Below are 57,671 nucleotides of genomic sequence, written 5' to 3' on the forward strand. Positions count from 1 at the left end.
GACATGATCGGCATGAACATTTCCTTCGTCGCTTCGCGCACGAGCGCTTTTCCGCGCAGCGGCTCATCTTTCAGCCTCATGCGGCGGTAAATGTTTTCAATGACGACGATCGAGTCGTCGACAACCCGTCCGATGGCGACCGTCATGGCGCCGAGCGTCATGATATTGAGCGTGATATCAAGCTGGTTCAAGACAAGCAGTGCGATTAACAATGACAATGGAATCGAAATGACCGAGATTAATGTTGATTTAATATCCCTTAGGAATAAGAGAATGATCACAACCGCAAAGATCGCTCCGAAAATCGCTTTGCTCAGCATCGTCTCGACCGACTCGGTGATCGGTTCGGCTTGATCGTATGTCGAGCTGTATTTGAAGCCTTTGTGGTCTTTTTTGAATTGTTCGAGTTCAGCTTTTACGTTGTCGGCTACCTCGACGGTATTGGCGTCGTTTGCTTTAATGACGCTGATGCCGATGCTGTCTTTACCATTGGTTCGTGAAATGGATTCGGCTTTTTTGACATCTTTAATCGTTGCGATGTCAGACAGCTTAACCGTCGGGATTCCCGCGCTTTGCTGAGCTTGTCCGGCGCTCTGTGCTCCGGCTTGAGCCTGCGCGCCCTGGGCCGCTTGCGCACTTTGCGCTCCGGCTTGCGCGCTTGCGCCTCCGGCAGACGCCGCTGGAATTCTCATATTTTTCAAGTCTTTAATTGTTTCGATATCGCCGCTGACGACGACCGATTTTTCTTCTTTGCCGAATGTGTACAACCCAAGCGGAGTCGTCACATCAGATCCTTGAATCACTTGCTTGACTGTATCCTCGTCAAGCCCATATTGCTTCAATTTGTCTTTTTTAAATGAAAATTCGACTTCTTCAACCTGCTGTCCGGAAAGCTGAACGGAAGCTACGCCTTCAAGGCCTTCAAGCTTCGTCAGGAGGCTGTCTTCCACTTTTTTCGTCAAGCTTTGAAGATCGTCTTTATCACTGGACACGCTGAGCGCGAGGATCGGGAAGGAATTCATGCTGTAGCGCGAAATGCTCGGCTCTTTCGCATTGTCCGGCAGATCGAGATTCGCCAATGCTTCAGCGGCTTCCGTCTTCGCTTTGTCCATATCCTTTTCATAATCGTATTCAATCATCACCGATGATGCGTTTTCATACGAAGTGGACGTCACAACGCTGACGCCGTCCAGGTTTTGCACGGCTTGTTCAACAGGCTTTGTGACTTCATCAGCTACCTGGCTCGGAGTGGCTCCGGGGTATGTCGTGCTGACGGTCAAATAAGGCATGTTCACATCAGGAATTGATTCCTGCTTCATATTTAAACCCGCATAAATGCCGGCAACCGTAACAATAATCGTCATCAGCCACACAGCGAACTTGTTCTTTAGTACAAAATTAATGATAGAATTCATTACGACCTCCATTGTGTATATCATTTTCAGAATACAGATTGACTGACTGGTCATTCTATACAATAATAAACTTCAAAAGTAAACAGCGTCAACTTATATATGTTAAAATTTATTCAATTTTAAAGAAGTGTTAAAGGGGTACATTCATGACAGAAAAAGAAGAAAAAATCATTAAAGCAGGCCTGCACCTGTTCGCGAAAAACGGGTTTGCTTCCACAACGATTCAGGACATCGCCAATGAATGCAACATCTCAAAAGGAGCTTTCTACCTCCATTTCAAGTCGAAAGAAGCGCTTTTGCTTGCAATCATTAAGTATTATATCGATCGAACGATGGAAAATATGAAGATCATTCAGCAAAAGAATTTTCCTCCGAAGGAAACGTTCAAGGAGCAGATTGCTTATCAATTCAGTGAGAGCAAGGAGCACCGCGACTTTATTCTCGTGATGATCAGCGAACACAGCATCCCGGAAAACAGCAAAATCGAAGAATATTTTAAAAATGTCAGCCAAAAATTCCACGAGACGTATCAAAACGCACTGTCAGCAGCCTACGGGGACATTGTGAAGCCCTATCTGTCAGACTTGTCCGTGATCGTTCAAGGCATCGTGCAGTCTTACCAAAATTTGTTTATCTTTAATGAACTGGACATCGATTTTTACGAACTTGCGGATTTTATTATGAGAAGAATCGATGACATGATTGATGGCATGGTTCAAAACGGGGAGCAGCCGATCCTGGCCGGACGGACGTACAGCTATTACCGGAACGCCGGCAATACGGCCGATAAACATACGATTTTGCGGGAGCTTGAAGATGCCAAACGTCAGCCGGCGCTGCCGGAAGACATTCTCATTACACTGGATGTGATCGAGGAAGAGCTGAGAAAAGATTCGCCCCGCATCCCCGTGCTCCAGGGCATGCTGACAAATTTGGAGCATCAGGACAATGTCCAGCATCTATATGGAATGATCACCCGTTTCCTTCATTCATAAAACAGCCTGATGGCTGTTTTTTTATTTCCCTACAATACGACGATCTGACCATGAATATTTGGAAACAGCATGTATAATAAGATCGCTTAAGACAATCTAGATTTTTAGGGGGTTTTACCTTAGTGAAAAAAAGCATCGTTTGCTCCATCTTCGCGCTGCTCCTTGCTTTTGCCGTTTCGCAGCCGAGCTACGCACACACCGTTTCTCCGGTGAATCCGAATGCCCAGCCGACGACGAAAGCGGTGATGAACTGGCTTGCCCACCTGCCCAATCGGACGGAAAACCGAGTGATGTCCGGGGCATTCGGAGGATACAGCCTCGACACATTTTCGCTGACTGAAGCCGACCGGATCAAACAGGCAACAGGACAGCTGCCAGCCATATACGGCTGCGATTATGCAAGGGGATGGCTGGAGCCGGAAGAGATCGCCGATACGATTGACTACAGCTGCAACAGCGACTTGATCGCATACTGGAAAAGCGGAGGCATTCCGCAAATCAGCCTGCACCTCGCAAACCCCGCGTTTACTTCGGGTCATTATAAAACTCAGATTTCAAACAGCCAGTATGAGAGAATTATAGATTCTTCCACGCCCGAAGGAAAACGGCTTGAGGCGATGCTGAGCAAAATCGCCGATGGCCTTCAGGAGCTTGAAAATGAAGGCGTACCCGTTCTATTCAGACCCCTTCATGAAATGAACGGCGAATGGTTCTGGTGGGGGCTGACGCAATATAATCAAAAAGACAGCGCGAGAATCTCCTTATACAAACGGCTTTATGTGAAAATCTATGACTATATGACAAAGACAAGAGGCTTGGATCATCTGTTGTGGGTGTATGCGCCTGATGCCAACAGAGACTTTAAAACAGACTTTTATCCGGGCGCATCATATGTTGATATCGTCGGGCTTGACGCTTATTTTGATGACCCGTACGCCATTGATGGCTACGATCAGCTCACATCTCTGAACAAGCCGTTTGCCTTTAGAGAGGTCGGGCCACAGACGACAAACGGCGGGCTGGATTACGCGCGGTTTATCCATGCAATCAAAGAGAAATACCCGAATACGACGTACTTCCTGGCGTGGAACGATGAGTGGGGCCCTGCTGTGAATAAGGGAGCGGGCGCCCTCTATCTTCATCCATGGACGCTGAATAAGGGAGACATCTGGGACGGCGGTTCTTTGACGCCTGTTGTGGAATAACGAAAAAACCTTGGAGAATTATTCTCCAAGGTTTTTTAAGCAGCTTGTTCTGTCCTTTTGAGGCTGGTCCTGTTATTTAATATCCATGGCTTTCATAACTCTCATTTCTCTTTCCTGCTTTTTTTTCAAAGCTTCTCTGCCTTTAATCCATTCCCCCAGCAATAAAGCCAGTCCGCCAATAAGAGGAAGATAGAATGATGCGAAAGATTTTCCTTCATGAATGGATAATGCAACGAGAAAAATGATATAAGCTGTTGGCAGTATAGCTCCCCAAAAAGTACGATTTCTGGTCGATAAAAAATATTGAATTCCCAGTATTGCAAATCCGATCAGTAGTATATATATAGTATTCATTTATGAACACCCCGCTCTTTTTTATATTTCTCAATGATTAACTTTGCATTTTCCAGACTTATCTGATCATCGATGGCTAACTGTTTAATAAAATGAACAAAAGTCTCATTTTCCAATTCATCAATGAGTTGAATTTTTTGTATTAATCGATCCAACCTAACCCTAACTGTTGGATAAGATACTTGATAACTCTTTGCAATTTCTTTTAACGAACCAGATTTCAGCGTAAAGTTTTTAATAAATTCTACATCCTCTTCTTCTAAAGCCAATATCCACTCGGGTACATCTTTTCTTTCCATAGACAGCCCCTCTTATCAATAAATTTAAAAACAAAACTTAAATTAATGATAATATATCTCTAAATAAAGTTCAAATAAATTTTAATTTTATTTATTTACATCTTTACACAAATAAAAAAAGGTCCCCAATATGAGGACCTCCATTTAAGTAGCATAAGTCTGTTTTTTTATCGTTTATTAATCTCTTCAAGAAGAAGCTTGTTGACCATCGGCGGGTTCGCTTGTCCTTTTGAGGCTTTCATGATTTGGCCGACAAGGAAGCCGATCGCACGGTCTTTTCCGTTTTTGAAGTCTTCGATCGATTGCGGATTGTTGTCGAGCGCTTCTGTGACAAGCTTTCTGAGCGTCGCTTCGTCAGAAATTTGCACAAGGCCTTTTTCTTTGACGATTTTTTCTGCGTCTCCGCCTTTTTCGATCAATTCTTTGAAGACCTTTTTCGCGATTTTCGATGAAATCGTGCCTTTTTCGATCAGCTTGACCAATCCGGCAAGGCCTTCAGGCGTGAGCGCAACATCCGCAAGCTCTTGTTGCTGAGCGTTCAAGTAAGCCGACACTTCACCCATCAGCCAGTTCGACGCCAGCTTCGCGTCTGCGCCTTTTTCGACGGCTGCTTCGAAGAAGTCGGACATTTCTTTTGTCAAAGTGAGCACTTTCGCGTCATAGGCAGGCAGGCCAAGCTCTTCGATGTAGCGCTTGCGGCGCTCGTCCGGAAGCTCAGGGATGCTGTCTTTCACGCGCTGTTTCCACTCATCGTCAATGTAAAGCTCGACAAGATCAGGCTCAGGGAAGTAGCGGTAGTCGTCAGATCCCTCTTTGACCCTCATCAAAATCGTCGTTTTGGACGCTTCATCATAGCGGCGCGTCTCCTGCTGAATGACACCGCCTGACAAAAGAACTTGCGCCTGGCGTTTTTCTTCGTGCTCAAGGCCTTTTTGAACAAAGGCAAATGAGTTCAGGTTTTTCAGCTCTGTCTTTGTGCCGAACTCCTCTTGTCCGATCGGACGGAGGGAGATGTTGGCGTCGCAGCGGAGCGAGCCCTCTTCCATCTTACAATCAGAAACGCCTGTATACTGAATGATTGATTTCAGTTTTTCAAGGTAGGCGTAAGCTTCTTCAGGCGTTCTGATATCGGGCTCGGAGACGATTTCAACGAGCGGTGTTCCCTGGCGGTTATAGTCGACAAGGGAGTAGCCGTCGCCTGTATGCGTCAGTTTTCCCGCATCCTCTTCCAAATGAAGGCGGGTGATGCCGATGCGCTTCGTTTTTCCGCCGACTTCGATTTCGATCCAGCCGTTTTCGCCGATCGGTTTATCAAATTGAGAAATTTGATAAGCTTTCGGGTTGTCGGGGTAGAAATAGTTTTTCCGGTCGAATTTCGTTTCTGTCGCAATTTCGCAGTTGAGCGCCATCGCGGCTTTCATCGCGAAATTAACGGCTTCTTTGTTCAACACAGGCAGTACACCCGGATAGCCTAAGTCGATAACGCTTGTCTGCGTGTTGGCCGCCGCGCCGAATGGCGTTGGAGAACTGGAGAAAATTTTCGATTTTGTTTTGAGCTCCACGTGGACTTCAAGTCCGATTACCGTTTCAAAGTTCATGTTTTTTCACCCCTTACAGTTCAGGTTTTGCTTTATGGTGGTCTGTCGCCTGTTCGAATGCATGGGCGACGCGGTATACTGTGCTTTCGTCAAAGTGTTTGCCGATGATTTGCAGGCCGAGCGGCAAGCCGTTCGCCAAGCCGCACGGTACGCTGATTCCCGGTACGCCCGCAAGGTTGACAGGAATCGTCAGAATGTCATTGGCGTACATGGTCAGCGGATCGCTCGTTTTTTCGCCGATTTTAAATGCCGGCGTCGGCGTTGTCGGTCCGATGATGACGTCATAGTTTGCAAATACGTCTTCAAAGTCCTTTTTGATCAGCGTTCTGACTTTTTGCGCTTTTTTATAGTACGCATCATAGTAGCCTGAGCTGAGCGCGAACGTACCGAGCATGATGCGGCGTTTCACTTCGTTTCCGAATCCTTCGGAACGCGTTTGTTTGTACAGGTCGATCAGGTTGTCGGCATTGTCCGTGCGGTAACCGTAGCGGATGCCGTCGAAGCGCGCCAGGTTTGCCGACGCTTCAGATGAAGAAAGCAGGTAGTAAGTCGCCAGCGCGTATTTGCTGTGCGGAAGCGATACTTCTTCCCATGTCGCGCCAAGGCTTTCGAGCACTTTCAGCGCTTCAAGCACGGAATTTCTCGCTTCTTCTCCCACTCCTTCGCCGAGGTATTCTTTCGGCACGGCGATTTTAAGTCCTTTAATGTCGCCGGTTAACGCTGACAGATAGTCGGGCACGTCCACATTGGCGCTCGTCGAATCCATTTTGTCGACGCCTGAAATCGCCTGAAGAAGGTAGGCGTTGTCTTCGACAGATCTTGTGATCGGGCCGATTTGATCCAACGAAGAAGCAAATGCGACAAGGCCGTATCTGGAAACGCGTCCATATGTAGGCTTTAAGCCGACGACGCCGCAGAAAGATGCCGGCTGGCGAATCGATCCGCCCGTGTCAGATCCAAGTGAAAACGGCACTTCCCCGGCCGCAACCGCAGCCGCAGAGCCTCCGCTTGATCCGCCCGGAACAGTTTCGAGATTCCACGGGTTTTTTGTCTTTTTAAAGCCTGAGTTTTCTGTGGAAGAACCCATCGCGAATTCATCCATATTCAGCTTTCCGATGGTGACCGCTTCAGCTTCGTGAAGACGCTCAACAACGGTTGCATCATAGATCGGATCAAAGTTCTCAAGAATTTTGCTTGCGCACGTTGTCCGCAGATCCTTTGTTACGATATTGTCCTTAATACCGATCGGCATCCCGAAAAGAAGGCCGTGCTCATCACGGGTATCTAGCGCTTCGTCCAATTCTTTGGCGTATGCGCGGGCTTTTTCTTCATCAAGCTGCAAAAAGGCTTGTACCTTTCCGTCAACTTCGTGAATCCGTTTGTAAGATTCATCGACTAAATCTGATATGCTGATCTCTTTATTATGTATGAGACGTTTTAATTCAGATATTTTATGGTCAAACAGTGACATGTTTTCTCGCTCCCTCCTTTATTCAGTCCAAGATTGACGGCACGCGGATGTAGCCGTCTTTATGATCAGGCGCGTTTTTGACGACGTCTTCAACCGGAAGGCCTTTATCAGGGACATCTTCCCTCATGATATTCTTCATTTGCAATACGTGCGTTGTTGGTTTAACATTCTCTGTATCGACTTCGTTCAGCTCTTCTGCAAATGAAATAATGCTGTCAAGCTGTTCGGTAAACATCGCCGCTTCTTCGTCCGTAATCGCCAGTCTGGCAAGATGGGCGACATGCTTTACTTCTTCTATAGAAATACGCGACATACTAAAAACACCTCCAAGGTTATTCTCGCTTAGTCATAATACTGATCATATCAAATTTTAGCCTTCTAAATCAACAAAACCACGATCTTCGCCCCATTAGGCGGCTTTTATTTTATCGCACATGAAAAATTCAGTAAAATAGCCCGTACTAATATTCAGAATATTTTTACTTTATATAATATTTGTAAGCGTTTTCATTATGATGCTTATCAGAACCATCGCGCTCTTTTTCAATAAAATCGGATGTTTTTCACGGTTGATTGATGGGGAATAGTTTGATAGGTTAGGTAACTAAGTACGATCTAATCGGCAGCGCCTTAATTCCAATACTTGATTTTTCAAAGAGGGGGCCCTGCAATTTTCTTCGTACCGCAAGTCAGTATTGTCGAAAATTTTAAAGAGGTGATGCCACATTATTTTTAAAGAGGAGAGATATGAAACGTGAGTGTTGAAATATTTATTTCGTTAGGGATTTATTTTGCCGCGATGCTCTTAATCGGCTGGTATTCCTACAGAAAGACATCCAATTTGAATGACTACATGCTCGGCGGCAGAGGTCTTGGGCCTGCTGTTACGGCTTTATCGGCCGGCGCGTCGGACATGAGCGGCTGGATGCTGATGGGACTGCCCGGAGCCATGTATGTGACAGGACTTTCGAGCGCCTGGCTTGCCGTCGGTTTAACAATCGGAGCTTATGTGAACTACTTGGTTGTCGCTCCCCGGCTGCGCACATATACAGAAGTAGCAAACGATGCGATTACAATTCCGGATTTTTTCGAAAATCGGTTTAATGATACGACGAGAATCTTGCGCCTGGCATCAGCCATCGTCATTATGGTGTTTTTCACACTGTACACGTCGGCGGGTATGGTGTCCGGAGGAAGACTGTTTGAAACGGCGTTCGGCCTCGATTATAAAATGGGTCTTTTCTTAACGGCAGCAGTCGTGATTGCTTATACGCTGTTCGGAGGGTTTTTGGCCGTCAGTCTGACTGACTTTGTGCAAGGTTTGATTATGTTTATCGCTTTAGTGCTCGTGCCGATCGTTGCCTTTACTCAATTAGGCGGAATTACGCCGACTTTCAATGTGATCGAAGAAATCAATCCAAGCTTGCTCGATTTCTTCAAAGGAACGACCGTCATTAGCATTATTTCATTTCTCGCCTGGGGACTGGGCTATTTCGGTCAGCCGCATATTATCGTCCGCTTTATGGCGATTTCATCCGTAAAAGAGCTGAAGCCTGCGCGCCGCATCGCAATGGGCTGGATGATCATCTCCGTAATCGGCGCACTGCTTGTCGGACTGATCGGTGTGGCGTATGTCCATGAAACGGGTACAGCGCTTAAAGATCCGGAAACGATTTTTATCGTGTTCTCAAAAGTATTATTCCATCCGCTGATTACCGGATTTTTGCTTTCCGCTTTGCTCGCGGCGATTATGAGTACGGTGTCTTCCCAGCTGCTTGTCACATCAAGCGCCATGACGGAAGATTTTTACCGGACGTTTTTCCGGCGCAAAGCAACGGATAAGGAACTCGTTCTTGTCGGACGTCTGAGCGTTCTGCTTGTCGCCGTCATCGCGATCCTTCTGTCTCTGACACCGAACAACACGATCCTTGATTTGGTCGGCTATGCGTGGGCCGGGTTTGGTTCCGCATTCGGCCCCGCCATCCTTCTCAGCTTGTACTGGAAGCGGATGAACCAGTGGGGCGCATTGGCCGGTATGATCACAGGAGCCGTGACCGTGCTGATTTGCATTCTGACCGGTCTGCAGGAGAAGACGGGAATCTATGAAATGATCCCTGGTTTCTTCCTGAGCTTGATTGTCGTTTACGCTGTCAGCATGATCACGAACAAGCCGGCAAAAGCAGCAAGAGATATGTTTGAAGAAATGGAACAGACGCATGAGGAAGAACATTCTTAAATGATCAGGCAATGAAAGCCGCCGGGCGATATCCGGCGGCTTTTTTGCTCAGACGGAATTCTTTTGATGCCACACCGGCAATATAATGGTAGGAGTATTGGGCTTTCTTGCTGATGAATGGTTCCGCGACATCCCCTTCAAAAACAGTTGTCGATCCATAGCGTCTGTGAGAAAATCATATCAATCATATAAGATATTGTCGGAAAGGAGATCATGGGCATGGATTGGCATATTGAAACAGAAACACTGTTGAAGCTTGGCATCGCAACATTAATCGGAATGGTCATCGGTCTCGAAAGGGAGCTGAAAAACAAGCCGCTCGGCTTAAAAACGTGCATCGTGATTGCGATCAGTTCCTGTGTTCTGACAATGATCAGCATTGATGCGGCATACCATTTTCCAAAGTCGAACAGAATTATGATGGACCCTTTGCGGCTTCCCGCACAAATCATATCGGGGATCGGCTTCATCGGAGCGGGCGTGATCTTACGCAAAAGCAACGACGTCATTTCCGGCCTGACCACTTCAGCGATGATCTGGGGAGCAGCCGGCCTCGGCGTCGCCATCGGAGCGGGCTTTTATAAAGAAGCATTTGTCAGTCTCATTTTCATTTTAATCAGCGTCGAGTTTTTGCCGTGGATCGTCGGCAAAATCGGCCCGAACCGCTTGCAGGAAAAAGAAATCCGCGTCCGCATGTCTCTGAATGACAAGGATAAACTGACGGATATCCTCAAGGAAATGAAAGCGAAAAAAATCCGGATTCATTCCGTCCGGATCGATGATATGCGCGATAATGAATTTCCGGTCATGGAAACGAAAATCATGGTTCATAAGAAACGGTATGTCACCGATGTCTATTACGATATCAAAGCGATCGACGGCGTCGTCGGCGTAAAATGCGATACGCTTTAAAAAAAGCAGCCCTTTGGCTGCTTTTTTTGTGGATCATAAATATGGACAGTCGGTTCTATAGGATGATGGCTTTCTCTCGCCTAGAGGAGTTATTCATTTTCCTCCATTCTCCCCTTTTCAACTGTTCGAGTAAACAATATGAGACAAGCAAAACCTGTATATGTAAGTCCTTACCAGCAGGGTGGAAATTTGCTATATTCAGTCGTTTTTTACTGATTGATCACTAGGAGATCTCTTGAAATTTTTAAATGTCATCAGCCGATGTCTGTTATTGAATTTTATTTAAGGCCGCATCATCTGCCATCACAATCACATCATTATGTTTCCTTAAAATTGAAGCAGGGAACTCTTGGGAGACACGGGTGCTGTTCAGCAGCCGTGCCAATGCTTCAGATTTTTCATTTCCAGACACGAGCAGAAGGATCCGCTTACTTTCCATTATTGTTTCAATTCCCATGGTCAATGCCTTTGTCGGTACTTCGTCCAAGGAACGAAAGAACCGGGAATTTGCCTGCCGGGTTGATTTATCCAAATCAACGATATGGGTTCTGCTTTTAAAGCTTGTCCCCGGTTCATTAAAACCGATATGACCATTCAATCCCATCCCTAATATTTGTATGTCAATTGCTTTTTCGGAAACAAGTCTGTCGTAACTGATGCATTCTTGTTCCAAATCTTCCGCCATCCCATTTGGGATATTGATATTCCTTTGCCTAATATCCAGATGTTTGAATAATATTTCATTCATATAATAATGGTAGCTGTTTTTATTTTCTTTAGCCAGTCCAACGTACTCGTCTAAATTAAAAGCAGTAACATTCTTAAATGATATTTCCTTTTGCCGATACTTTTTGATCAGGCATTTATACAAACCTAGCGGTGTCGAACCTGTTGCAAAACCGATAACAGGATTTTTTGAATTGTTAATGAGCTCAGTCATTAAATCAGCTGATTTTTCACTCATTTCTTCATAACCTGATACATGAATAATTTTCACGTCGTTCTCCTTTCCGCAAAATAACATGTCCAAGACGGACTACTGTATTAAACTGCACTTCAAAAAGACAAGGCATCTTCGCTACACCTCAGTAAGACAATCCATTATTCAAGAACTCCGATATTCCGCTGATAACGATCATTTACTCGATTACATTTCCTTTAGAATCAAATACACCGATAAGTTCAGGATCTTCAGAAACGTTTTTTAAGATTGCAATATGCGCATTCGTGACAAAGACTTGTGTACGAAAAGCAAATATTGCCGTATCGCCGACTTTTGCTTCAACTGTGTTTAATGCGCCATAATAATCAATATGATCAGGTGTCATTTCAATAGCTTGAACCTTCTTAAGATGATTTTTGTTTGTTCCAACCAGCGCCGCTTTCATATGTGAACGCGGATAGAATCCACCGCCGAAAACATAAGCATGATGATTAGATATGTGGGATACTTCAGTTACATATACCATTGCAGGTCTTTCTGCGAGTTTTTTCGTTGCATGAATGGGCGTCGTTCCAATTAAAGCATGACCGGGTTCGCCTTGAGTTGCACCATTTTCCTTCAACAATTTGATTGTTCCACAAGATGTTGCACTTGGCATATTCATCTCAAGCCTTTTATACCCTCTTTCCATTAAAAAAGATTTTACGGTTTGCATGGATGTTACATTCGGAGTAACTGTTGGAAGGCCGTCTTTAATCAATATACAAGGAAAGCTTGTTAAACCTGCAATTTCAATTCCTTCTAACTGTTCAATCGATTCGATATCCTTAACGATTTGTTCAAAAGTGAACCCTCCCTCTTGACCTTTATATATATAATCCTCTTTGTTTGCGATACGTAAAAACACTTTTTGTTTTCTTCCCATTTCCTTAGCTGCTCTACTAATGTTTCGAGCATTTGCAAGACTGAAAACCGTAACATAGTCAGGATGAAGCTTTAATATAGCCGGAATCATATGAATAGGTATTTGAACAAGATGTCCGACATGCCCAATCTTGATTCCATTTTGGCTGAGTGTGATTGCCTCCCACGGGTCTACAGCAACCGCTTTGTCAATTCCGCTTTCGGCGATAGCTTGTGCTACCAACGGATTACGGCCAAATTGCTTTGTCATAAAAAATAGTTCAATATCCTGTTTTCTGGCTTTTTCGCTTAAAACTTTTGTATTTTTCTTGACAGTGTCCAAATCTAATACATAAGTGTTAGGTGAAATGATTCCCCGCTGATGAAAATCCAATGCAGCTTCTATTAATTTTTTATTATATTTTAATGTAGATTCCAAAAACATCAGTCTGTCTCCTCTTTTCCTTTTTGCATTAAATGAAGGAATGAACTGCCGTTTTCAGTATTGCGAAGCCCTAGATAATCAGCAGAAGTTGCAGCAATGTCGGATAGCGTTTTTCTTTCCCCGATATTTGCGGGGGATAACTTTTTGTGATAAGCCAGCAAATACGTTTTTTCCCGTGTGTGTTGGTTATGGCCGATCGTAGGGTCATTCCCGTGATCTGCACTAATCATCAGCAGATCCTGATCTGTCATTTTCCGGAGAATTTCCGGCAAATATTGATCTACCATTTCAATCCGATTCGCATAACGCACAGGATTCTGTGCATGTCCGGCTAAATCGGTTTCTTGTACTGTGGCAGCAATCACGCCTTTTTTGACACGGTCCATCTCCTGTATAATATCCTTCATAACTTGTTCCGTATCTACACCCGGAAACCTATTTGCACCTTTACAATAAATGATGTCCTGCATTTTTCCGATAAGAGAAACTTCCATTCCCCCATTTTTCGCCAATGTTGGCAGCTGCTTCTCGGGAGAGATACCAAAACCTAAGTGACGGACTTGATACCCCTGCTTGTATACATTAGATTTAGGCGAATTCACCCCTACTAATCCGTCTTCTCTTCTTTCAACTGACCTCTGCAAGTGTTCAGGTGTTACATTTTCGCCTCCAAGAACAATCACACGATTTACTTTAACATGATGACGGACACATCTTCCTATTTTCAACACTTCATCAAACGGAATATAATCCAGCGGAGCGCTTACATTATAAATTTGCCCGTAATCTGTTTCGATATTATCGGCCACGACTACTAAATCGTTTACTAATAGATACGGCAAATCTGAATTTGGTATGTTAACTTTATAACCCTGATCTTCCAAAGCGAGTTTAACATGATTGATATGTTCTGCAAAAGGTGCTAAATATGTCTTTTTTGGCTTTGTCCCCATGATTTCATTATGCCCTTCAAAACTGTCTGCTCCTTGATGCATCAGGTTCAAAACACCATAGCTGGCAATATGGTCTACATTTTTCAATTTAGGATGGTGCAAGATTTTGTTTATACCCAATTTTTCGAAATTTGGAATGTTTAAAGAAGGCACCGTATCAAGTATGTGATAGAAAGTATTAGCGCCAACGTCTAAAGGGTGATAATCGCTTGCATCTTCCATATAACCGACACCTAAGCTGTCTAATATTATGATAATGACTCTTTTATTCATTTATATCATCCCCTCTTGAAGGATTTACACTAAGATTTTCTGTTGCTCGGTGAACGGATATGTTTAGAATTCTTAAAATGGTCTCAGGACCGCTTCTTAATGGATTAATGCGGATCATTTTTTTGGCCAGTGATGGATCTGCAGATAAAAAAGTGCCAGACACTCTATAAAACATTGGTGCAAACTCGTATTTTGATTCAGCACCTACCGGATGGGGTGCCGCTCCCAATTCATTAGCATGATGGAGCACTTTTTCGGCAATTGGTTTAACAAACTCTACAAGTAAGACTTTTGATTGTGCATTTGCCAAATAAGCCTTTTTAACACCTTTAATGGCTCCATTATTAAGCGAGTGAACTAACTGATCATTGACACTTGCTTGAATTGCCAGCATAACTGGCGCATATACCAGGCCCCTTAAAGCTTCTAAAGCTTCATAACCTTGAACTTGGCTTCCGCCTGAATAGTTTAAATTTTCTATTCTTTGTATTAAATCATTTTTGCCTAAAATGACTCCAATACCTTCCGGACCTAGTAGCTTGAACAATGAAAAGGTGGACAAATCGGCTTTGACTTGCGCTCCAATCTTTTCTGCTTTCATCGCAGCATAGTTGTCATCCGTAATAATGACTAGACTAGAATGAATGGAACGAATTTTTTTTATTGTTTCAGCCAAATCGTAATGGTCATCTATTTTTTGCCTCGTATGCTGAATCAATACACCTTTTAACTTCGGGTGTTTGAGGATGGCTTCTTTTATTTGTTCAGAATCGTGAAAATCCGCGTATATTGGCAAGACCCCCATCGACTCTAACGTTGTTTTACTTGTTGGATATATAGGTGCGTCATGGACTAGGATCTCGTCACCTGGCTTTAAAAAACTCATAAAACCAAATCTCAATGCCCCTGTTCCTGCACCACGAACTAACATTGCTTTCTCTGTGCCAAAGAAATCGGCTAGTGTCTCTTCTATTTTTTTTGTGAACCGCGGTTTATTCATTCCTTTTACAACGCCTAAATCGCCAAGTGAAAGCAATTCTTCTCCTCGAAAATGTCTTGTCATGACATCCACCAACTTAAATTGTCTATGCATGGCTTCTTCAATAGATAGACTATATAGAGGATAAGTTTCCATGCTCATTCACTCTCCCCTTTCATAAAAGCGCGAGGATTTTTAATCAACATCTTATCAATTGATTCATCAGTTATTCCATAGGTTTGCAAGAGAGGGATAAACGTGTCTATCAAATATGAATAGCCCACCCCGCCTTTATATACCAAATGTGATTTTCTGGTGATGTCCATAGACAGCAAAACCTTGTCTATATACCCTTTAGCCTGTATCTTTTTCAACATTTCTGCCCGAACACGATCAGACATATAATTTTCTTTACCTATTGTATCGAATTCTACATACACACCTTCTCTCAGCATTTTCAATATATAATCGGCATCTCCTGATAAATCAACATGCCCTATCACCACTCGGTTTAAATCAACTTCATGTTTTTTGAAAAATTCTACTTGTTCATGCCCTAATGTTCCTATGGAAGTATGGGTTGATATTGGTTTTTTTGTTTTCTTATGCGCCACAACAACCGCTTCAAATACTTTTTGTTCGGTTTCCGTCCATTTATTGTAACTTGTTCCAATTTCACCGATCAGCTCGGCTTTAGCATCTGTTCCTCTAATTCCTTCAACAATCTCCATTACCATTCTTTCTGCCAACTTTTCTTTTGGTTCGCGAAACACATGGATCGGGTAAAAAGAATCTTGGTAGAAACCAGTTGAAAAGACAATATTAATGCCTGTTTCTTCTGCTACTTTTTGAACGTATGTAATATTTCTCCCCATTCCAATATTCGTGACATCCACAATATTGCGTACGCCCTTTTCGTATAAACTTTTAAATTCTCTAACGGTTTCAGAAAATACATCCAACTTACAATCCTCATTGTTTTTTACTTCGGAAAGGTCTATCGTTGTATGTTCATGCATATAGGTCATTCCGTCTTTCAACATTCGGAAACTTCCCCTCTTTCGATGATTTAGCCAACCTGCCATAAACCGACTGCATAGAGAAGATTGGCAACAATCCCCAACAATATAACTGCAATAGGGCCGACAGCCAATTCAACAAGTGGTTTTGATGCAATTCGGTTTATTAAATAAAATCCAATCACCCAGAAGAAGCCAATACCGGGAGCAATTTTTTCCCCTGCCATCGCACTGCCAATTAATATAGCCATTCCTAGAACATCTGACAGCGAAGTGCGAATATGCTCCCCCATCTCCCTTACACCAGGCAGTTTGTCCATACTTTTTGATACTGCGGATAATGATACGACCTCTAAATACATGACTAAAAAGCCCAACAGAAATGCTAAAATCGGTATATCCCTGAAAATAAGACCGATTGCAAATACCAAAGTGGTACCAGCTAAACCATAAACTCCTGTTACGATCGCAGTTGAAAAAACTAAAGGGATGAAGCCAATTCCACGTGCAAATGTAGCGATTGCCGCCTCTGTGTAAAGCTCTTTATTAATCAATGCTTGAGGCATTGCATCCACTGCTAAAATCAGCATGGATGATGTTAAAGAAACAAGTCCTCCCATAAGAGCTAATAACCAGCGGTTTTTTTTAATTCGATTTACACGCTCATTAAATATATTCACTAAATTTGCATTAGTAGATTCATCTCCACCTCTAATTCTCGCAGCATAATAAATCATCATTAACATTCCTGCTAATAAAGCCATTCCTTCAGGACTGAGCGAAATTTTATATCCTGCAGCTTGAAATGTTCCAAACTTCTCGAATAAGAGAAACGAAGCCAGAGTGACGATTGCAGTGACGGCGGCTTTTTTTAAACCGTGCTGATATCCAACCGCTACAGCTGGAAATACTGTAAATGCAATAATAATAGGCTGACCAATAAGACTTAAAGAATCTATAAAATTTACGGGAAACATGCCAAATAAATCTACTACAAATTGCAGTCCTAAAACGATTCCAATACTATAAACGGCTCCAATAACCCCTGCAGTTACCATGCCTATTTTGTTTTCCGGAGTCCAAATGCCAATAATGTCACACGCCAATAAAATGCTGTGTCCAATAATGATTGTTGCTCCTATTGAAAGCGGAATACCAAACCCTATGATTAAGCCAAAACTTAATGCAAAACTTGTTGCAGCAAGCTCCCCTCTTGTCATTCTCCCCTCAAGGTATTCAGGCATAATCGGTCGCAAACCATCATTAAACACTGCTACTCCGCGATTTACTAGTATAGAACCTAATGCACCAACAGCCGCTATGACAAGACATTGAATTAAAGAAAGGTCCATTCATTATTCACCTCTATGATTTTTCTCATCTTCTGTACATCATGTCATCCGTGCTTCTTAAATCATCCAGGAAAGCGCTTTCTTTAACTGAAAAAAATGTATACAGTTGAAGCCGGTGTAACAAAATATAAAGAAAAAAATTCATTTATTTTAATAAATAAGGAATTAAAATGTTTAATATATTTTGTGAAGACGAAGCTGTAAAACCAAAGGCAATTTTGCCGCTTTCTACTTCCTTCTCGATCTCTTCCTTGTTTTTTATGGTACTTGGCGAAGCCAAGGTGACGCATTTATCTTTGCCTAATAATGCAATTGCCATTGCAAGCGCACCACCGGATCCTGTTTCACAGGCGCCAATATAATAATCTACCTTATTGTTTTTCACAGCCATAACAGCGTCCAAATCACCTTTAACCAAAACTTCTACATTGCTTCCCCCAATTTCTTTAACAAGTTTTTCAATCGCTTGTTTTTTCAACTGTCCGCCTATTACGATTCTCACCATAATAAAACCCTCCTATTCATTAGATTCTATGACTTTATGAAGATGAAGATAAAAATAGACACGCTCACCTTCTGGAAGTTCTAAACCTGCCAGTGAATGTATAAAATCTATCACTTCTTCTATAGCATTTTTATATGGTGTTTCGTACACTTCATTGATGATGGCAATTGCAGGACTTTCTTCGCTTTCTCCCCTCTCAATTCTAGTTAAAGCCATCGCCATGTGCGTCCAAAACATTTCAGAGTCTTTGATCACCTCCTTTTTCAGCTTTTTTGATAAGAAAACAAATGTGTTCAAAGTTGTGTTGAAAGCATTTTTTGTAATCACTCGACTCGTTAGTAAAATAGACAACTTTTCTTCCAGCTGTATTTGGTTCACGCCAGTTCCTCCAATATACTGTATTTAGTATTTTAAATTTCAAATGCTGACCCATCGCCTCATGTATTGAATGACAAGTCGGATGGGCCGGCATTTTAGTAGCGCGGTATTTTCTCTCCTTTTTCTACACTTTTTTGAGTGTCTAATATTTGTTTCTCATTAACCAAATGCCACTTTTCTGCTATTTCTTTTTCTCTGTCTCCTTCAATAACAATAACGGCTTCAGTTGTATCCTTGGAAATTTTCTTGGCTTTCGGTGAAAAAAAATCGATTGCTTTAAACGTTTGAATCATTCTTTTGTCATCGGCATTCCAAACTGCTGCATCAATTTGTTTTGAAAGAAGCATATCGAAAAGCTGCATATAATTCATATTGACAAACTCAGCGTTTTTATTTTCAAATTCAGCCAATGTTAATTGTTTCTGATCTAGAGACTCCAAATCAACACCTACTCTTATGACATCCTTACCTATTTCCTCATCTGGATGAGCTAAGAAGATTTTATGGGAAGATACATAACTGCTTTCCCCGAATTTCTTGAAAATTTTCAAATTTGGATATTCTGCTATGATATGATCTGCCGTCATCTTAGAAACAATTGCAAAATCACTTCTTTTTGTTCGGACTGCTTCAATTCGATTCACTCCGCCACGCATGTAGATCAAGTTAACTGTTTTTCCGGTTGATTCAAACCCTTCCACAATCCCTGTTGCCAGCCCTTCATATTTCCTTGAATACGGAAGTGGCATTGAGCCGATTAATGGTGCAATACCTGCAATCTCAAGTAATAAATTGTTATCCTTACTTACCAAAAACGTTCCTAAATGGCCTCTAGCCTCCAAATGAATCGCTTTCATATCAACCAATAAATTCAGCGCACTTTGGACAGTCCCCCTGCCGATGGATAACTTATGACAGTAGTCTGAGATGCGGGGAATTTTTTCACCTGCTTTGATATTCATCAATTCTTTAGCAATATTTTTAGCAGCCAAACCATTTTTAGAGTAAAATTTTTCCCACATAATTAATCTTCCTCAAAACAATATACTATATTCTGTATAATTAATTATAAGAGTTGTATCCTAATTTTGCAATAGTATTTTATTCAGAATACTATAAAAAAATATTTTGTTGGCGCACCGTGAATGAATGATAGGTCTCCTTATTCCTTTTTCCGCGTGACAAAAAGAAGCAGCCGAGAAGGCTGCTTCTTTTTTATGAATCATAAATATGGACGGTCGGTTCCTTGTCTCCCGGCTTTTTCAGGATAACGGCTTCCTGCCCGGCTGACGAATTAATGTTGATCTCAACGTTCAGTCCGCTTTTGCCGTAGTAATCCATCACTTCACCGGTCAAGAACTGGGTAAAGGCGATGACTTCGCTTTTGCCGTAAAACTGCATCGGGATGTTGATTTTCATGTCCTGCATTTGGTCGTCTTTATAGAGAGCCGTGCCGACAACCCCTGTGTAGTTTGGAAAATACGTGTCGACTTTGTTTTTAAAGCGTTTGAAGAGCTCCGCGTCATCCGGATGTTTCTCTGAACCTTCTGTTGAAGGGAAGAACGTGTACTCTTCATTGATTTTATCCCAGCCGCCGAGCTCGCTTGTCCCTGATTTCACATCGGTTTTGGCGATAAAGTTTCCAGGGACGATCGATGACTTAGGCGCCTGCTTGTAGAGCATGATGGTCAGCGGAATGTTTTTCAAATCATCCATGTTTCTGATCCGTTTCGCCACTTCCTCGGCGATTTTTTCGCCTTCCTGCCTCAGCTTTTTGTCGCTGATGGTCACTTCTTTTTGCGGGTCGCCGACATTTTCGCGGTAGTAGTAGACAGAGTTCAGTGCAAGGCCGATCACGACGCCGCCGAGCTCAATCGTATCCTTGTCTTTGCGGACGAGGTAGTCATGCTCAAGCATATGGGCGAGGTATACCGGGCTTTCTTCGTTTTGCTTCTCTGTTGATCCGCTTCCGGAAAGGGCGGGGTTCAGTCCGAGGTTTTTGAAGTTTTTATCGTCTTTCTCCGCTTTTTTCAGGTCGTCTCCCGTTTTTTTGCGGGCGAGCCAGCTCGTAACTGTATCCTCATCCAGATATTGTCCTTCTTGAAAAAGGTAATCGTCAGTAGAAAATGAATCTTGCGCAAGGCGCATCATGCCTGTCTCAAATTCATCGATATCCAGCCGCGTATTCAGGCGTTCGGTCGTCAAGCCGCGGGCTTTCCCCGCCTTGAAAGGAAGAACCATTTTATAATAAGAATCGGAGATGTTGTATTTCGGAATGATGGCTTTTTCTTTCGACTTATCCGTTTTCTGCACCATCTCCTGCTCTTCTTCTCCCCCAAAATTCGGCGCACAGGCTGAGAGCATGAGCATACCCGCAGCAGCCGCCAAACATAATATCTTTTTCAATAGAAAACACTCCTCTTATTTCTTTAGCTCACTGATCAGTCTTGCTTCATCCCATACTTCGATGTTCAGCTCTTCAGCTTTCGCCAATTTGCTGCCTGCCGCTTCGCCGGCAATGACGAGATCGGTTTTTTTGCTTACACTGCCTGTGATTTTTCCGCCGAGCGCTTCGATTTCCGCTTTCGCGTCGTTCCGCGACATTTCGTTGAGCTTCCCGGTCAGGACGATCGTTTTTCCCGCAAAATACGAATCGCTCGCTTCAGCGGCCGCTTTTTTCGGGCCCTTATACTCGGTGTTCACCCCGAGTTCTTCAAGCTCGTCCAACAGCTTTAAAATCTCTTCTTTTTGAAAATAAGTGACGAGGGCGTCCGCCATCTTCTCGCCGATTTCATCGACTTCGACCAATTCTTCTTTTGTCGCTTTTTTGAGCCTGTCAAGCGTTTCAAAATGCATCGCCAGTGTCTTGGCCGCTTTGGCGCCGATGAAGCGGATGCCGAGTCCGAAGAGAAGCCGTTCCAATGAATTCTCCTTCGATTTTTCAATCGACTTCAATAAGTTGTCGGTCGATTTTTCCCCCATCCGCTCGAGATTGATCAGCTGCTCGCGCGTCAGCTTATACAGATCGGCGACATTGTGGACGAGGTCTTCGCGGAACAGCTGGGTGATGACGCGCTCGCCAAGACCGTCTATATTCATCGCGTTCCGGGAAACGAAATGGATCAGGCCTTCCCTGATCTGAGCCGGGCACTCCGGATTGATGCAGCGAAGCGCGACTTCTCCTTCAATTCTGACAAGCTCGCTTCCGCATTCCGGGCATTCCTTCGGCATGTTGAATTCTTTCTCTTCTCCCGTCCTCTGTTCGACGAGCACGTTGACAACCTCGGGAATGATGTCTCCTGCTTTTTTAATGACGACTTTGTCCAGCAGTCTGATATCCTTCTCTTTAATCAAATCTTCGTTGTGGAGAGAAGCTCTTTGGACGGTCGTTCCCGCCACTTTTACAGGTTCGAGAATCGCAGTCGGGGTTACTGCACCCGTCCGGCCGACGCTTAATTCAATGTCCAAAAGCGTTGTGACAACCTCTTCGGCAGGAAACTTGTAGGCGATTGCCCAGCGCGGGCTTTTTGCCGTAAAGCCGAGTTCTTCCTGCTGATCAAGGGAGTTGACTTTAATGACGATCCCGTCGATTTCATACGGGAGGTCGGCGCGTTTTGTCTTGAGCTCTTCGACGATCTCAATGACTTCTTCGATCGTGCTGCATTTTTTTCTTTCATGATTGGTTTTAAAGCCGAGTTCGTCGAGGAAATCAAGTCCCTGGCTTTGCGTTTCAACGCCCATTTCGTCAAGCTCCGCTATACTGTAGACGAAGATATCGAGATTTCGTTTCGCGGCGATTTTCGGATCGAGCTGCCTTAATGAGCCGGCAGCGGCGTTCCGCGGGTTGGCGAACGGCTCTTCATCCCGTTCGAGCCGCGTTTTGTTCAGCAATTCAAAGGAGCGCTTCGGCATAAAAGCCTCGCCGCGCACTTCAATTGAAAGATCGCGCTTCATTCGGAGGGGAATGTTTCTGATGGTCTTCAAATTTTCCGTAATATCCTCGCCCGTTGTTCCGTCGCCTCTTGTCGCACCTCTGACAAATACGCCGTTTTCATAGCGCAGTGAAACAGCAAGACCGTCTATTTTAAATTCGACGTTGTACTCAACATCTCCGACCGCCTGGCGGACGCGGCGGTCAAAGTCGCGTAGATCTTCTTCATTAAACGCGTTGCCGAGGCTCAGCATCGGCGTTTTATGCTGCACTTTTTGAAAGGCGTCCAAAACGGCTCCGCCGACGCGCTGAGAAGGAGAGTCCGGCGTTTTCAGGTCGGGGTGCTCTTCTTCAAGAGCAATAAGTTCCTTCATCAGCTTGTCATATTCGGAATCAGGCACGCTTGGGTCGTCAAGGGTGTGATATTCGTAGTTGTATTTGTTAATCAATGCATGCAGTTGTTCCACACGGCGTTTAGCTGCTTCTTTTTCCATTGGTTTCGTCCTTTCATTTCAGGTCTTTTGCCATTTATTGCTTTTCAATAGGCGCAAAGGCCGCGAGAAGACGCTTCACTCCGGTCGGGCTCGGGAAGGCGATGTCAAGCTCAGTCGATTCGCCGGATCCTTTGACGCTGACAACGGTTCCGACGCCCCACTTTTTATGGGAGGCTTTGTCGCCGACTGCCCAATTGACACCGTCGCCGCCGGTTTTGCTGTACGATGCAGCCGGCCGGGTAACCGGGCCTCTCCGCTCCGGCTTTCTTCCAAACGGCGTTTTCAGATCTTTTTTCTTCTCGTTTAGATTGTCCAATAATTCTTCCGGTATTTCCGCAATGAACCTTGATTCCGGGTTCATATTCGTTCTCCCGAACAATGTCCGCATCCGCGCGTTAGTTAAATAAAGCTCTTCCTCAGCCCTCGTGATGCCGACGTATGCGAGTCTCCGTTCTTCTTCCATCTCCGCTTCCTCCATCAGGGAGCGGCTGTGCGGGAATACCCCTTCTTCAAGCCCCATCAGGAACACGACCGGGAATTCGAGTCCTTTTGCGGCATGAAGCGTCATCAAGATGACCGCGTCTTGATTTCCGGTCTCTTCTTCCTTCTGATCAAGCTGATCGATATCGGCGATAAGGGCCAAATCCGTCAAAAAGGCGACGAGCGATTTATCTTCGCTTTGCTGTTCAAAGTTTTTCGTTACGGAGAGAAACTCGTCGATATTTTCAAGACGGCTCTGCGCTTCCAGGGATTTTTCCGCTTTCAGCATTTCGCGGTATTCGGTTTTTTCAAGGATTTCTTCCGTAAGCTCTGTGACAGATAAGTATTCCTGCATGTTCGTCAGGTTTTCGATCGTCTGTCTGAACTCGTCAAGCGCGTTCGCCGCTCTTGCGCTGAGGCCGATAAAGTCAACCTGTCCGAGCGCTTCAAATAAAGACATTCCGTTCATATCGGCATAAGCCGCAATTTTATCGACTGAAGTCGCACCAACGCCGCGCTTCGGCACGTTTACGATCCGCGCAAAGCTGATATCGTCGTCAGGATTTGCGACGAGGCGCAAATACGCAAGGATGTCTTTGATCTCTTTCCTGTCATAGAACTTCGTGCCGCCGACAATGTTGTAGTTGATGTTCGCTTTCATCAGCGTTTCCTCGATGACACGCGATTGAGCGTTCGTCCGGTACAAAATCGCGATATCAGAGAAAGATCGTTTTCCCGAGCCGACGAGCTCCCTGATTTTGCCCGCGACAAATTGGCCTTCGCCAAATTCGTTGTCGCCTCTGAAGTAGGAGATTTTCGCTCCTTCGTCATTTTCGGTCCAGAGGTTTTTCGGCTTTCTGTTGGAGTTGTTCTGAATCACTTCATTGGCCGCGTTCAATATCCGCTTTGTCGACCTGTAGTTTTGTTCGAGTAGAATGACGCTTGCATTCGGATAGTCTTTTTCAAACGACAGAATGTTGGCAATGTCCGCGCCGCGCCATCTGTAGATCGACTGGTCGGAGTCCCCGACGACGCAGATGTTTTCGAAGCGCTGCGCCATTTTTTTGACGAGCAAATACTGCGCCCTGTTCGTATCCTGATACTCATCGACATGAATGTATTGGAATTTCCGCTGGTAGTATTCGAGCACTTCCGGCACCCGGTCAAACAGGATGATCGTCGTCATGATCAGATCGTCAAAATCGAGCGACTGGTTTTTCCGCAGTTTTTTCTGATAATCTTTGTAGACATCGCTGACGACTTGTTCAAAAAAACCGCCGGCTGTTTTCTCGTACTCTTCCGGGTCGATCAATTCGTTTTTCGCACTGCTGATCGATCCGAGTATGCTTCTGGGATCGAATTTTTTCGGATCGATGTTTCTTTCCTTTAAGATTCCTTTAATGACGGAAAGCTGATCTGACGTATCAAGAATCGAGAAATTCCGGTTGATGCCGATTCTGTCGATGTCTCTCCGTAAAATTCTCACACACATGCTGTGGAACGTCGAAATCCAGATGTCGTCCGCTCCCGGTCCGAGAATGCGTTCCACACGTTCTTTCATTTCTCTGGCCGCTTTGTTCGTAAATGTAATCGCCAAAATGTTCCACGGGGCAACGCGCTTCTCCGCCATTAAATACGCAATGCGGTGCGTCAATACCCGCGTCTTTCCGCTTCCTGCTCCGGCCATGATCAAAAGCGGACCGTCCGTCGTTTTGACCGCTTCCTGCTGCATCTTGTTTAATCCGCTTAATAATTGGTCGCTAATGTAATTCAATTCCGTTCACCGCCTATTCAAACATATGTTCTATTATAAACCAATCCGGTTCGTTGTGCTCATCCTTTTACGGCCTTTACCGTTTGCAGCGCATCTTCGAAATTCTCATAAATCGCGTTTCCGACGACGATCACATCGGCGTGCTCAGCCATTTTTACCGCCGTCTCCGCATCTTTGATGCCGCCGCCGTAAAACAGCGTCGTTTCCTGAAGCACCGCTTTTGTTTCCTTAACGATCTCCGAATCCCCCAGCATGCCGCTGTATTCAAGATAAAAGACCGGAAGGCGGAAAAGATGTTCTGCCACGCGGGCGTATGCTTTAATATCCTCAATGTCAAGCTCGGTATCTGCGTTTGTTAAAGCGGCAGCCTTGCAGTCCTGATTCAAAATACAGTACCCTTCAACAACAATCTCATCAGGTGACATCAGCTCGCCGTATTCTTTCATCGCCTTTTTATGTAAGCCGGCAATCCAGTCGGTATCTCTGCTGTTGAGCACAGTCGGAATAAAATAGAGATCAAATCCCGGGACGATCGCGTCAATCGTCGACACTTCCAGGACGCACGGCACTAAAAAGCGGCGCACTTTTGCCATCAGCCGAAGGACATCATCTTCTGTGACATGATCGCTTCCGCCGATCAAAACCGCATCTGTTCCAGATTCGCACAGCTGTTCAAGCTGATCATCCGTAATATCTTTATTCGGATCGAGTTTAAAGACATGCTTCCACTCGGTAATATCGTACATGAAAAAAGCTCCTCCATTCGTTCTTACCATTTAAATATTATAACAAATTCAGCCCCTTTCGAAAAACGGATAACGAATAAACGATAAACGTGCAGAAAGCACAAAAAAACCGCCGGTGCTCAGTGCCCTGAGCCAGGCGGTTTCATGACATCATGAAGATGATTCAGATTGATTTGCTTTGACGCGGTCCAGCGCCATGATATAAGCGTCATTTCCGTAGTTCAGGCAGCGTTTCACCCTGGAAATGGTCGCGGTGCTCGCTCCGGTTTCCGTCTCAATTTTGTGATACGTGTTACCGTCGCGCAGCATTCTGGCTACTTCGAGCCGCTGAGCCAATGACTGAATTTCATTTATTGTGCATAAATCATCGAAAAAACGATAGCATTCTTCGAGATCTTTTAGTGATAGTATGGATTGAAAAAGCTGGTCCAGCTCTCTCCCGCGCAATTTATCGATCTGCATCTTTACACACCTTCTCCTTTGCTAATAGAAACCTTGCTGAGATCGGGAACGATATTGATCCACGTTCTTCCCGGCACAAACGGAACGGTCTTGCCGTCCGTCTTCGGTATAATCCGGCCGTTTTCGTTCTTCCAGCTGATCCGATGGACTTCCCCGTTTTGCAAAAGGAGCCCTTTTCCGCCTGAACGAAGGTCAATATCCCTTCTCCCGTACGCATCTTTCATATGATGTTCGGCTTCCGCTATTAGAATGTTTTGAAGAACAACAGGTTCTTCTGTTTCAAGGTCTGTTGTCAAAATACCGTCTGACTTTCTCACATAGCCTTCAACCTTTTTATCATAACCATATTCGACACGGTTTGTAACGGATTTTGTTCCGTAATCTAACCGTATAGAATAAAGCGCATCCGAAGGTTTGTCAGGGCTTGCTTTAAAAGTGAGCGGTTCTGTGCGGGTTTCGATGGCATATCCTTTGTCATCTGCTGCTTGCTTTACATTTTTATATGACGTGTACGAATTATGCGGCGCTTCCCGAAAATCAGCCCTCCAAAACAGGCTGCCGTCGTAATCCATCCCATTGATATGATCGGCGTCGCCGTTCAACAGGCGGCTTTTTGCACCCGGACTCCAGCCGTGATGCACCAAGAGGCTGTCAAAACCGAGAGCCAAATCAATGAAATACTCCCGGGCGCTGCGGACTGGGCCAACCGCTTCAGGCATGTCGCTTTGATAGATCGCCAACAATCGTGTGATCGGTCCTTCACTGAGAGCTTCAATGACAATGTCAGCCTTGCTTAATCCCGACTGCGGCCGTGCTTTTGAATGATTGTTCACCACAACGGCAATGGGCCGCTGCCGAATATCTCCGTCCGCCTTCAATCCTGTCAGCGGATGAATGTTCTTTTCCTTTTCCTGCTGTTCCTGCGACTGGCACGATGCAAGCAGTAAAAGAGAAGCAAAACAAAGCAGTACTCTTACATATCGATTCACCATAGATTAGCTCCCGCTCTTTTATATTTTAACGCATTATCGATGGAAAGAGTACAGTTTTTTTCATCACATCAAAGATCCCTTTCGGCGTCACCCTGATATAAGGCAGATGAGTGCTTTGCAAAAAGAGCAGGGTGTAGATCGGGTCGTCAAACGTATAGCCTCTTTCAAACAAAAGCTCTTTTAACGTCTTTTCCCTTTCAAGCACCTTTTCATACATCTCATTTGATGCGCCGCCGCTTAAATGAAGAGGAATTTCGTGCAGGATTTTTCCGTTTTCCGCTAATACGATACCTCCCCCGATTTCTTTCATCCGCTTGAAGGCCAAAAGCATGTCTTCCTTGTTTTTGCCGACCGCGATAATATCTCCAGTTGTCGAATAGGAGCTGACGAACCCTTGGACACGGGTTGCAAAGCCTTTCAGCATCGTATTGACACGCCATTTTCCATATTTGTCGAACAGCGAGAGATAGCTTTCATCATGGTCAAAAGAAAGCTGGTTGACAGAGTTGTCAATCTCAATCGTATAAGGCTCCATAATCACGGAATTCCTCATTTTTAAGCCGAGCGGCATGGAAAACTGCAAGTCATCCATCGTTAGATCATATGAAAGGTTCAGAGGGACAAGACCCCCTTTTTGCCAATCCGGAACTGTAAACGCATTCATATTTACGCCGCCTGATTTGATCAGCCGCCCTTTTGCCAAAACTGTCTCCGGATTCGGTTCATCAGGGCTATTCAAAATGTTGAGCGTTGCGTATCTGCCCGGTGCCACCACACCGAGGATATCCTCCATATGATAATACTTAGCGATATTAAACGAAGCCATATTATAGGCATCGATCAGCGGCACGCCCTCTTCGATGGCAATTTCAATCAGCTTGTTTGTCATGCCTTCTTTATAAAAGTTCGGCGTTGCACCGTCCGTTGTATAAAACATATGGTCATAATGGTGAAAGCCGTCTTCGTGCAGCTCGCGCAAAATCTTTCGCAAATCAGGACGGATGGAAGACTGCCTCAAGCCGACGTGGTATCCAAGTTCAAGCCGCTTCAGCACTTCCTTTCCAGTCATGGCTTCATGATCTGCGTCAGCGCCGAAAAGCTTCATCTTCGTGAGCGTTTTTTCCGATGCCCCCGGAAAATGACCCTCGATCCGCTTTCTCCTTCTTTTCGTGCACTGCATGCAATGAAGGAGCAGATCATCGCCGTCCAAGAGGCGCGGCCAGCCTGTCATTTCTCCTCCCTGGATGACGTCCGGGTGTTCTCCCCAACGTTTTCGGTAATCGATCGATAAAATTTGATCTTCATTCAACACTTCAGTCTGCAAGTCATACCTTGACCACCAATAGTAGTGGACAGGCTGTTTTTTCAGTTCTTCCAATATAGAAAACGCTTTCTTTTTTCCGCAATGCAAAAGCAGAAACAAGTTGTCATTTACGAATGTCGTCGTTCCAAACTGTGACACATATTCAGCCAAAGTTTGGGGATTATAAATTTGAAAAGGATGGACATGCGGCTCAATATACCCGGGTACAATGTATTTTCCTTCACAATCTATTGTAGTTTTAACAGCCGTCTTCGGCAAGTCACGGCCGACGTAAACGATTCTGTCATGATGAATCCATACGTTTGCCAGAATCCATTGCTTTACATACGGGTTCAGTACAGAGGCATTTCGTAAAAGGAGCGTTGGCTGCAGCCTTGAACTTACAACATCAACTTGCGATCTGATGTGTTTGTTTTTCCAAATTAAGGTGCGTTCGGACATTCACATACTCTCCTTTACATGTAATGATCCTATGTTAACACATTTACTATCGTCACGCATTACCAATCCGTTACAATTTTTCGAAAAAACACTTTATTTAATTATTTAAATAGGAGGAATGAAGCATGAAGCAAAACATCGGACTGTTTGACGCCGTTTTTCGCATTGCCTGCGGACTGACGATCCTGTCGGCGGCAGCGGCAAAGTTTACGAGAAAACCGTGGTGCAGAATGACGCTTTTCTGCATGTTTATGGGGGCGATGAAGGCCGCTTCCGGCATCTTGCGATTTTGTCCCATGACGTATGTTTGCAAAACTTATATGAAGCAGCAGGGAGAAGCTGGCGAACAATCGTAAAAAGTACCTTTTATAGGTGATTTCAGACCGTTGACAAAATAGGTCGGATTTCTAAGGTTCTACCTATTTTTGTCCGGTTTATACTGTTTTTTCGATGAAAAGGCCGGCGATTAGGGCCTTTCTACGTCCATTCATGTCAGCGAAAACAAGCATCGCCTGCATGGACAATTTTTTCTTTCCCCACAGGGTTGTCCAGCGCAGGCCATGCCGCAAAAAACCCGTTCGATGGTTTCGCGCATGGAGCGATGCCCAAGCACGTATTGAATCAGAACCATTTTGATCAATACAACGGGATCAATGCTTGGACGTCCTTTTGAAGAATAAAGAGGGGCAACTTTTTCATAAATAAATGAAAAATCCATGAACTTCTTCCATCTTCCTGACCAGATCATCTTCAAGGACAAGTTCGCTTAAGGCAACGACTTCAAGCTGTTCACGCTGATCTTTTGAGTGCTTGGACAACATAGTAAAACCTCCAAAATCTAGATTCCACTCACATTTTTTTAAAAAAAGCTTGTCGATGAAGCCACTTTTTATGACTTTGTCGACAAGCTGAAACATCCTAAACCGGGATGCTTTTTTCTATTCGGTCAATTTTTCAATCTGGCCCATCACATCGCTGATCTGCTGAGCGCTTTGTACCAATTCTGACTGCTCCAGCTTCTCGACTGTTAATTTTCCTTCCTCAACACTTTTCAAAACATCTTCAGCGCTTTTTTGCAGTGTTTCATTATGCTTCTCGATGGTGTTATGAATCTCGGCTGCGGCATCGGGAGGGGTTAATTCATTAAAATCGGCTGCAGCCTGCTGGATAGACTCAAGCTGAGTTTCCAGCTTTTCTTTTGCACCCGTGTCGTTTACAGCCTGTTCAGCCAAGGAAGGCGCCTCCTCCGCAAATGTCTTCACTTTTTGGATATAGCCGGCCGCTTCATTTGTATAGTTCAATCCGTCATTCACCTGATCAAGCATTCCGCATCCGCCTGCACCTAAAAGGCCCATTCCGGCAAGAACTATAAGAATTCTTTTCATTGTTTGCCTCCTTATCGTTTCTTTTTCATTTTTTCTTTCAAAATCGGAATTAATTTTTCTTTCGCCAAAGGCAGACCTTTCTTCACCAATTCACGCTTCAGCCATTTCCCGAGCTTAGACACGGTCAGTCTCCTTTCCCTTTTGATAAAAATGAAAAAACTCCACCGATTTGGTGAAGTGGATAAACAAAAAGACCTTCACCAAATCAGATTTGGCAAAGGTCTCGCTAACAATTAGATTGCCAGCAAAGCCGAGGATCTAGGACATCCCGTAATGACGACTTTACTGTGACAGCTACTCCCCTTTGGAGTATTCATTTTTATTACTTTCATTTTAAGGCACAAGGCTTATCCAGTCAAATTCCTGCTGGCCGGCTTATGAAAGAAATGCCCTGTCCGTAAAAAAACACCTTCTTGGGAATGAAAGTGGCAGATTGTTGACGAAATCCTAAAACGGTTTAAAGTTTTAGGATTTCGTCATCTTTTATAGGGGCTTTTTTTATATTGAATGAGGTCATTTTTGCAAATGCTCTCTTATACAATCTTCACATAAAATCAAGCCGTTGCTCTCCAGAAACCTTTTGACATGGGTGATTCCTGATAATCCGACGGGCTTGTCTATGTAATAAAATGTCTCGTCTTTTGATATTTGTTTTTTACACCTTTTGCAGGTTACATGACTCATATGTTATCTCCTTTTCTATCACTGTCTAAATAAAATTGGTTGTACGATTTTTCTATCGATAACAAAAAAGCACCTTTCACGGGTGCTTTTTTAATTAGTTAGGCGCCGTTTCCCCTGCTGATTTCACCCGCAGACGGAATTGTTTCAAGCCGTACATGCTGCTGTCCGCCATCGGCGCGATCGCAAGCTTTTCCATCGAGGAATACTGCTTGAGGAGCGCCTCAAGAGCGATCGCCGCTTCCAGCCTTGCGAGCGGAGCGCCTAAGCAGAAATGGATGCCGTGGCCAAATCCGATATGCGGGTTCGGATAACGGTGAATATCAAATTCGTGCGCCCTCTCAAATTTCGCTTCATCACGGTTTGCAGAAGCAAGAAAAGCGACGACGCCTTCTCCTTTTTTCAAACTTACTCCTCTGATCTCGGTATCCTGTTTAACGAAGCGCACGATCATCGGCGCGGGCGCCCGGAAACGGACGGCTTCCTCGACGGCCTGCGGAATCAGTTCAGGATGCCTGGCGAGCTCGTCATACGCACCCGGTGTTTCGAGAATGCTGTAGACCGCATTTGAAATCAAATTGGTCGTCGTTTCATTCCCCGCCATCAAGAGCAGGTTGCAAAACGGAATCAATTCATCAGGGGAAAGCTTGTCCCCTTCTTGTTCGGCTTTGATCAAGAGCGAAATCAAGTCATTGCCGAGGTTTTGTCTTTTCTCTTCGATCATCTTTTCAAAAAACGCGGTCAGCTCTTCTTCCCCTTGATCCCTGATGTTTTTCCACTCGTTCACATCTTCTTGCCGATCGCTCTTCGGCAGGCTGACCAACACGTCGGACCATTCTTTGAAATGGTGCTTATATACTGAAGGAACGCCGAGCAATTCCGAAATGACGATGACGGGCAACGGATATGAAAAATCCTGTACAAGGTCGATCTCTTCCCTGCCGCGGATTTGAGCGAGCAGTTCATTCGTCAGTTCGCGAATGCGCGGCTCCCACTCTTTCATGACACGCGGAGTAAAAGCCTTGTTGACGATCGATCTGATTCTCGTGTGTTTCGGTGGATCCATGCTGATCAACGTTTTCGCAAACGTATTGCCGGTTCCAAGCTGATGGAACTGATTTGAAAAAAACTCTTTGTCGCTGATCACTCTTTTGACATCGTCATAACGGAACACACTCCATACCTTGCTGTCTTCATCATAGTGAATCGGTGATTCGGTGCGCATTTTTTCATACCATGGAAACGGATCATACGGGTCTTGTCTGTTCTTTCCGTTAAGCAGCGCTTTCTGAATAGGGTTCTGCTGTTTTGTTTGACTCATTCGCTTTCACTCCTTCGGTTCTTGTCAGCTGATTCATGAAGTTCAATATGTTAGTTTAAAATTAAAAGAACCCACCGGATCATTCAACCAACAAGTGGAAAAGAAGTGTCGAAAAAGTGTTTGAGGAGGCGGCTGAAGTGGCTGACAGCTATCGCGGGGACAAGCGGATTACAAAATCGAAAACAAATTTAAAAAAAGCCTTGTTTGAACTGCTTGCTGAAAAAGAATGGGGAAAAATCTCTGTACAGGATATTACGCAACGGGCAAACTTGAATCGAACGACATTTTATCAGCATTATCAAGATAAATACGATTTGCTTCATCAAAATATGAGAGACATGTTTGAAGTAATGAAAGAGGATATTTTTTCGCCGCTTGATATAGATTGCAGCGGGGAAAAGCCTGAAGCGTACTGGTATGTGCTGCGCTTTTATCAGCATTTACAACAGAACTGCGATGATTTTGCGATTATCATCAACAGAAGATATGAGCTGAACATTAAGGAGCTGCTCAATGACTTTTGGAATGACAGCTTTTTGACGGGAATCAAAAAAACGGCAGCTGCCGATACTAACCGCTCAGTGCCTCTTGATATCCAGCGGCGATTTGTGATTTCCGCCTTTGCGGGCACAGCCGCATGGTGGCTTGAAAACGACATGCCTTATCCGCCCGAATTGATGGCTGAATCGTTGATTAAAATGATCCAAAAAAATTGACGGCAAAAAAAGAGACAAAACGGGTGCTCCCGCTCTGTCTCTTCACCGGTTATTTCTGCGCTGCCTTGAGCGCACGCGCGCCGATATCCGTCCGGTAAAACAGCCCCGGTTTTCTTACTCGTTCCACCGCTTGATAGGCTGCTTCCCTGGCCGCTTCAAACGTCTCGGCAAACGCCGTGACATTGGCGACGCGGCCGCCGTTTGTCACAAACTGACCGCCACTTTTTTTCGTGCCTGCGTGAAAGACGACGGTCTGTTCCATATCAGGCTCAAGCGTGCCGATCGGCGTGCCTTTTTCATAGCTTTCCGGATAGCCGTCAGATGCTAGAACAACGGTGACTGCCGCCGTATCCTTCCACTTCAGCTCCACTTCTTTGTCGGCGAGGAGGTCAAGCAAGACTTGTACAAGGTCTGATTCAAGACGCGGCAGTACGACCTGGGTTTCCGGATCTCCGAATCTCGCGTTGAATTCGATCACTTTTGTTCCTTTTTCGGTTAGCATTAAGCCAGCATACAAGACTCCCGTAAACGAACGGCCTTCTTTAACCATCGCTTCGGCCGCCGGCTCCAAAATCGTTTTAACGGCGTCTTCAACGACCGCATCCGAAATCTGCGGCACCGGGGAATATGCGCCCATTCCCCCTGTATTCGGGCCTTTGTCTCCGTCAAATGCCCGCTTGTGATCTTGCGCGATCACCATCGGATACACTTTTTCACCTTTGACAAAAGCCATCAGCGAAAATTCTTCACCGTTTAAAAATTCCTCGATAACGACAGAGGCGCTTGCATCGCCGAACTTTTCATCTTCTAAAAAGTCATGCAGACACTGAACCGCATCTTCGGCTGTCATCGCGACTGTGACGCCTTTTCCAGCGGCAAGCCCGTCAGCTTTGATGACGATCGGAGCGCCTTTTTCCTCAACATACGCCTTTGCTTTTTCAAAAGATGTAAACGTTTCGTATTCTGCTGTCGGTATTTGATATTTTTTCATCAGATCTTTGGCAAACTGCTTGCTTCCTTCAATCACCGCTGCTTTTTTCGACGGACCGAACACCGGAAGGCCCGCTTCTTCAAATGCATCCACAAGCCCTTCGATTAGAGGGACCTCAGGACCGACAATCGTCAGTCCGATATTGTTTTCTTTTGCGAAAGCGAGAAGCCCTTCGTGATTGCCTTCGTCAAGATCAACGAGTACGGCGGTCCCGGCCATTCCGTCATTGCCGGGCGCCGCATATACAGTGCCGACAAGAGGGCTTTGCGCCGCTTTCCAGGCGAGCGTGTGCTCCCTGCCGCCTCTGCCGATAATCAATACGTTCACGCTGGTCACTCCCTCAATGTTTGAAATGGCGGATTCCGGTGAACACCATCGCGATCCCGTATTCATCCGCTTTTTGAATCGAATCTTCATCACGAACCGATCCGCCCGGCTGAATGATCGCCGTCACACCGGCTTTAGCCGCTTCTTCGACCGTATCAGGCATCGGGAAGAACGCATCTGATCCGAGCGCGCTTCCTTTCGCTTTCCCGCCGGCTTGCTCAATTGCGATTTTCGCGGAGCCGACTCGGTTCATTTGTCCAGCGCCGACGCCGATCGTCATATCGTCTTTTGCCAGGACAATCGCATTCGATTTGACATGCTTCACAACTTTCCAAGCGAGCTTCAAGTCAGCCCATTCCTGTTCGGTCGGCTCTCTTTTCGTCGGAATTGTGATGTCGGCGTCGTCAAAACCGTGCATATCCAGATCCTGAATCAAAAGCCCGCCTTGAACAGATGTCAGCTGCTTTTCGTTTTTCACAGGCTGATTGACATCAAGGGTCAAGAGGCGAAGGTTTTTCTTGGATGTTAAAATATCAAGCGCTTCTTGGCTGAATGCTGGCGCGATGATGATTTCCAAAAAGATTTTGTGAAGCGTTTCAGCCGTCGCTTTATCCACTTCCCGGTTCAAAGCGATGATGCCGCCGAAAATTGACGTTTCGTCAGCGGCGTATGCTTTGTTAAACGCCTCTTCGATCGTGTTGCCCGTCCCGACGCCGCAAGGGTTCATATGCTTGACGGCAACCGCAGCCGGCTCCGTGAACTCGCGGACGATTTGAAGTGCTGCATCCGCGTCTTTGATATTGTTGTAAGAGAGCTCTTTTCCGTGCAGCTGTTCAGCTGAAGCGATTGACCCTTTGACAGGGAGCGCACTTTGATAAAAGACTGCTTCCTGATGCGGATTTTCGCCGTAGCGGAGCGATTGCTTTTTCTCAAAAGTGACGGTGAACTGTTCAGGCTCTTTTTCGCCGGTTACCTTTGTTAAATAGTCAGCGATCAACGCGTCATACGCTGCCGTGTGGCGGAACACCTTCGCTGCCAACTCGCGTTTTTTCTCAAGAGAGACGCTGCCGTTTTCTTTCAAGTCGTTCAGTACAGGGCTGTAGTCGCGGGGATCGACGATGACCGCCACGTCCTGGTGGTTTTTCGCTGCTGCGCGAAGCATGCCTGGACCGCCGATGTCGATATTCTCAATCGCTTCTTCGAATGTGACGTCTTCTTTAGAAACCGTTTCTTTAAACGGATATAAATTAACAACGACAAGGTCGATCGGCTGAATTCCCTGTTCATTGAGCTGCGCCATGTGTTTTTCGTTGCCGCGGACGGCAAGAAGCCCGCCGTGAATATTCGGATGAAGGGTTTTCAGACGGCCGTCCATGATTTCGGGAAAGCCCGTCACTTCAGAAATGCCGATGACGTCAACGCCGTTTTCCTGAAGAAGTTTGCTTGTGCCGCCTGTTGAAATCACTTCTACGCCAAGCTCTGTCAATTCTTTTACAAAAGGGACAATGTTCGTTTTATCTGATACGCTGATTAATGCGCGTTTGATCGTCATTCCTTTTCACCTCTGCCATTTAGTTCAAGAAGCTCTTTGATTACTTCGGGATAAAGCTCATGCTCCAATTTGTGTATCTTTTCTTCAAGAGATGCGAGTGTTTCGCTTTTTTCAAGCTCGACGGCGCGCTGGGCGATAATCGGACCGGTGTCCATGCCTTCGTCAACATAGTGAACCGTGATGCCCGCCACTTTCACACCCGCTCTGTACGCCTGTCCGATCGCGTCGATGCCGGGAAACGCCGGCAGGAGCGACGGATGGATGTTGATGATTTTATTCCGGTAAGCCGACAGAAGCGTATCGCCGATCAGTCTCATGTACCCCGCCAGGACAATCCATTCTGCTCCGTGGAGGCGGAGCTGTTCAACGATCACTTGTTCAAAAGCTGCTTTATTTTCGAACGATTTCGGCTGGAATGCGAACGATGGAATTCCGGCTTTTTCCGCTCTTTCAAGCACTTTCGCATCGGGCTTGTCACAGACGACAAGGACGATTTCGGCATCCCAGTTCTCTTCTCTCATTCTTCTTGCGATCGCTTCAAAGTTCGTTCCGCTTCCTGATGCAAATACCGCGAATTTTCTCATGAAAGACCGGCACCGCCAAACTCAACGCCGCTTCCGGCTTTCACTCTGCCGATGAGATAGGCTTTTTCACCGTTGTTTTCGAGCGTTTGAATCACGTTCGTCATATCCTCTTCTTTCACCGCAAGGACAAACCCGATTCCCATATTGAAAACATTGAACATTTCCTCGGACTTCAGGCCGCCTTTCTCCTGAATGAACGGAAAGACAGGAGGGACGGGCCAGGAGCCGATGTCGATTTCAACACCGAGACCATCAGGCATCATGCGCGGCAGGTTTTCAATAAAACCGCCGCCGGTCACGTGCGCCATGCCTGCGATTTTACCTGATTTCACCGCTTCAAGGACAGGCTTGACATAAATTTTCGTCGGCTCTAAAAGCTCTTCGCCAAGAGGCCGTTCAAAAGGTGTATACGTCTCATCAAGGTTCAGACCGGCATCTTCAAGAAGAACTTTACGAACGAGAGAGAAGCCGTTGCTGTGAAGTCCGCTTGAAGAAAGTCCGATTAAAAGGTGCCCTTCGCTGATGTTTTCGCCCGTGACGATGCCATCTTTTTCAGCAGCTCCGACCGAGAACCCGGCAATATCGTATTCATCCTCTGTATAAAGACCCGGCATTTCCGCCGTTTCTCCGCCGACTAGCGCTGATCCTGACTGTACACAGCCTTCTGCGACACCTTTTACAATTTCTTCAATTTTAACGGGGTCGGCTTTTCCGACCGCAAGGTAATCGAGGAAGAACAGCGGCTCCGCTCCTTGAGCGAGCACATCGTTGACACACATAGCGACGGCATCGATGCCGATCGTGTCATGCTTGTCCATCGCAAAAGCGAGCTTCAGCTTTGTGCCGACACCGTCCGTTCCCGAAATCAGAACCGGCTTTTTGTACGGCAGTTCTGACAGGTCAAACATGCCGCCAAATCCGCCAAGACCGCCCATTGCGCCGATTCGCTTCGTTCTTTCCACATGTTTTTTCATTCGTTTTACGGCTTCATATCCGGCTTCAATATCAACCCCGGCGTTTTTATAGCTTTCAGACAACACAATCCACTCCTTATTCCGCGCTTGTCCATTCGTAATATTCAAAATCAAAAGAGCAGCCGCATCGCTTCTGCTGCCCTTTATTCATTTCAGGAGGCGCGGCGCTTCAAGAGCGCCGGCCGGTTTATTTTGTCAAAACGGCTTCTTTCACGTGAGGAAGAACCGTATCCTGATAAATCTCGGTCGGGTATTTTCCTGTAAAGCAGGCCATGCACTGCCCGCAGTTTTCGTCTTCATACTGTCTTCCGATCCCGGAAAGGAGTCCTTCAATGCTCAAGAATGACAATGTATCGGCGCCGATTTCCTGACGGATTTCTTCCACTGAATGGGAGGACGCGATCAGTTCTTCATGCGTTGATGTGTCAATTCCGTAAAAGCACGGATGGGCAATAGGCGGGGAACTGATTCTGACGTGCACTTCCGTCGCTCCGGCTTCGCGCAGCATCGTCACAATCCTGCGGCTCGTCGTGCCTCTCACGATGGAATCGTCCACCATGACGACGCGCTTGCCTTCAACGACCCCGCGGACGGCTGACAGCTTCATTCTCACGCCCTGCTCCCTGAGCGACTGTGACGGCTGAATGAACGTTCTGCCGACATAGCGGTTTTTAATCAGTCCGAGTTCGTAAGGAATTCCCGTCGCTTCGGCATAGCCGATGGCCGCTGAAATGCTTGAATCCGGAACCCCTGTCACCACATCTGCTTCAATGCCTGATTCTTCAGCAAGCTTTTTGCCGAGATTCTTTCTCGCGCTGTGGACATTAATGCCGTTAATATTACTGTCAGGCCTTGAGAAATAAATGTACTCCATGCTGCAGATCGAACGGTTGATGTTGATGGAGAACCGCTCAGACTTCATGCCTTCATCATTGATGATCAGCATCTCACCCGGTTCTACATCTCGCAAATATGTCGCGCCGACCACATCAAACGCGCACGTTTCAGAAGCGACGACGTACGCGTCGCCGAGCATTGCGACAGACAGCGGTCTAAGTCCGTTCGGGTCAAGCGCCACGATCATTTCCTTTTCCGTCATGATCAGGAAAGCATAAGCGCCTTTCAGCATGGAAAGAGCGTTTTTGATCTGATCTTTCAACTCGAAGTGGCCGCTTCTTTTAATTAAATGGGCGAGCACTTCCGTATCAGAAGACGTTTGAAAAATGCTGCCCTGGTTTTCAAGCTGCTGTTTCAGCTGAGTGGCATTCACTAAGTTTCCATTGTGCGCAAGCGCAAGGCTGCCGTTGTTTTGCGAATGGAAAAGGAACGGCTGGACGTTTTCGAAGCCGCCGCCGCCCGCCGTTGCATAGCGGACATGGCCGATCGCTCCTTTTCCTGTCACCTTTTTGAGCTCGCCGTTTTGAAAAACTTCAGTAATCAGCCCCTGGCCTTTGTGGGCGGACATTTTTTCGCCGTCTGTCGCGACGATGCCGGCGCCCTCCTGGCCTCTGTGCTGAAGGCTGTGAAGGCCGTAGTACGTAATTTGAGGTGCTTCTTCATGCCCCCAAATCCCAAATACGCCGCATTCTTCATTTAAGCCTTTGATTTCAGCAAGCATGGGATAGCTCCTTTCCATGCGCTTTCGAGCTCTTCTGTCTGCGCATGAATCCATTGTTGTCCTTCCTGGCTTTGAACAGACAGCGCGCTGTCTGACGTTACTTCGCCGATGAGCTCGGCGTCTTTGACAAGCTTTTCGAACGCTTCTTGATGCTCTTTTTTCACAGAGACGATAAACCGTGATTGTGTTTCACTGAATAACAATGCAGATTCGCCTGCAAGCGTTACATTGGCGCCGAGTCCTTGAGAAGATATGACGCTTTCCGCCAGCGCCACTCCGATGCCGCCTTCTGAGACGTCATGCGCGGACTGCACGAGCCCTGTGCGGATCGCTTTCAGAAGCGCTTTTTGACGCGCTTGTTCGACTTCCAAGTCGATGGCAGGCGCTTTGCCGTAAATCTTTCCTTCGGACAGTTTTTGCAGCTCGCTTCCGGCGAACTCAGGGAATGTTTCGCCGATGACATAAATCAAATCGCCCGCTGCTTTGAAGTGCTGGGTCGTAATATGGTCTGTATCTTCGATCAGTCCGACCATTCCGATGACAGGCGTCGGGTAGATCGCGCTTCCGTTTGATTCGTTGTAAAGAGAGACGTTTCCGCCGATGACCGGTGTGCTGAGCACGTTGCACGCCTCGCTGATCCCGTCTGCCGCTTTTTCGATCTGCCAGAAAATCTCCGGCTTTTCCGGATTCCCAAAGTTGAGGTTATCCGTAACGGCAAGCGGTTCTGCTCCAGAGCAGACGATATTGCGGGCCGCTTCAGCGACAGCGATTTTCCCGCCTTTTTCCGGATCAAGGTACAAGTAACGGGCATTGCAGTCCGTTGTCATGGCAAGCGCCTTTTTCGTGCCGCGAATCCGCAGGACGGCTGCATCAGAGCCCGGTGCGACAACTGTGTTCGTCCTGACCATGTAGTCATATTGGTCATAAACCCATTCTTTGCTCGCAATAGTCGGCTGCTTTAACAGCTCGAGAAGCGTTTCTTTCGCATCTTCGACTTTTGGTGCAGGAACGTCTGTTTCAAGGAACTCTTTATAATAAGCCGGAACTTTTGACGGCTTATGGTAAACCGGCGCTTCCTCTGCAAGCGCATCAACCGGAAGATCGGCAACCATTTCCCCGTTGTGGAAAAGGCGCAGCATCTTGTCGTCTGTCACGTGACCGACAGCCACAGCTTCAAGATCATACTTGTCAAAAATATCGATGATCTCTTGTTCGCGGCCGCGTTCGATGACTAAAAGCATGCGCTCCTGAGATTCGGAAAGCATCATTTCGTACGGCGTCATCCCTGTTTCGCGCTGCGGGATCAAGTCAAGGTTCATCTCGATGCCCGATCCGGCTTTGGATGCCATTTCCGCGCTTGAACTTGTCAGTCCTGCCGCACCCATGTCCTGAATACCGACCAAGGCGTCTGATTTGATGACTTCCAGACACGCTTCAAGAAGCAGCTTTTCCATGAATGGATCGCCGACTTGCACAGCCGAGCGTTTTTCTTCTGATTGGTCAGACATTTCCTCTGAGGCGAACGTGGCGCCGTGGATGCCGTCGCGCCCCGTTTTCGCACCGACGTACATGACCGTATTGCCGACGCCTTTCGCCTGCCCTTTTTTAATATCTTCATGGTTGATCAAACCGACACACATCGCGTTGACAAGCGGATTGCCTTCATAGCAGCTGTCAAACTGAACTTCACCGCCTACGGTCGGAATGCCGATGCAGTTTCCGTATCCGGCAATGCCCGCGACTACTTCTTCAAACAAGTACTTCACACGCGGTGAAGTGAGTTCACCAAACCGGAGAGAGTTCAAAACAGCGATCGGACGCGCGCCCATTGAAAAGACGTCGCGGATGATGCCGCCCACACCTGTTGCAGCTCCCTGATAAGGCTCAATCGCTGACGGATGGTTATGCGATTCGATTTTAAAGACAACCGCCTGATTGTCGCCGATATCGACGATTCCTGCGCCTTCCCCCGGCCCTTGCAGGACGCGTTCGCCTTTTGTCGGGAACTTTTTCAGGATCGGCTTGGAATTTTTGTAGCTGCAGTGCTCTGACCACATGACCGAAAAAATCCCGATTTCCGTATAGTTTGGAAGCCTTCCGAGAATCGATTCAATCATGGCAAACTCGTCATCGCTGACACCCATTTGCTGATAGAGCTTCTCTTCCTTAATTTGTTCTTGACTTGGTTCAAGCAGTAGCGACATGAGTTTCCCTCCAATTTTTCACGATAGATTGAAACAGTTTAAGACCGTCGGCGCTTCCGAGCAGAGAATCGACTGCGCGTTCAGGGTGAGGCATCATGCCTAATACATTGCCTTTTTCATTGACGACGCCTGCAATGCCGGCGACGCTTCCGTTGATATCCGTTCCGTATGTGAAAGCGATTTGGTTGTTTTCTTGTAATCCGGCAAGCGTTTCTTCATCACAGTAGAAGTTTCCTTCGCCGTGCGCGACCGGAATCGTGATGGATTCGCCTTTGCCGTAGGAAGATGTAAAAAGCGTTTCATTGTTTTGGACAACCAGTTCAACCGGACGGCAAATAAATTTCAAATCTTTGTTGCGTCTCATCGCGCCCGGCAAAAGACCGAGCTCCTGCAAAATTTGAAAGCCGTTGCAGACGCCGAGCACCGGCTTCCCTTCTTCAGCCGCTTTTTTGACGGCCGGCATAATGTTTGCGAAGCGGGCGATCGCGCCGCATCTTAAATAATCCCCGTATGAGAATCCCCCCGGAATGAGGACACCGTCATATTCATCAAGACTTGTTTCTGTATGCCAGACGTATTCAGCTTCTTCGCCAAGCTCATCCTTGATCGCGTGGAACATATCGATATCGCAGTTTGAGCCCGGCAGCACAATCACCGCAAATTTCACTGTGCGACAACCTCCTCGACTTCGTATCTGTAATCTTCAATCACCGTGTTGGCCAAAAGTTTTTCGCACATTTCTTTGACGAGAACGTCAAGGTCGCGGTCCGATTTTTCAATTGTGAGCTCCATGTATTTGCCGATGCGGACGTCCTGAACTTCTTTGTAGGACATGCTGTGCAAAGCATGCTGAACGGCGCTCCCCTGAGGATCTAAAACACTCTCTTTTAAGCTGACATACACTTTCACTTTGTACATATTACATGCCTCCAAGTCTTTTGAATATTTCTTCGTATGCATCCGTCAATCCGCCCAGGTTTCTTCTGAACACATCTTTATCAAGCTTTTCATTCGTTTCTTTATCCCACAGCCGGCACGTATCCGGGGAAATCTCATCGGCCAGCAGGACCTCGCCGTCTTTATCGCGCCCGAACTCAAGCTTGAAATCTATCAATCTGACACCGCAAGCCGCGAAAATCGTCTGCAGCTCTTCGTTTACCTGTCTCGTAATCGATTTGATTTTCTCCACCTGTTCAGGCTCAGCCGCGTTTAAAATCCGGATATGGTCTTCTGTGATCAGCGGATCGCCGAGCGCGTCATCCTTGTAGTAAAACTCGATAATCGGCTGCTCCAGCTCCGTGCCTTCCGGAATGCCGAGCCGTTTGGACATGCTTCCCGCAACGACATTGCGGACAACGACTTCAAGCGGGATGATCGTCACTTTTTTAATGAGCTGCTCCGTTTCTGAAATTCGTTCAACAAAGTGGTTGTTGATTCCCTTCTCGTGAAGCCTTGTGAAAATCAGGCTGGAAATTTCGTTATTTAAACGGCCTTTTCCATCAATCTCGGCTTTTTTTTCTCCGTTAAAAGCCGTCGCCGAGTCTTTGTATTCGACAAACAACGTGTTGTCATCATCCGTCAGGTATATCCTTTTCGCTTTTCCTTCATATAAAAGTTCATTTTTCGCAATATTCACAGAAGGCCTCCTAACCCGAATGTTGGAAATATTTCATCTTTTAGACCCCCGCCTGTTAAAGCGGGCGGTCTATTCTACGCTAAGCCTAAACGTTCAAAAATGTAGTCGACGTTTTTCAAGTGGTAATTGTAATCAAAGCAGTCGTTAATTTGTTCCGGAGACAGTCGGGACGTAATTTTTTCCTCAGCCTCGACAAGCTGGCGGAACGGCACTTGTTTCTCCCATGCTTCCATCGCTTTCGGCTGAACAGTGTCATACGCTTCTTCACGCGCCATGCCTGTATCAATGAGAGCGAGAAGAACGCGCTGAGAGTAGATCAATCCGAGTGTACGGTCCATGTTGCGCTTCATGTTTTCAGGGAACACGGTCAAGTTTTTCACAATGTTGCCAAAGCGGTTCAGCATGTAGTTCAGCGCGATCGTCGCATCAGGCAGAATGATGCGCTCTGCTGATGAATGCGAAATGTCGCGTTCATGCCAAAGCGGTACATTTTCATAGGCGGTCAGCATGTAGCCGCGGATGACGCGCGCCATTCCCGTCATGTTTTCCGAACCGATCGGATTGCGTTTATGCGGCATGGCAGAAGAACCTTTTTGGCCTTTTGCGAAAAATTCTTCGACTTCGCGGGTTTCGCTTTTTTGGAGGCCGCGGATCTCAACGGCGAATTTCTCGATGCTTGTCGCAACTAGCGCCAGTGCAGCCATATAATCGGCGTGGCGGTCGCGCTGCAGCGTCTGTGTTGAAATCGGCGCCGGTTTTAAGCCGAGCTTCTCACATACGTACTGCTCGACGAATGGATCGATGTTCGCGTACGTTCCGACTGCGCCTGAAATTTTACCGACTTCGATGCCTTCTTTCGCCTGCTTGAAGCGTTCCAGGTTGCGCTTCATTTCTTCATACCAAAGGGCGAGCTTCAAGCCAAATGTCGTCGGTTCTGCATGCACGCCGTGTGTGCGTCCCATCATGACCGTATATTTATGTTCCTTTGCTTTTTCTTTCAAGATGTCAACAAATCTCTCAATGTCCTTGAGCAAAATATCGTTCGCCTGTTTTAATAGATAGGAAAGAGCGGTATCGACCACATCTGTTGATGTCAGTCCGTAGTGCACCCATTTTTTCTCTTCGCCAAGCGTTTCCGATACGGCGCGGGTAAATGCGACGACATCGTGGCGCGTGTCCTGCTCGATTTCAAAGATGCGGTTGATGTCAAACGACGCTTTTTCCCGTAAAACCTTCACATCTTCTTTCGGAATGACGCCGAGATCAGCCCAAGCTTCACAAGCCAGTATTTCAACCTCCAGCCATGCTTGGAATCTGTTTTCATCCGTCCAAATCGCAGCCATTTCCTGTCTTGAATAACGTTCGATCATTGTTTTCGTCCTCCATCTCTTTCAATCCACTTTTCTGTCATCTTCCCGATCCATTCATTGTCGGGTGTTCTTAAAAATGTGATATGCCCCATTTTGCGGCCCGGTTTGACTTCATGCTTTCCGTATATATAAAGCTTCGCTTCTTTTAATAGTTCGGGATCTTCTTCAGCCATGTACACTTCATCTCCGAGAAGGTTTACCATCATTCCTTCCTTCAGAAGGTCCGTTTTGCCGAGCGGCAGTCCGCAGACAGCACGGATATGCTGTTCAAACTGGCTCGTTTCGCAAAGATCAAGGGTGTAATGGCCGGAATTATGCGGCCGCGGCGCTAGCTCATTGACGAGAAGTTCGCCGTCTTCTTTCAGGAAAAGCTCAACGGCCAGTGTTCCGACAAGCTGAAGCTTTTCGGCAAGCCTGAGGGCAAGTGCTGCCGCTTGTTCCTGAACCGCTTTATCGGCCCGTGCCGGGACGATGCTCTGGAATAAAATATTTTGTTTATGGATGTTCTCTGCCGCCGGAAAAACGGTTGTCTCTCCGTGAACCGATCTCGTCACGATCACGGACAATTCCATTTTGAAAGGAACCCAGCTTTCCAAAATGCATGTGCCGTGCTGTAAAAGTGCTGCGGCTTCCCCGATTTGTGCTTGTTGTTTCAGGACGTACTGCCCTTTTCCGTCATACCCGCCGCGGCAAGTTTTCAGCACCGCCGGAAGACCGAGCTCCGCTACGGACGCTTCCAGTTCCGTCCGGTCGTGAATGATTCGGTACGGGGCGACTTTGCAGCCCGCTGATTCAATCGCTTTTTTCTCGGTTTCCCTGTTTTGCGTAAGGAGCAACAGCTCGCTCCCTTGCGGAAGGTAAGCGTGCTCTTTCAGCCAGTTCAGCGCATCATAATCGATGTTTTCGAATTCATAAGTAATCACATCGCTCGCTTCGGCAAGCTTCCGTATCGCTTCGCGATCATTATAAGCAGCCGTAATTTCAAGGTCTGCGACCTGTCCGCACGGTGATGAAGGGACAGGGTCAACAACAGCGATTTTATAGCCCATTTGTTTGGCCGCGACCGCCATCATTTTGCCAAGCTGTCCGCCTCCGATAATGCCGATTGTCGCTCCCGGAAAAATCGTTTGTTTATACAAGCTGATCACTGCTTTCCAACACGGTTTTTCTGATGCTTTCCCTTCGTTCATCCAATCTTCCGGCAAGCTTTTCGTCAAAAGCTGACAAAATCTGCGCCGCAAGCAGTCCGGCGTTGACCGCTCCCGCTTTGCCGATGGCAACGGTCGCAACGGGTACACCGCCCGGCATTTGAACGATTGAAAGCAACGAATCGAGACCGTTCAGCGCTTTTGACTGAACCGGCACACCGATGACGGGCAGCGTCGTTTTGGCTGCGACCATTCCCGGCAGGTGAGCGGCTCCGCCCGCTCCGGCAATGATGACTTTCAAGCCTCTTTCCCGCGCCGTTTCGGCATATTCGAACATTAAATCAGGCGTCCGATGTGCGGAGACGACCTTTTTTTCGTACGGAATTCCCAGTTCATCGAGGATGCCGCAGGCATGTTTCATCGTTTCCCAGTCAGATGTGCTTCCCATGATAACACCAAGAAGAGGCTGCATATCTTTTTGTCCCACCTTTAGCTGTTATTCTTCGCATATAAAAAGCCCGGCATGTATTGCATTTGTAGGAAGCAACACAAACCGGGCATGGCGCGTGTATCGTCAGTTAGTCCGCTTCTCGCGATCTCCATGTCAGTTTATTGTCCACTTTCCTGCATAGTCCGATGATTTACGGTCATCGGGTAGAGACTTATGGGCCATATTCCCAAGATTATATGAGGATGTGTTTTCATGTCATGTTTATCTTAACAACGGACTGTGATAATGTCAACGACATTATCGAACGATAGTATATTTTGTTGTTCTAATGTTCGGGTTTAGAGTAATTTACCTTCGAATATAATTTTTCTTCCGCACGGAACAACCTGAATCGTTCCATTTTCCTTTGTTTCTTTGAAGACCGGCTCCTCCATTCGACGCACCGGTGTATAGCCTTCTTCCTGCATCTTCGTCAACACGGATTCGATCGTTTCGCCTTCCGTTACTTCAAAGCGCTTTTTTTTCGGCTTTGTCATTATTCTTTAATTCTCCTTTTCTTTACGGCTTTCACCCAGAATCCGCCGTGTATCGTCTTCGGTTCATAGGAAATGATAAATGCTTTTGAATCGATTGATTTAATCGTTTCGTACAGCTGCAGTTCGTATTTTCTCGGCGTCAAAATCTGCATCGCCGTTCTGTCTCCCTCAAGTCCGCCGACGACCCAGTGGGTGACGCCGTAGCCTTTTTCCCTGAGCTGTTTCGGCAAATCCAAATCAAGCTCTTTCGTAATGGCGTTAACGGTAATATAGCCCAAAGCGAGCTTTTCTTCAATTTTCGTGCCGACGATGATTCCGATTCCAAATCCGACCGCGTAAGCAATCACGTTTTGGATTTGATTTAAATTATCTAGAACGAGCCCCAGCCCGACGACGTAGACAAGCATTTCGATTGTCCCGATAAAAGCGGCGAGATACCGCTGGCCTTTAAGAGTCAGTATCATTCGAAGGGTTAAAAACGTTACGTATATAATATTGATAACCAGAATAATTCCAACCATGATCACACCATTCAATAGTGCTGAGTGAAGCAATTGAAATCCCTCCTTTAGATGCAAAGCAATCATATTCTACTAGAGAAATTCTCCATACACAATCCTGTAATGGCCCTGCTTCACCACAAAATTTTTCGACATTGCTCACTCCCATCAGTTTACCCTTTTTCTGCCGGTTTCAAAGCATTGAAACACAATTAAAAAAGACGTTCAAATGAACGTCTTTCAGAGCTGGTGCTTATGATCCCGCTGACGATCTCCAACGGATTCGCTCAGTTTGCGGTGCTCCTTTTCCAAATCGCTCAGCGTGTATGACGAGAGGTCTTTCAAATTGTCCAGCCGCCCTGATTTTGCAAGCTGCCTGATTAAATACTCCTTTTTTTGTTTTACAGCTTTTCGAAGAAAGTTAGCCATCGATCACTCCCCCATCTTATTGGTTAAAATATATATTATTCTTATGAGTCAACTCAGAATTAATGCGGAGAAAAAACCGGTTCTTCAAGAAGAACCGGCAATATCTCCTTAAACAGGAATAAGCGACGACAACAAGTATCCGCCTACCAGCTTCCATGTTGCCGCAACGAATACCAATTCAAGCAAAAAGACGGTAAACACACAGTACATCAGGTCAAACCGCGCTTTTTCGCTTTTTTCATAAATCGATTGAATCAGCGTAAAAGTCCCGAATGTCAATCCCATAAAGATGACGATCGAGAGAATCACCGTCGCGGCCGTGAAGTTGATAATCGCGAATATCATCCACAAAGCGGCGGGGACGATAAACGGAACCAATAGAGAACCGTACTTTGCCGTGATATCGAAAAATGAAACTTTATACCTGAGCATAAAATTCGATACAACCCAGCTCGATGCTGCCATCCAAAACATGAAAGCCATGCAATAGATAAACACAACCAAAAACACTTCCAGGAACGGCACTGACACGCCGAACCCGAGAATTCTCCCCCTGCCCGCAAGCAGCTGATAAAAGTTGCCGAGCGAAAAGAAAACAGCTAAAAGCGTCATTGAAATAACGGAATACTTAAAATAAGACCGGTCAAAATCAAGTGCGCTGCGCACCGGGGATTTTAAAATATCGAGCACAAAGCTGAAATAGCGGAACAAAGCGGCAATCACGCTCTCCATCACCGATTTGACTTTCGCCGCAGACGGATTCGTCTCCTTGCTTTTCTTCGCTTTTTTCCGGGAATTCCTCGACATCCTCGAAGCAGGTTCTTCTATATCATCTTCATTTCGTTTGTGATGTTCTTCAATCATATAAGCAACTCCTATTCTATTCAAAAGCTTTACATAAATGAAAAGCACTTTTATAAATTACATAAGCTGTGTGAAACAGTCAAGACAAACCTCTTTTTATCATAGATGCGGCAGCCCTTATATATGACGAAAAACGAAGGCGGAAGGTTCCGTTTTTAATGATTTGAAAATAAAAAAGGCTTGTCCAAATGAACAAGCCTTTTTCGCACAGCACACCTTATTTCAAGAAAATGAAATAAAGAATGAATACAACAGCCAATCCGTACATAATCGGATGGATCTCTTTTGCTTTGCCTTTAAAGATCATCGTGATCGGGTAGAAAATAAATCCGATCGCGATTCCGGTGGCGATGCTGTATGTCAGCGGCATCGCGATCATCGTGAAGAATGCTGGCACCGCAATCTCAAACTTCGTCCAGTCGATTTTGTTGAGATTCGCCACCATCAGCACGCCGACGATGATTAAAGCAGGCGCCGTCACTTGCGAAGTGATAACGCTGAGGACAGGCGAGAAGAACAGCGACAGCAAGAACAAAGCGCCTGTTACGATCGCCGCAAAACCGCTTCTCGCTCCGGCCGCTACCCCGGCACTTGACTCAACATAAGCGGTCGTAGTCGATGTACCAAGGATCGCTCCGGCAACAGTTGCGGAAGAATCGGCAAGCAAAGCCCTGCCAGCGCGCGGCAGTTTGTTATCCTTCATCAAACCGGCTTGTGATGCAACCCCCACCAATGTACCGGCCGTATCAAAAAAGTCGACGAATAAAAACGTTAAAATAACGACAAGCATCTGCACCGAAAAGATATCGTGAAGGTGGATAAAGGCTTGTCCAAATGTCGGTGCAAGGCTGGGAACAGCACCGACAATTTTGTCAGGAACATCAATCTGACCGAAGATCATGCCGACAATCGCCGTGAGCAGCATACCGAAAAAAATGCCGCCGTTCACGCGCAATACCATTAAAATGACAGTAATGATCAGTCCGAAAACAGTCAAAAGAACGGGACCTGAATGAATATTTCCAAACGACACAATGGTATCCGGGTTGGATACGACAATTTTGGAGCCCTGCAAACCGACGAAAGCGATAAACAGACCAATTCCCGCACCGACAGCCATTTTCAGCTCATAAGGAATCGAATTGATAATTTTTTCCCTCAAACCGGACAGCGAAAGAGCGATAAAAATTAGTCCGGAAACCATAACGCCGGAAAGGGCCGTCTGCCATGGAATCTGCATGTTCAGAATAACAGAGAATGCAAAGAATGCGTTAAGCCCCATTCCTGGCGCAAGGGCGATCGGATACTTCGCAAGCAGCCCCATGATAAAACAGCCAACAGCTGCTGAAACCGCTGTTGCCGTAAAGACCGCGCTTTGATCCATTCTCAATGCATCCGGGAAATTTTCCACCGACGCCAGAGAAAGGGTAAGCGGGTTGACGATCAAAATATATGCCATGGACAAAAATGTGGTGAGTCCGCCGATCATTTCTCTCCGGTAGTTTGTACCCAATTCTTCAAACTGAAAGTAACGCTTCAAAATGGTATACTCCTCTCGTTTGTCTGTCGCTTTTATTGTTTCAAAAACCTTTGCTTTTAAACAAAAAACGCCCCAATTGGCGGGACGCTTGACTACGGCATATTTCATACTGAAAAAATGTTTTTTCACGGACAAAATATTGTATACAAGCGTAGTCAAGCTATTTACGGTAGCTTGGTAGAAACTTATGGGCCATATCCCCATGATTATACGACAAGTCTTTTTTGAATTACTATACTATTGTAGCAATATCTAACGCTGAACACAATACAAAAAACGAACATTAATGATTTTAATGTTCGCTTCGTTCGTTGTTTTTTCCAGATTCTGACCGTGGTCTGCAGCGGGTTAATTCCCTGTCTTTTTCAATTCAATCAAGTGCACCTTGTGATCATTGAAATAAAATTCAAGCACCACGTCTCTTTTTTTATCCTGATATTGTATTCCAGTTTCATCCCTTCGACAAACCAAAGCTCTTTATATTCTTTTCCATATACTTCGACCACTGTTTGAAGTGTATCGTTGATTTTGATGCCTTTTGCAATAGTCACGGTTTGAGCGGAAGAAATATTGAACAATAGCACAATTTTCTCCTGTTTATCTATTTCTGCTTTTACGCCTGACATATTTTTGGCTTTATATTCCACAACCCCTGTTCCACTTTTTACAAATCGATGGTCATTTTTAACGCTGTCGCCGATTTTTAAGCCTGCAATACTCTCGTTTTCCAGACTGACGGATGTAAAGTTCACCGTTGCAGCAAAATAAAAAATGAACGCAAGTACGGCGAACAGACAGAGGACGCCTGATAAGGCCATTCGGGAAATTATTTTTTTCTTGAGCAGAAACAGAGCTGTTGCGGTGATGAAAGCAATGAATATAACTGATTCCTCTCCCAATAAAAAACGCCCCAGCCTCATAAAGGCTGGGGCATTTGTCTTATTCCCACTCGATTGTTGCAGGCGGCTTGCTCGTAATGTCGTAAACCACACGGTTAATGTGCTTCACTTCATTGACGATCCGTGTCGAGATTGTCTCAAGGACATCCCAAGGAATTCTCGCCCAGTCGGATGTCATGCCGTCAATCGATGTCACGGCGCGAATGCCGATCGTATAGTCATAAGTTCTTGCGTCTCCCATGACGCCGACGCTGCGGATATCAGGAAGAACAGTGAAGTATTGCCAAATATCTTTTTCAAGATCAGCTTTGGCGATTTCTTCGCGGAGAATCGCATCTGATTCGCGGACGATTTCAAGCTTTTCATCAGTCACTTCTCCAAGAACGCGGATGCCGAGGCCTGGCCCCGGGAACGGCTGGCGCCACACGATTTCGTCAGGGATGCCGAGCTCGGTACCGAGCGCACGCACTTCGTCTTTGAAGAGCGTATTCAGCGGTTCGATCAGTTCAAACTGCATGTCTTCCGGAAGTCCGCCGACATTGTGATGCGATTTGATCGTCTGAGCTGTCGCTGTTCCGCTCTCGATAATGTCGGTGTAAAGCGTTCCCTGTGCAAGGAAGTCAATACCTTTCAGTTTTTCCGCTTCATCGTCAAACACGTAGATAAACTCATTACCGATGATTTTACGTTTTTGCTCAGGGTCTGAGACGCCTTTAAGCTTGTTCAGGAAGCGGTCTTTCGCATCAACTTTGATCACGTTCATGTTGAAGCCTTCACTGAACGTCTTCATCACGCCTTCCGCTTCGCCTTTTCGAAGGAGCCCGTGGTCTACGAAAATACAAGTGAGCTGGTCGCCGATCGCTTTATGGATCAAGACCGCAACGACAGAGGAGTCAACCCCTCCGCTCAAGGCGCACAGCACTTGCTTATCGCCGACTGTTTCGCGGATTTTCTGCATTTCAATCTCAATAAAGTTTTCCATTGACCATTCGCCGGCACATTCACAAACACCGAAAACGAAGTTTTTCAAAAGGTCGTTTCCGTATTCTGAATGGCGGACTTCCGGATGGAATTGTACGCCGTACCATTTCTTATCCTTCTTGCTCATTGCTGAATTCGGGCAATGATGGCTTGTCGCATCAACGGTAAAGCCTTCTGGAACTTCAACAACTAGATCACCATGACTCATCCAGACGACCTGTTCGTTTGGAAGATCTTTAAACAGATCCGGTTCACCCTCGATATGAATGTTCGCTTTTCCGTATTCGCGCTGGCTCGCCGCTTCTACTTTTCCGCCAAGGTAATGCGTCATCAGCTGCATGCCGTAGCAAATGCCAAGAACAGGGATATCCAGTTCGAAAATCTTTTCGTCGCAGCGGAAAGATCCTTCGTCATAAACGCTGTTCGGACCGCCGGACAAAATAATTCCTTTCGGATTCATTTCTTTAATTTCCTCTGCCGTCAACGTATGAGGATGCAATTCACTGTATACACCAAACTCACGAATGCGGCGGGTAATCAGCTGGTTGTACTGACTTCCAAAATCCAACACAAGAATCATTTCATTTACTAACTTCGTCATGGTGTCACCTCTTTATCAAATTGTCTTTTTGCACAGAAAAAATGGCGGCAGACACACGGCCGTCCTGCCCCCATTCACGGGACAAGGCCCGGCTTGTCCGATAGATAAGCCGCCGAGCCTGCCAGCAAGAATATATAAGGGTTTTTAATATTCACTTATTCTAACAATACGACTGAAAGCGGTCAAGACTATCTCTTTTTAATTAAATTTTCCCATAACTCCGCCGAATCATTCCACAGCTTTGCGGCGTCTTCCTTTCGATACAAAGCCCGTTCATATTGCCGGGTCAAAGCTGTCATTTCACCGTTTTGAAAGCGTTCATCAACCGTCTTCGCAAACTCGCGCAGCGTCTGTCCTTCTTCTTTTTGCATGCCTTGGCGCTTCAGCTGGCGGAGCAGCTCTTCGTAAGCTTTGAAGAAAACCGCGCCATCACGCCGTTTTTTCAGCCTGTTGATGATGATGTGCGGCATCCATTTTGCCCTTGTAAAGTAAAGCACCGCTGTCAACGCCAGCAACAGACCGAGTACGGCCGCACCAGTCAAAAGGGTACGGTCTGCATCCCCGCTGCCGGCATGAGAACCGCCATTGGCATCACGCTTTGTCTGAGGTTCGGGCTTCTCTTTGTTGTCTTGTTCTTTTACATCCTGCGGACGCTGACCTCCGTCGTTTTTCTTATCATCTTCTTTTTTATCAGAAGCCGCGCCAGATTGCCGGCCGCTGGACTCTTCAACGAGCTGCTCCGGATTTAAAAAGCCTTTCGTCGGTTCAAACGTAACCCAGCCTTGTCCTTCAAAGTACACTTCAACCCAGGAATGGGCATTGTTGTTTGTCACCTCGTAAATCGTCCGTTTCCGGTCTGCCGTCGTTCCTGCATATTCACCGGATGTATAGCCTTTCACCCAGCGGGCCGGTATTCCGGCCGACCGTAGCAGCACGATCATAGCTGTGGAAAAATTGTCGCAGTAGCCGATTTTCGTCTCAAATAAGAACTGATCGACATAATCCTGCTCTCCTTTAGGAACAGCCACATCTTCCGTTTCATAAGAAAACTCGGAAGAACCGAGATACTTCTCAATCGCTTTCGCTTTGTCATATATATTATCTTCGTCTTTCGTTAAATCGTGCGCCAATGTTTTCACGCGGTCGGGAAGGGAAGTGGGAAGCTGCAGATACTTCTCATGGCTTCTGCTCCATTTTCCCTCCGACTCAAAGCTGACCTTCCTCAGCTGATCAACATCAAAGACGGGTGATTTATAGGTGGCCGAATAGCTTTCCAGGTTCTGAATGTCCGCGCCTGTCTTGCCGGCCGGTTTTATTTTCTCTGTGTTTAAGTTCATGCGGAGCGGCACAAAGAAATTGTTGAGCTTGATTTCAGTCGTCCCAATCGGATACAGGACGTGATCGTACCGATAAGCCGGATCGATATCGACGATCGCTTTGCGCGTTTCGGTCTTCACGCCTTCGTCGTACCACTGGTAATCCAGCTCACCCTTGTCAAGCTGGATGGACGCGCCCGTTTTTTCGTCTTCAATCCAGCCTTTACCTGTATAGCGGCTTTTCGTTTCCACCCTGAAATAGCTTCGTTCATTTCCCTGCCACGTAAATACCCATGTATCGTCTTTTGAAAATGGCCCGCCCAATGCCTCATCATTCGTTCCATAGCCGACTTTGCTTTTGCCTGAGGAAGCAAAATCGCCTGTCGCAGCCGTCTGCAGAAACGGCACCGGATCAGGCCAGACGGGATCGGCTTTCGGCGAGACCGCGCCGATGCAAACGGCGGCGGCAGTCATCAATAAGAGCGGTGTAAACCATTTGGCAAACCGCGATCTTGAGGATTTTAACGCTTCTGATTCCCTGATCCGTTCCAAATACAGCAGGCCGAGAAGCAAAAAGCCGATCAGCACGATCCGGACGATCGCATATGATGCGTCAAACGGCGTAAATGTATCGATCACCGCGATATAAACAACGGTCATGATAAAAAAGAATAAAATTCTGCGCTGATAGATCACCCAGTAATGCAGCAAGTATACAAGCAGCCAAAGAAGGACGTAAAAGAGCAGCGTCCGAAACAACGGCGACATATCCCGCCACATGCCGGAGAAAATATAGGAGAAATTTTGATTTAAATCCTGAAAAAGCAGGGCAATCCATGAAGGTGAAAACACCGATCCTTCGTAAAAAATCGTGTGCAGCGCAAACAGAACGAAGCCAAGGCTGACCGGAAATCTGATAAACCAAGGGACCTTAAAAAATGTAAGCAAGAATACTAAGGCAATAAACAAAATAAAAAAGACGGTGTGCCCCGTATCAGTAAAATACTGCAAAGGACGCAGCCATTCCCACAGCAGCAAAAAGGTTAGGACATAAAAAAGCAATAAACCGAAACTGTTTCTTTTTCCCCCGGACAACATTTTCTCACCTCGCTTCAGCAAAACCCCGGGAAAAATGTTCCCCGTAAATGACGTTCACTTCAATCCCCCGCGCTTTTAATTGTTGGACAGCGGCGCTTTCCTCACTTGAGAGAGCTCCGCCTTTTTTCTTCACCAAACAAATGACGGGCAGTCCGCTGGAGAGCGGTTTCTTCAAAACCTGCACCAATTCGTTGGTGATCCGGCTTGTCACAATATATTTAACGGCTTTTCTCATATCGGGATGGCCAAATTCCCCCTCCAGCAGACTGTGAAACGGCTGGACCGCATCGCAATCGGCAAGCGCCAAGTAGTAAAACAGCTTTCTCAGATGCTCCTCCCCTTGCCGAACCGGGAAGACATTCCGCTCTTTTCCTGTGGAAACAAGCCCTGCATTCGTCCCGCTCCTCATGGCAGAACGAATGATAGAAGCGGTAAACGCGACGATCTCTTCAAAAGCATCAGAGGGAGACTGATCCATGAAGACGAGCAGGTCATCCCCTTTCGTCTGCTCAAATTCCTTCGTCATCAGCTGGCTGCGCCGTGCTGACGTCTTCCAGTCGACCCATGCAAACCGGTCGCCCGGCTGGTATTCCCTGATACCTGATGCCAGTGTGCTGTCCTTTCGGCGAAGCTCTGAAACGCGGCCTGCATGTTCATCATAAGAGCTTCCGCTGGCGCGGAAAGTAATCTCTTGATAGGAAGGCAGAACGAGAAAGGAGTCTTCCAATTGAATCTCGTATTCTCTTTCCAGCAGTCCGAGCGGATCACCTGTGCGGACCCTGATTTTTGCTAAACGGTGGTCTCCTCTCGGGACCGAATTGATCGTGTACGTCATCTTAATTTCTTTTTTAAACCAAGGAAAGAGAAACTGTTTGGCTTCTGCCGAACGCCCGTTTCTCCCCAGCGAATCAGGCAGACAGTCTTCCACGATCATAAACATGATCGGAAAGGGCCATTTTCTCTTTAGCACGACAAAAGCCTCCAATTGATCACCGGCTTTATACTGCCCGCGGCTCAGCCTCCGCTCCGCTGTCATGTTCTTCAGCGGATAAAAGGCAAGCATGAAAGCATAAAGCACAAAGGGAAGAAATGAGTAGAACAAAAACCAGCTGACAAATCCCCCTTGAAACATCGCATAGCAAAACGTTGAAGCAAACAGAAGAAACACGATACACAGCTTCCATCCGTACTTCACAAGACCGATGCGCTCTCTCATCAGTTGCTCATCGGTCTTCTGACCGGAACTTCCGTTTTTGACATAATGTCCTGAAGAACAGCTTCAGGCCGCTTTCCTTCAAATTTCGCCTCTGACCGTAGAATCATTCTGTGTGCAAGGGTAAAAGGTGCCAAATACTGAATATCATCAGGAATGACATAATCACGGTTATATAAAAATGCAAACGCCTGAGCAGCCTTCATCAAGGCGATTGAGCCGCGCGGACTCACGCCGAGATAAACGGCGGAATGACTCCTCGTTTTTTGGGCGATCTCAACAATGTATTCTTTAATCGCAGCGTCTACATACACCTTTTCAGCCTCTTTTTGAAATGCAGCAAGCTCTTCTTTCTCTATGACAGGCTCAACTTCCTCAATCGGGCTGCGGTTTTCCTGAAGATCGAGCACTTGAAGCTCTTCGCGCACTGTCGGATATCCCATTCTCAGCTTGAATAAAAAGCGGTCAAGCTGAGCTTCCGGCAGCGGATATGTCCCTTCATACTCGACGGGGTTTTGTGTGGCCATTACAAAAAAAGGTTTTGAAAGCGGCATTGTCACTCCGTCTACTGTCACACTTCCTTCTTCCATCGCTTCCAGAAGCGCCGACTGCGTTTTCGGCGACGTTCTGTTGATTTCATCTGCGAGAATGATATCTCCCATAATCGGGCCTGAACGGTATTCAAATTCCAGTGTTTTCGGATTATATATGGAAACGCCTGTTACATCTGAAGGCAGTAAATCTGGCGTAAACTGGATTCTCTTAAATTCAGCGCCGGTTGACTTTGCCAGGGCGCGAACCATCATCGTCTTTCCGACGCCTGGAACGTCTTCCAGCAGGACGTGTCCGTTTGCAAGAATGGCAGTCAGGCTTAAAACGGCAATATCTTTCTTTCCTACCATTACTTTGTCAATATTATCAGCTACTTTTCCCAAAACGGGATGCAGCGTTTCTTCGTATGCCATCCTCTTCCTCCTCATTGCTGACGAATCGAATTTATTTAACTTTACCATAAACGATGTACTCTCAGAAAACAACTAACTGGAGGAAAATAGAGTTTTGTCTTTTTTTATTTCGAATTTCAGAGTGAAAAACAAAAAAAGCGGTCAGTGACCGCTTCTTATTTTTCTCCAGATGGCTCGATGTGAACATGGGAATGAACGATCGAGTGTTCCTCCTGCATTCTTCTCTCAATTTCATCGGCGATATCATGGCTTTCTGCAATGTTGAGGTCGGATCTCACTTCCACGATGATTTCCACGTGGATGGTGCTGCCCAAATAACGCGCTTTAACATCTTTGATTTTGCCGACGCCGGGAACTTTCCGAATCGTTTCTTTATACGTTGAAATATGTTTAATATCGAATCCGTCCGTCAAAGAATGGGCCGCCTCTTTAAAAATCCCCCAAGCCGTTTTGCAGATGATCAATCCGATGATAAATGCGGCTGCCGTATCGACCCAGGCAAGGTTAAATTGCGAAGCAAAGATGCCTGCGAACGTTCCGATGCTGACATAGGCATCCGATTTATTATCGGCGGCGGCTGCATAGAGGGCATGGCTGTTTACCTTTTTTGCCAGCCTTTTATTGTAGAGGAAAACCAAAAACATCACGACGGCACTGCCTGCCGCCGTCCAAGCCGCAATCATGTCCGGTGTCGTTTCTTTCGGATTAAACAGCATTTCACCCGAGCTGTACAGCACTTCAAGACCGACCACCATCATGATAAATGAAGCGATCATCGAGGCGATCGTCTCAGCGCGGAAATGTCCGTACGGATGGTCTTCATCAGGCGGCTTCTGAGAAATCCTGAGGCCGATCAGCACCGCTACTGAGGCAATAATATCTGTTGTATTGT

53 protein-coding genes, 1 pseudogene and 2 riboswitches (2 of these 56 cut by a window edge) are annotated in these 57,671 nt (G+C 46.2%); of the genes and pseudogenes, 6 read left to right on the forward strand and 48 right to left on the reverse strand.

Annotation, left to right across the window (positions count from 1 at the left end; all coding sequences use genetic code 11):
- Window positions 1–1,415, reverse strand: the 5' end (the start) of a protein-coding gene (locus LQ247_RS16250) for an efflux RND transporter permease subunit (protein WP_231006294.1). The gene continues 1,744 nt to the left of window position 1, outside the view; only the first 1,415 of its 3,159 coding nucleotides appear in the window; its start codon is at window positions 1,413–1,415; its stop codon lies beyond the left edge, outside the window.
- 146 nt (window positions 1,416–1,561) lie between these two features.
- Between LQ247_RS16250 and LQ247_RS16255 the strand changes: the two genes are divergently transcribed.
- Together LQ247_RS16255 and LQ247_RS16260 are read left to right on the forward strand one after the other, a co-directional pair.
- On the forward strand, window positions 1,562–2,410 hold the full coding sequence (locus LQ247_RS16255; protein ID WP_105979206.1) for a TetR/AcrR family transcriptional regulator: 849 nt from the start codon (window positions 1,562–1,564) through the stop codon (window positions 2,408–2,410).
- A 122-nt stretch (window positions 2,411–2,532) separates the two neighbouring features.
- Window positions 2,533–3,615 carry a glycoside hydrolase family 26 protein gene (locus tag LQ247_RS16260; protein WP_105979207.1) on the forward strand — a complete coding sequence of 361 codons (1,083 nt, stop codon included), beginning with the start codon at window positions 2,533–2,535 and terminating at the stop codon, window positions 3,613–3,615.
- Window positions 3,616–3,687: 72 nt separating this feature from the next.
- On the opposite strand, the gene LQ247_RS16265 is transcribed toward LQ247_RS16260, so the two are convergent.
- From LQ247_RS16265 to gatC, 5 genes are all read right to left on the reverse strand, one after another.
- Complete coding sequence (locus LQ247_RS16265) at window positions 3,688–3,969, reverse strand: hypothetical protein (protein ID WP_020450469.1); 282 nt, start codon at window positions 3,967–3,969, stop codon at window positions 3,688–3,690.
- Window positions 3,966–4,268: a DUF2089 family protein gene (locus LQ247_RS16270; protein ID WP_020450468.1), complete on the reverse strand. Its 303-nt coding sequence runs from the start codon at window positions 4,266–4,268 to the stop codon at window positions 3,966–3,968. The genes LQ247_RS16265 and LQ247_RS16270 overlap by 4 nt, the downstream gene beginning before the upstream one ends.
- Before the next feature lie 167 nt (window positions 4,269–4,435).
- A complete protein-coding gene (gene gatB, locus LQ247_RS16275; RefSeq protein ID WP_020450467.1) occupies window positions 4,436–5,866 on the reverse strand; it encodes an Asp-tRNA(Asn)/Glu-tRNA(Gln) amidotransferase subunit GatB in 1,431 nt (476 codons plus the stop codon).
- A 13-nt stretch (window positions 5,867–5,879) separates the two neighbouring features.
- Entirely contained in the window at window positions 5,880–7,337 is a 1,458-nt protein-coding gene (gene gatA / locus LQ247_RS16280; protein ID WP_023855604.1) for an Asp-tRNA(Asn)/Glu-tRNA(Gln) amidotransferase subunit GatA, read from the reverse strand.
- 22 nt (window positions 7,338–7,359) lie between these two features.
- Window positions 7,360–7,650: an Asp-tRNA(Asn)/Glu-tRNA(Gln) amidotransferase subunit GatC gene (gene gatC, locus LQ247_RS16285; RefSeq protein ID WP_003179590.1), complete on the reverse strand. Its 291-nt coding sequence runs from the start codon at window positions 7,648–7,650 to the stop codon at window positions 7,360–7,362.
- A gap of 441 nt (window positions 7,651–8,091) precedes the next feature.
- Here gatC and putP point away from each other — a divergent pair, with 441 nt between their 5' ends.
- Both putP and LQ247_RS16295 read left to right on the forward strand, forming a co-directional pair.
- Window positions 8,092–9,573: a sodium/proline symporter PutP gene (gene putP, locus LQ247_RS16290; RefSeq protein WP_043054157.1), complete on the forward strand. Its 1,482-nt coding sequence runs from the start codon at window positions 8,092–8,094 to the stop codon at window positions 9,571–9,573.
- A gap of 219 nt (window positions 9,574–9,792) precedes the next feature.
- The gene (locus LQ247_RS16295; RefSeq protein WP_020450464.1) at window positions 9,793–10,485 is read left to right on the forward strand and encodes an MgtC/SapB family protein; all 693 of its coding nucleotides are present in this window, start codon (window positions 9,793–9,795) and stop codon (window positions 10,483–10,485) included.
- Between the two features lie 268 nt (window positions 10,486–10,753).
- On the opposite strand, the gene nagB is transcribed toward LQ247_RS16295, so the two are convergent.
- The 16 genes from nagB to LQ247_RS16375 all read right to left on the reverse strand — a co-directional run bounded on the left by nagB (window position 10,754) and on the right by LQ247_RS16375 (window position 28,879).
- Window positions 10,754–11,482 carry a glucosamine-6-phosphate deaminase gene (gene nagB / locus LQ247_RS16300; RefSeq protein ID WP_020450463.1) on the reverse strand — a complete coding sequence of 243 codons (729 nt, stop codon included), beginning with the start codon at window positions 11,480–11,482 and terminating at the stop codon, window positions 10,754–10,756.
- Between the two features lie 142 nt (window positions 11,483–11,624).
- A complete protein-coding gene (locus tag LQ247_RS16305) occupies window positions 11,625–12,776 on the reverse strand; it encodes a YhfX family PLP-dependent enzyme (RefSeq protein WP_026578931.1) in 1,152 nt (383 codons plus the stop codon).
- The gene (locus LQ247_RS16310) at window positions 12,776–14,002 is read right to left on the reverse strand and encodes a phosphopentomutase (protein ID WP_231006295.1); all 1,227 of its coding nucleotides are present in this window, start codon (window positions 14,000–14,002) and stop codon (window positions 12,776–12,778) included. The genes LQ247_RS16305 and LQ247_RS16310 overlap by 1 nt, the downstream gene beginning before the upstream one ends.
- Window positions 13,995–15,143 carry an aminotransferase class V-fold PLP-dependent enzyme gene (locus tag LQ247_RS16315; protein WP_105979211.1) on the reverse strand — a complete coding sequence of 383 codons (1,149 nt, stop codon included), beginning with the start codon at window positions 15,141–15,143 and terminating at the stop codon, window positions 13,995–13,997. Before LQ247_RS16315 ends, LQ247_RS16310 begins: the two co-directional genes overlap by 8 nt.
- On the reverse strand, window positions 15,140–16,024 hold the full coding sequence (locus LQ247_RS16320; protein WP_105979212.1) for a phosphotriesterase family protein: 885 nt from the start codon (window positions 16,022–16,024) through the stop codon (window positions 15,140–15,142). The genes LQ247_RS16315 and LQ247_RS16320 overlap by 4 nt, the downstream gene beginning before the upstream one ends.
- Window positions 16,025–16,050: 26 nt before the next feature.
- The gene (locus tag LQ247_RS16325) at window positions 16,051–17,352 is read right to left on the reverse strand and encodes a YhfT family protein (protein ID WP_039073302.1); all 1,302 of its coding nucleotides are present in this window, start codon (window positions 17,350–17,352) and stop codon (window positions 16,051–16,053) included.
- A 145-nt stretch (window positions 17,353–17,497) separates the two neighbouring features.
- Complete coding sequence (locus LQ247_RS16330) at window positions 17,498–17,857, reverse strand: DUF2620 domain-containing protein (protein ID WP_020450457.1); 360 nt, start codon at window positions 17,855–17,857, stop codon at window positions 17,498–17,500.
- A gap of 12 nt (window positions 17,858–17,869) precedes the next feature.
- The gene (locus tag LQ247_RS16335; RefSeq protein WP_020450456.1) at window positions 17,870–18,235 is read right to left on the reverse strand and encodes a PRD domain-containing protein; all 366 of its coding nucleotides are present in this window, start codon (window positions 18,233–18,235) and stop codon (window positions 17,870–17,872) included.
- A gap of 95 nt (window positions 18,236–18,330) precedes the next feature.
- The gene (gene yhfZ / locus LQ247_RS16340) at window positions 18,331–19,257 is read right to left on the reverse strand and encodes a GntR family transcriptional regulator YhfZ (protein WP_043054153.1); all 927 of its coding nucleotides are present in this window, start codon (window positions 19,255–19,257) and stop codon (window positions 18,331–18,333) included.
- 193 nt (window positions 19,258–19,450) lie between these two features.
- Window positions 19,451–20,641, reverse strand: coding sequence for a CamS family sex pheromone protein (locus LQ247_RS16345; protein WP_023855598.1), 1,191 nt, complete (start codon window positions 20,639–20,641; stop codon window positions 19,451–19,453).
- Between the two features lie 15 nt (window positions 20,642–20,656).
- On the reverse strand, window positions 20,657–22,660 hold the full coding sequence (gene ligA, locus LQ247_RS16350) for an NAD-dependent DNA ligase LigA (protein ID WP_231006296.1): 2,004 nt from the start codon (window positions 22,658–22,660) through the stop codon (window positions 20,657–20,659).
- A 34-nt stretch (window positions 22,661–22,694) separates the two neighbouring features.
- Window positions 22,695–24,914 (reverse strand): DNA helicase PcrA, encoded by a 2,220-nt coding sequence (pcrA, locus tag LQ247_RS16355; protein WP_025810325.1) that lies wholly within the window; start codon window positions 24,912–24,914, stop codon window positions 22,695–22,697.
- Window positions 24,915–24,973: 59 nt separating this feature from the next.
- Entirely contained in the window at window positions 24,974–25,660 is a 687-nt protein-coding gene (locus LQ247_RS16360) for a heptaprenylglyceryl phosphate synthase (RefSeq protein WP_043054152.1), read from the reverse strand.
- Window positions 25,661–25,810: 150 nt separating this feature from the next.
- Window positions 25,811–26,122 (reverse strand): YerC/YecD family TrpR-related protein, encoded by a 312-nt coding sequence (locus LQ247_RS16365; RefSeq protein WP_003179568.1) that lies wholly within the window; start codon window positions 26,120–26,122, stop codon window positions 25,811–25,813.
- A gap of 2 nt (window positions 26,123–26,124) precedes the next feature.
- Complete coding sequence (locus LQ247_RS16370; RefSeq protein WP_231006325.1) at window positions 26,125–27,111, reverse strand: DUF3048 domain-containing protein; 987 nt, start codon at window positions 27,109–27,111, stop codon at window positions 26,125–26,127.
- A 28-nt stretch (window positions 27,112–27,139) separates the two neighbouring features.
- Window positions 27,140–28,879, reverse strand: coding sequence for an adenine deaminase C-terminal domain-containing protein (locus LQ247_RS16375; RefSeq protein WP_095292965.1), 1,740 nt, complete (start codon window positions 28,877–28,879; stop codon window positions 27,140–27,142).
- Between the two features lie 125 nt (window positions 28,880–29,004).
- Between LQ247_RS16375 and LQ247_RS16380 the strand changes: the two genes are divergently transcribed.
- Window positions 29,005–29,235, forward strand: coding sequence for a YgaP family membrane protein (locus LQ247_RS16380; protein ID WP_231006297.1), 231 nt, complete (start codon window positions 29,005–29,007; stop codon window positions 29,233–29,235).
- A gap of 200 nt (window positions 29,236–29,435) precedes the next feature.
- Here LQ247_RS16380 and LQ247_RS16385 read toward each other — a convergent pair.
- The 3 genes and pseudogenes from LQ247_RS16385 to LQ247_RS16395 form a co-directional block, all read right to left on the reverse strand.
- A pseudogene (locus tag LQ247_RS16385) lies at window positions 29,436–29,700 on the reverse strand (transposase); the annotation flags it as partial.
- 117 nt (window positions 29,701–29,817) lie between these two features.
- Entirely contained in the window at window positions 29,818–30,264 is a 447-nt protein-coding gene (locus LQ247_RS16390) for a DUF6376 family protein (RefSeq protein WP_043928952.1), read from the reverse strand.
- Between the two features lie 778 nt (window positions 30,265–31,042).
- A complete protein-coding gene (locus LQ247_RS16395; protein WP_231006298.1) occupies window positions 31,043–32,266 on the reverse strand; it encodes a cytochrome P450 in 1,224 nt (407 codons plus the stop codon).
- 137 nt (window positions 32,267–32,403) lie between these two features.
- Between LQ247_RS16395 and LQ247_RS16400 the strand changes: the two genes are divergently transcribed.
- Entirely contained in the window at window positions 32,404–32,982 is a 579-nt protein-coding gene (locus LQ247_RS16400; RefSeq protein WP_231006299.1) for a TetR/AcrR family transcriptional regulator, read from the forward strand.
- 49 nt (window positions 32,983–33,031) lie between these two features.
- Here the strand turns inward: LQ247_RS16400 and purD are convergent, their stop codons facing one another.
- From purD to LQ247_RS16515, 23 genes are all read right to left on the reverse strand, one after another.
- Window positions 33,032–34,300, reverse strand: a complete 1,269-nt coding sequence (gene purD, locus LQ247_RS16405; protein ID WP_231006300.1) for a phosphoribosylamine--glycine ligase — start codon at window positions 34,298–34,300, stop codon at window positions 33,032–33,034.
- Window positions 34,301–34,313: 13 nt separating this feature from the next.
- The gene (gene purH / locus LQ247_RS16410; protein WP_020450442.1) at window positions 34,314–35,852 is read right to left on the reverse strand and encodes a bifunctional phosphoribosylaminoimidazolecarboxamide formyltransferase/IMP cyclohydrolase; all 1,539 of its coding nucleotides are present in this window, start codon (window positions 35,850–35,852) and stop codon (window positions 34,314–34,316) included.
- Window positions 35,849–36,436 carry a phosphoribosylglycinamide formyltransferase gene (purN, locus tag LQ247_RS16415; protein ID WP_020450441.1) on the reverse strand — a complete coding sequence of 196 codons (588 nt, stop codon included), beginning with the start codon at window positions 36,434–36,436 and terminating at the stop codon, window positions 35,849–35,851. The genes purH and purN overlap by 4 nt, the downstream gene beginning before the upstream one ends.
- Window positions 36,433–37,473, reverse strand: a complete 1,041-nt coding sequence (purM, locus tag LQ247_RS16420; RefSeq protein ID WP_025810316.1) for a phosphoribosylformylglycinamidine cyclo-ligase — start codon at window positions 37,471–37,473, stop codon at window positions 36,433–36,435. The genes purN and purM overlap by 4 nt, the downstream gene beginning before the upstream one ends.
- Window positions 37,474–37,597: 124 nt before the next feature.
- Window positions 37,598–39,028, reverse strand: coding sequence for an amidophosphoribosyltransferase (purF, locus tag LQ247_RS16425; RefSeq protein WP_023855588.1), 1,431 nt, complete (start codon window positions 39,026–39,028; stop codon window positions 37,598–37,600).
- Entirely contained in the window at window positions 39,004–41,232 is a 2,229-nt protein-coding gene (gene purL, locus LQ247_RS16430) for a phosphoribosylformylglycinamidine synthase subunit PurL (protein ID WP_023855587.1), read from the reverse strand. The genes purF and purL overlap by 25 nt, the downstream gene beginning before the upstream one ends.
- A complete protein-coding gene (gene purQ, locus LQ247_RS16435) occupies window positions 41,216–41,899 on the reverse strand; it encodes a phosphoribosylformylglycinamidine synthase subunit PurQ (protein WP_020450437.1) in 684 nt (227 codons plus the stop codon). Before purQ ends, purL begins: the two co-directional genes overlap by 17 nt.
- Window positions 41,896–42,150, reverse strand: coding sequence for a phosphoribosylformylglycinamidine synthase subunit PurS (gene purS, locus LQ247_RS16440; RefSeq protein WP_003179532.1), 255 nt, complete (start codon window positions 42,148–42,150; stop codon window positions 41,896–41,898). Before purS ends, purQ begins: the two co-directional genes overlap by 4 nt.
- Before the next feature lies 1 nt (window position 42,151).
- The gene (gene purC, locus LQ247_RS16445; protein WP_231006301.1) at window positions 42,152–42,868 is read right to left on the reverse strand and encodes a phosphoribosylaminoimidazolesuccinocarboxamide synthase; all 717 of its coding nucleotides are present in this window, start codon (window positions 42,866–42,868) and stop codon (window positions 42,152–42,154) included.
- A gap of 74 nt (window positions 42,869–42,942) precedes the next feature.
- On the reverse strand, window positions 42,943–44,238 hold the full coding sequence (gene purB / locus LQ247_RS16450) for an adenylosuccinate lyase (RefSeq protein WP_231006302.1): 1,296 nt from the start codon (window positions 44,236–44,238) through the stop codon (window positions 42,943–42,945).
- Window positions 44,235–45,377, reverse strand: a complete 1,143-nt coding sequence (purK, locus tag LQ247_RS16455) for a 5-(carboxyamino)imidazole ribonucleotide synthase (RefSeq protein ID WP_025810313.1) — start codon at window positions 45,375–45,377, stop codon at window positions 44,235–44,237. The genes purB and purK overlap by 4 nt, the downstream gene beginning before the upstream one ends.
- Window positions 45,370–45,858, reverse strand: coding sequence for a 5-(carboxyamino)imidazole ribonucleotide mutase (purE, locus tag LQ247_RS16460; protein ID WP_020450433.1), 489 nt, complete (start codon window positions 45,856–45,858; stop codon window positions 45,370–45,372). The genes purK and purE overlap by 8 nt, the downstream gene beginning before the upstream one ends.
- A 136-nt stretch (window positions 45,859–45,994) precedes the next feature.
- A riboswitch (purine riboswitch) is annotated at window positions 45,995–46,097 on the reverse strand.
- Between the two features lie 78 nt (window positions 46,098–46,175).
- Entirely contained in the window at window positions 46,176–46,373 is a 198-nt protein-coding gene (locus LQ247_RS16465) for an NETI motif-containing protein (RefSeq protein WP_020450432.1), read from the reverse strand.
- Entirely contained in the window at window positions 46,373–46,894 is a 522-nt protein-coding gene (locus LQ247_RS16470; protein ID WP_369878949.1) for a DUF2179 domain-containing protein, read from the reverse strand. The genes LQ247_RS16465 and LQ247_RS16470 overlap by 1 nt, the downstream gene beginning before the upstream one ends.
- A gap of 219 nt (window positions 46,895–47,113) precedes the next feature.
- Entirely contained in the window at window positions 47,114–47,302 is a 189-nt protein-coding gene (locus LQ247_RS16475; protein ID WP_020450431.1) for a hypothetical protein, read from the reverse strand.
- A gap of 108 nt (window positions 47,303–47,410) precedes the next feature.
- A complete protein-coding gene (locus LQ247_RS16480) occupies window positions 47,411–48,166 on the reverse strand; it encodes a hypothetical protein (RefSeq protein WP_020450430.1) in 756 nt (251 codons plus the stop codon).
- A 217-nt stretch (window positions 48,167–48,383) separates the two neighbouring features.
- Window positions 48,384–49,706, reverse strand: coding sequence for an NCS2 family permease (locus tag LQ247_RS16485; RefSeq protein ID WP_020450429.1), 1,323 nt, complete (start codon window positions 49,704–49,706; stop codon window positions 48,384–48,386).
- 132 nt (window positions 49,707–49,838) lie between these two features.
- Window positions 49,839–49,940, reverse strand: a riboswitch (purine riboswitch).
- Between the two features lie 140 nt (window positions 49,941–50,080).
- Window positions 50,081–50,605, reverse strand: a complete 525-nt coding sequence (locus tag LQ247_RS16490) for a hypothetical protein (RefSeq protein WP_231006303.1) — start codon at window positions 50,603–50,605, stop codon at window positions 50,081–50,083.
- A 40-nt stretch (window positions 50,606–50,645) separates the two neighbouring features.
- Window positions 50,646–52,187, reverse strand: a complete 1,542-nt coding sequence (gene guaA / locus LQ247_RS16495; protein WP_020450427.1) for a glutamine-hydrolyzing GMP synthase — start codon at window positions 52,185–52,187, stop codon at window positions 50,646–50,648.
- A gap of 188 nt (window positions 52,188–52,375) precedes the next feature.
- On the reverse strand, window positions 52,376–54,601 hold the full coding sequence (locus tag LQ247_RS16500; RefSeq protein ID WP_020450426.1) for a DUF4129 domain-containing transglutaminase family protein: 2,226 nt from the start codon (window positions 54,599–54,601) through the stop codon (window positions 52,376–52,378).
- Window positions 54,602–54,605: 4 nt separating this feature from the next.
- Entirely contained in the window at window positions 54,606–55,817 is a 1,212-nt protein-coding gene (locus LQ247_RS16505; RefSeq protein ID WP_231006305.1) for a DUF58 domain-containing protein, read from the reverse strand.
- Complete coding sequence (locus LQ247_RS16510; protein WP_020450424.1) at window positions 55,817–56,779, reverse strand: AAA family ATPase; 963 nt, start codon at window positions 56,777–56,779, stop codon at window positions 55,817–55,819. Before LQ247_RS16510 ends, LQ247_RS16505 begins: the two co-directional genes overlap by 1 nt.
- 155 nt (window positions 56,780–56,934) lie before the next feature.
- Window positions 56,935–57,671, reverse strand: the 3' portion of a protein-coding gene (locus tag LQ247_RS16515; protein ID WP_020450423.1) for a cation diffusion facilitator family transporter. Its footprint extends 136 nt past the window's final position; the window shows 737 of its 873 coding nt (coding positions 137–873); the start codon falls outside the window, past its right edge — the gene reads right to left on this strand; the stop codon is at window positions 56,935–56,937.

The sequence above is a fragment of the Bacillus sp. BS3(2021) genome (genome assembly GCF_021043345.1).
Taxonomy (GTDB): domain Bacteria; phylum Bacillota; class Bacilli; order Bacillales; family Bacillaceae; genus Bacillus; species Bacillus paralicheniformis.

Bases quoted from the DNA above. Each gene is read 5' to 3' on its own strand.
- LQ247_RS16255 (WP_105979206.1), top strand. From the start codon at position 1,562: ATGACAGAAAAAGAAGAAAAAATCATTAAAGCAGGCCTGCACCTGTTC.
- LQ247_RS16265 (WP_020450469.1), bottom strand. From the start codon at position 3,969: ATGAATACTATATATATACTACTGATCGGATTTGCAATACTGGGAATT.
- LQ247_RS16270 (WP_020450468.1), bottom strand. From the start codon at position 4,268: ATGGAAAGAAAAGATGTACCCGAGTGGATATTGGCTTTAGAAGAAGAG.
- gatB (WP_020450467.1), bottom strand. From the start codon at position 5,866: ATGAACTTTGAAACGGTAATCGGACTTGAAGTCCACGTGGAGCTCAAA.
- gatA (WP_023855604.1), bottom strand. From the start codon at position 7,337: ATGTCACTGTTTGACCATAAAATATCTGAATTAAAACGTCTCATACAT.
- gatC (WP_003179590.1), bottom strand. From the start codon at position 7,650: ATGTCGCGTATTTCTATAGAAGAAGTAAAGCATGTCGCCCATCTTGCC.
- LQ247_RS16295 (WP_020450464.1), top strand. From the start codon at position 9,793: ATGGATTGGCATATTGAAACAGAAACACTGTTGAAGCTTGGCATCGCA.
- LQ247_RS16305 (WP_026578931.1), bottom strand. From the start codon at position 12,776: ATGTTTTTGGAATCTACATTAAAATATAATAAAAAATTAATAGAAGCT.
- LQ247_RS16310 (WP_231006295.1), bottom strand. From the start codon at position 14,002: ATGAATAAAAGAGTCATTATCATAATATTAGACAGCTTAGGTGTCGGT.
- LQ247_RS16315 (WP_105979211.1), bottom strand. From the start codon at position 15,143: ATGAGCATGGAAACTTATCCTCTATATAGTCTATCTATTGAAGAAGCC.
- LQ247_RS16320 (WP_105979212.1), bottom strand. From the start codon at position 16,024: ATGTTGAAAGACGGAATGACCTATATGCATGAACATACAACGATAGAC.
- LQ247_RS16325 (WP_039073302.1), bottom strand. From the start codon at position 17,352: ATGGACCTTTCTTTAATTCAATGTCTTGTCATAGCGGCTGTTGGTGCA.
- LQ247_RS16330 (WP_020450457.1), bottom strand. From the start codon at position 17,857: ATGGTGAGAATCGTAATAGGCGGACAGTTGAAAAAACAAGCGATTGAA.
- yhfZ (WP_043054153.1), bottom strand. From the start codon at position 19,257: ATGTGGGAAAAATTTTACTCTAAAAATGGTTTGGCTGCTAAAAATATT.
- ligA (WP_231006296.1), bottom strand. From the start codon at position 22,660: ATGGAAAAAGAAGCAGCTAAACGCCGTGTGGAACAACTGCATGCATTG.
- LQ247_RS16360 (WP_043054152.1), bottom strand. From the start codon at position 25,660: ATGTACGATATTACCGAGTGGAAGCATGTCTTTAAACTCGATCCGAAT.
- LQ247_RS16365 (WP_003179568.1), bottom strand. From the start codon at position 26,122: ATGCAGATCGATAAATTGCGCGGGAGAGAGCTGGACCAGCTTTTTCAA.
- LQ247_RS16375 (WP_095292965.1), bottom strand. From the start codon at position 28,879: ATGTCCGAACGCACCTTAATTTGGAAAAACAAACACATCAGATCGCAA.
- LQ247_RS16380 (WP_231006297.1), top strand. From the start codon at position 29,005: ATGAAGCAAAACATCGGACTGTTTGACGCCGTTTTTCGCATTGCCTGC.
- LQ247_RS16390 (WP_043928952.1), bottom strand. From the start codon at position 30,264: ATGAAAAGAATTCTTATAGTTCTTGCCGGAATGGGCCTTTTAGGTGCA.
- LQ247_RS16395 (WP_231006298.1), bottom strand. From the start codon at position 32,266: ATGAGTCAAACAAAACAGCAGAACCCTATTCAGAAAGCGCTGCTTAAC.
- purH (WP_020450442.1), bottom strand. From the start codon at position 35,852: ATGACGATCAAACGCGCATTAATCAGCGTATCAGATAAAACGAACATT.
- purN (WP_020450441.1), bottom strand. From the start codon at position 36,436: ATGAGAAAATTCGCGGTATTTGCATCAGGAAGCGGAACGAACTTTGAA.
- purF (WP_023855588.1), bottom strand. From the start codon at position 39,028: ATGCTTGCTGAAATCAAAGGCTTAAATGAAGAATGCGGCGTATTTGGG.
- purL (WP_023855587.1), bottom strand. From the start codon at position 41,232: ATGTCGCTACTGCTTGAACCAAGTCAAGAACAAATTAAGGAAGAGAAG.
- purS (WP_003179532.1), bottom strand. From the start codon at position 42,150: ATGTACAAAGTGAAAGTGTATGTCAGCTTAAAAGAGAGTGTTTTAGAT.
- purB (WP_231006302.1), bottom strand. From the start codon at position 44,238: ATGATCGAACGTTATTCAAGACAGGAAATGGCTGCGATTTGGACGGAT.
- purE (WP_020450433.1), bottom strand. From the start codon at position 45,858: ATGCAGCCTCTTCTTGGTGTTATCATGGGAAGCACATCTGACTGGGAA.
- LQ247_RS16465 (WP_020450432.1), bottom strand. From the start codon at position 46,373: ATGACAAAGCCGAAAAAAAAGCGCTTTGAAGTAACGGAAGGCGAAACG.
- LQ247_RS16470 (WP_369878949.1), bottom strand. From the start codon at position 46,894: ATGGTTGGAATTATTCTGGTTATCAATATTATATACGTAACGTTTTTA.
- LQ247_RS16475 (WP_020450431.1), bottom strand. From the start codon at position 47,302: ATGGCTAACTTTCTTCGAAAAGCTGTAAAACAAAAAAAGGAGTATTTA.
- LQ247_RS16480 (WP_020450430.1), bottom strand. From the start codon at position 48,166: ATGATTGAAGAACATCACAAACGAAATGAAGATGATATAGAAGAACCT.
- guaA (WP_020450427.1), bottom strand. From the start codon at position 52,187: ATGACGAAGTTAGTAAATGAAATGATTCTTGTGTTGGATTTTGGAAGT.
- LQ247_RS16500 (WP_020450426.1), bottom strand. From the start codon at position 54,601: ATGTTGTCCGGGGGAAAAAGAAACAGTTTCGGTTTATTGCTTTTTTAT.
- LQ247_RS16505 (WP_231006305.1), bottom strand. From the start codon at position 55,817: ATGAGAGAGCGCATCGGTCTTGTGAAGTACGGATGGAAGCTGTGTATC.
- LQ247_RS16510 (WP_020450424.1), bottom strand. From the start codon at position 56,779: ATGGCATACGAAGAAACGCTGCATCCCGTTTTGGGAAAAGTAGCTGAT.